At 68.1% G+C, this 56,738-nt stretch carries 57 protein-coding genes and 2 tRNA genes (2 of these 59 running past the window's edge); 27 read left to right on the top strand and 32 right to left on the bottom strand.

Features of this window, described 5'->3' with window-relative positions; translation table 11 throughout:
- Positions 1-757, bottom strand: partial view of a GNAT family N-acetyltransferase gene (locus N1027_RS09495; RefSeq protein WP_259507207.1) — the 5' portion only. 530 nt of this gene lie to the left of the window's left edge; 757 of the gene's 1,287 nt are visible here — the first part of the coding sequence; its start codon is at positions 755-757; the stop codon falls past the left edge of the window.
- A gap of 43 nt (positions 758-800) precedes the next feature.
- Between N1027_RS09495 and N1027_RS09490 the strand changes: the two genes are divergently transcribed.
- Complete coding sequence (locus N1027_RS09490; RefSeq protein ID WP_259507206.1) at positions 801-1,229, top strand: nitroreductase/quinone reductase family protein; 429 nt, start codon at positions 801-803, stop codon at positions 1,227-1,229.
- 96 nt (positions 1,230-1,325) lie between these two features.
- Here the strand turns inward: N1027_RS09490 and N1027_RS09485 are convergent, their stop codons facing one another.
- Together N1027_RS09485 and N1027_RS09480 are read right to left on the bottom strand one after the other, a co-directional pair.
- Positions 1,326-1,610 carry a GNAT family N-acetyltransferase gene (locus tag N1027_RS09485; protein ID WP_259507205.1) on the bottom strand — a complete coding sequence of 95 codons (285 nt, stop codon included), beginning with the start codon at positions 1,608-1,610 and terminating at the stop codon, positions 1,326-1,328.
- Between the two features lie 34 nt (positions 1,611-1,644).
- Entirely contained in the window at positions 1,645-3,981 is a 2,337-nt protein-coding gene (locus N1027_RS09480) for a thiamine pyrophosphate-binding protein (protein ID WP_259507204.1), read from the bottom strand.
- A 97-nt stretch (positions 3,982-4,078) separates the two neighbouring features.
- Here N1027_RS09480 and N1027_RS09475 point away from each other — a divergent pair, with 97 nt between their 5' ends.
- Positions 4,079-4,573: an Lrp/AsnC family transcriptional regulator gene (locus tag N1027_RS09475; protein ID WP_259507203.1), complete on the top strand. Its 495-nt coding sequence runs from the start codon at positions 4,079-4,081 to the stop codon at positions 4,571-4,573.
- Here N1027_RS09475 and N1027_RS09470 read toward each other — a convergent pair.
- The 5 genes from N1027_RS09470 to N1027_RS09450 form a co-directional block, all read right to left on the bottom strand.
- On the bottom strand, positions 4,548-5,666 hold the full coding sequence (locus N1027_RS09470; protein WP_259507202.1) for an acyltransferase family protein: 1,119 nt from the start codon (positions 5,664-5,666) through the stop codon (positions 4,548-4,550). The genes N1027_RS09475 and N1027_RS09470 overlap by 26 nt on opposite strands.
- 25 nt (positions 5,667-5,691) lie before the next feature.
- Positions 5,692-5,766: transfer RNA gene (locus N1027_RS09465), tRNA-Arg, on the bottom strand.
- 33 nt (positions 5,767-5,799) lie between these two features.
- Positions 5,800-6,297 (bottom strand): HNH endonuclease, encoded by a 498-nt coding sequence (locus tag N1027_RS09460; protein ID WP_259507200.1) that lies wholly within the window; start codon positions 6,295-6,297, stop codon positions 5,800-5,802.
- Positions 6,298-6,626: 329 nt separating this feature from the next.
- Positions 6,627-7,544, bottom strand: coding sequence for a C40 family peptidase (locus N1027_RS09455; protein WP_259507199.1), 918 nt, complete (start codon positions 7,542-7,544; stop codon positions 6,627-6,629).
- Positions 7,545-7,918: 374 nt separating this feature from the next.
- Positions 7,919-8,611 (bottom strand): iron-dependent transcriptional repressor DtxR, encoded by a 693-nt coding sequence (locus N1027_RS09450; RefSeq protein WP_259507198.1) that lies wholly within the window; start codon positions 8,609-8,611, stop codon positions 7,919-7,921.
- Between the two features lie 91 nt (positions 8,612-8,702).
- Here N1027_RS09450 and serC point away from each other — a divergent pair, with 91 nt between their 5' ends.
- Positions 8,703-9,821 carry a phosphoserine transaminase gene (gene serC, locus N1027_RS09445; RefSeq protein WP_259507197.1) on the top strand — a complete coding sequence of 373 codons (1,119 nt, stop codon included), beginning with the start codon at positions 8,703-8,705 and terminating at the stop codon, positions 9,819-9,821.
- A gap of 85 nt (positions 9,822-9,906) precedes the next feature.
- On the opposite strand, the gene N1027_RS09440 is transcribed toward serC, so the two are convergent.
- Entirely contained in the window at positions 9,907-10,719 is an 813-nt protein-coding gene (locus N1027_RS09440; protein ID WP_259507196.1) for a DUF3027 domain-containing protein, read from the bottom strand.
- Positions 10,719-11,099, bottom strand: a complete 381-nt coding sequence (locus N1027_RS09435) for a cold-shock protein (protein ID WP_259507195.1) — start codon at positions 11,097-11,099, stop codon at positions 10,719-10,721. The genes N1027_RS09440 and N1027_RS09435 overlap by 1 nt, the downstream gene beginning before the upstream one ends.
- A gap of 79 nt (positions 11,100-11,178) precedes the next feature.
- Here N1027_RS09435 and N1027_RS09430 point away from each other — a divergent pair, with 79 nt between their 5' ends.
- The 5 genes from N1027_RS09430 to N1027_RS09410 all read left to right on the top strand — a co-directional run bounded on the left by N1027_RS09430 (position 11,179) and on the right by N1027_RS09410 (position 17,707).
- Positions 11,179-11,442: a hypothetical protein gene (locus N1027_RS09430; protein WP_259507193.1), complete on the top strand. Its 264-nt coding sequence runs from the start codon at positions 11,179-11,181 to the stop codon at positions 11,440-11,442.
- The gene (locus tag N1027_RS09425) at positions 11,439-13,499 is read left to right on the top strand and encodes a helicase-associated domain-containing protein (RefSeq protein WP_259507191.1); all 2,061 of its coding nucleotides are present in this window, start codon (positions 11,439-11,441) and stop codon (positions 13,497-13,499) included. Before N1027_RS09430 ends, N1027_RS09425 begins: the two co-directional genes overlap by 4 nt.
- A gap of 35 nt (positions 13,500-13,534) precedes the next feature.
- Complete coding sequence (locus N1027_RS09420) at positions 13,535-15,175, top strand: DNA repair helicase XPB (RefSeq protein WP_259507189.1); 1,641 nt, start codon at positions 13,535-13,537, stop codon at positions 15,173-15,175.
- A gap of 93 nt (positions 15,176-15,268) precedes the next feature.
- Entirely contained in the window at positions 15,269-15,958 is a 690-nt protein-coding gene (locus N1027_RS09415; RefSeq protein ID WP_022897448.1) for a response regulator transcription factor, read from the top strand.
- Positions 15,959-15,970: 12 nt separating this feature from the next.
- Entirely contained in the window at positions 15,971-17,707 is a 1,737-nt protein-coding gene (locus N1027_RS09410) for a sensor histidine kinase (protein WP_259507187.1), read from the top strand.
- 407 nt (positions 17,708-18,114) lie between these two features.
- On the opposite strand, the gene groL is transcribed toward N1027_RS09410, so the two are convergent.
- The 6 genes from groL to N1027_RS09380 all read right to left on the bottom strand — a co-directional run bounded on the left by groL (position 18,115) and on the right by N1027_RS09380 (position 22,884).
- Positions 18,115-19,734 (bottom strand): chaperonin GroEL, encoded by a 1,620-nt coding sequence (groL, locus tag N1027_RS09405; RefSeq protein ID WP_259507185.1) that lies wholly within the window; start codon positions 19,732-19,734, stop codon positions 18,115-18,117.
- A 111-nt stretch (positions 19,735-19,845) separates the two neighbouring features.
- A complete protein-coding gene (locus N1027_RS09400; protein ID WP_259507184.1) occupies positions 19,846-20,910 on the bottom strand; it encodes a DUF3048 domain-containing protein in 1,065 nt (354 codons plus the stop codon).
- Between the two features lie 72 nt (positions 20,911-20,982).
- Complete coding sequence (locus tag N1027_RS09395) at positions 20,983-21,186, bottom strand: cold-shock protein (RefSeq protein ID WP_171703748.1); 204 nt, start codon at positions 21,184-21,186, stop codon at positions 20,983-20,985.
- 172 nt (positions 21,187-21,358) lie between these two features.
- Positions 21,359-21,985: a LytR C-terminal domain-containing protein gene (locus tag N1027_RS09390; protein ID WP_259507182.1), complete on the bottom strand. Its 627-nt coding sequence runs from the start codon at positions 21,983-21,985 to the stop codon at positions 21,359-21,361.
- Between the two features lie 16 nt (positions 21,986-22,001).
- Positions 22,002-22,292, bottom strand: coding sequence for a DUF3263 domain-containing protein (locus N1027_RS09385; RefSeq protein WP_259507181.1), 291 nt, complete (start codon positions 22,290-22,292; stop codon positions 22,002-22,004).
- Between the two features lie 118 nt (positions 22,293-22,410).
- Positions 22,411-22,884, bottom strand: coding sequence for a GNAT family N-acetyltransferase (locus tag N1027_RS09380; protein WP_259507179.1), 474 nt, complete (start codon positions 22,882-22,884; stop codon positions 22,411-22,413).
- A 63-nt stretch (positions 22,885-22,947) separates the two neighbouring features.
- Here N1027_RS09380 and msrB point away from each other — a divergent pair, with 63 nt between their 5' ends.
- Both msrB and N1027_RS09370 read left to right on the top strand, forming a co-directional pair.
- The gene (gene msrB, locus N1027_RS09375) at positions 22,948-23,349 is read left to right on the top strand and encodes a peptide-methionine (R)-S-oxide reductase MsrB (RefSeq protein ID WP_259507177.1); all 402 of its coding nucleotides are present in this window, start codon (positions 22,948-22,950) and stop codon (positions 23,347-23,349) included.
- A 23-nt stretch (positions 23,350-23,372) separates the two neighbouring features.
- A complete protein-coding gene (locus N1027_RS09370) occupies positions 23,373-23,903 on the top strand; it encodes a nitroreductase family protein (protein ID WP_259507175.1) in 531 nt (176 codons plus the stop codon).
- A 93-nt stretch (positions 23,904-23,996) separates the two neighbouring features.
- Here the strand turns inward: N1027_RS09370 and N1027_RS09365 are convergent, their stop codons facing one another.
- Together N1027_RS09365 and N1027_RS09360 are read right to left on the bottom strand one after the other, a co-directional pair.
- Positions 23,997-24,746, bottom strand: a complete 750-nt coding sequence (locus tag N1027_RS09365; RefSeq protein ID WP_259507173.1) for an SDR family oxidoreductase — start codon at positions 24,744-24,746, stop codon at positions 23,997-23,999.
- Positions 24,743-25,216 (bottom strand): hypothetical protein, encoded by a 474-nt coding sequence (locus N1027_RS09360; protein WP_259507171.1) that lies wholly within the window; start codon positions 25,214-25,216, stop codon positions 24,743-24,745. Before N1027_RS09360 ends, N1027_RS09365 begins: the two co-directional genes overlap by 4 nt.
- Positions 25,217-25,343: 127 nt before the next feature.
- On the opposite strand from N1027_RS09360, the gene sigJ reads away from it, so the two are divergent.
- From sigJ to N1027_RS09345, 3 genes are all read left to right on the top strand, one after another.
- Complete coding sequence (sigJ, locus tag N1027_RS09355) at positions 25,344-26,264, top strand: RNA polymerase sigma factor SigJ (protein WP_259507169.1); 921 nt, start codon at positions 25,344-25,346, stop codon at positions 26,262-26,264.
- Positions 26,265-26,409: 145 nt separating this feature from the next.
- On the top strand, positions 26,410-27,612 hold the full coding sequence (locus N1027_RS09350) for an MFS transporter (protein ID WP_259507955.1): 1,203 nt from the start codon (positions 26,410-26,412) through the stop codon (positions 27,610-27,612).
- A 9-nt stretch (positions 27,613-27,621) separates the two neighbouring features.
- Positions 27,622-28,101, top strand: a complete 480-nt coding sequence (locus N1027_RS09345; RefSeq protein WP_259507167.1) for a GNAT family N-acetyltransferase — start codon at positions 27,622-27,624, stop codon at positions 28,099-28,101.
- 65 nt (positions 28,102-28,166) lie between these two features.
- On the opposite strand, the gene N1027_RS09340 is transcribed toward N1027_RS09345, so the two are convergent.
- Positions 28,167-28,242, bottom strand: a tRNA-Thr gene (locus tag N1027_RS09340).
- 44 nt (positions 28,243-28,286) lie between these two features.
- Positions 28,287-29,198, bottom strand: a complete 912-nt coding sequence (locus tag N1027_RS09335; protein WP_259507165.1) for a DsbA family protein — start codon at positions 29,196-29,198, stop codon at positions 28,287-28,289.
- 278 nt (positions 29,199-29,476) lie between these two features.
- Between N1027_RS09335 and N1027_RS09330 the strand changes: the two genes are divergently transcribed.
- Positions 29,477-30,577, top strand: a complete 1,101-nt coding sequence (locus tag N1027_RS09330; RefSeq protein ID WP_259507163.1) for an ABC transporter ATP-binding protein — start codon at positions 29,477-29,479, stop codon at positions 30,575-30,577.
- 105 nt (positions 30,578-30,682) lie between these two features.
- The gene (locus N1027_RS09325; protein WP_259507161.1) at positions 30,683-31,963 is read left to right on the top strand and encodes a DUF4032 domain-containing protein; all 1,281 of its coding nucleotides are present in this window, start codon (positions 30,683-30,685) and stop codon (positions 31,961-31,963) included.
- 16 nt (positions 31,964-31,979) lie between these two features.
- Here the strand turns inward: N1027_RS09325 and rlmB are convergent, their stop codons facing one another.
- The 4 genes from rlmB to N1027_RS09305 form a co-directional block, all read right to left on the bottom strand.
- The gene (gene rlmB, locus N1027_RS09320) at positions 31,980-33,023 is read right to left on the bottom strand and encodes a 23S rRNA (guanosine(2251)-2'-O)-methyltransferase RlmB (protein WP_259507159.1); all 1,044 of its coding nucleotides are present in this window, start codon (positions 33,021-33,023) and stop codon (positions 31,980-31,982) included.
- Positions 33,016-34,449, bottom strand: coding sequence for a cysteine--tRNA ligase (gene cysS / locus N1027_RS09315; RefSeq protein ID WP_259507157.1), 1,434 nt, complete (start codon positions 34,447-34,449; stop codon positions 33,016-33,018). The genes rlmB and cysS overlap by 8 nt, the downstream gene beginning before the upstream one ends.
- A 254-nt stretch (positions 34,450-34,703) precedes the next feature.
- The gene (gene ispD, locus N1027_RS09310; RefSeq protein ID WP_259507155.1) at positions 34,704-35,879 is read right to left on the bottom strand and encodes a 2-C-methyl-D-erythritol 4-phosphate cytidylyltransferase; all 1,176 of its coding nucleotides are present in this window, start codon (positions 35,877-35,879) and stop codon (positions 34,704-34,706) included.
- Between the two features lie 37 nt (positions 35,880-35,916).
- On the bottom strand, positions 35,917-36,399 hold the full coding sequence (locus N1027_RS09305; protein WP_066040922.1) for a CarD family transcriptional regulator: 483 nt from the start codon (positions 36,397-36,399) through the stop codon (positions 35,917-35,919).
- 126 nt (positions 36,400-36,525) lie between these two features.
- Here N1027_RS09305 and N1027_RS09300 point away from each other — a divergent pair, with 126 nt between their 5' ends.
- Complete coding sequence (locus N1027_RS09300) at positions 36,526-37,098, top strand: hypothetical protein (RefSeq protein ID WP_259507154.1); 573 nt, start codon at positions 36,526-36,528, stop codon at positions 37,096-37,098.
- Between the two features lie 215 nt (positions 37,099-37,313).
- Here the strand turns inward: N1027_RS09300 and N1027_RS09295 are convergent, their stop codons facing one another.
- Both N1027_RS09295 and N1027_RS09290 read right to left on the bottom strand, forming a co-directional pair.
- On the bottom strand, positions 37,314-37,994 hold the full coding sequence (locus N1027_RS09295; RefSeq protein ID WP_259507152.1) for a winged helix-turn-helix domain-containing protein: 681 nt from the start codon (positions 37,992-37,994) through the stop codon (positions 37,314-37,316).
- Complete coding sequence (locus N1027_RS09290; RefSeq protein ID WP_308199790.1) at positions 37,991-39,067, bottom strand: sensor histidine kinase; 1,077 nt, start codon at positions 39,065-39,067, stop codon at positions 37,991-37,993. Before N1027_RS09290 ends, N1027_RS09295 begins: the two co-directional genes overlap by 4 nt.
- Before the next feature lie 223 nt (positions 39,068-39,290).
- Between N1027_RS09290 and phoU the strand changes: the two genes are divergently transcribed.
- Entirely contained in the window at positions 39,291-39,947 is a 657-nt protein-coding gene (phoU, locus tag N1027_RS09285; RefSeq protein ID WP_259507149.1) for a phosphate signaling complex protein PhoU, read from the top strand.
- An 84-nt stretch (positions 39,948-40,031) separates the two neighbouring features.
- On the opposite strand, the gene N1027_RS09280 is transcribed toward phoU, so the two are convergent.
- Positions 40,032-40,784 (bottom strand): phosphoglyceromutase, encoded by a 753-nt coding sequence (locus tag N1027_RS09280; RefSeq protein ID WP_259507147.1) that lies wholly within the window; start codon positions 40,782-40,784, stop codon positions 40,032-40,034.
- Between the two features lie 47 nt (positions 40,785-40,831).
- Here N1027_RS09280 and N1027_RS09275 point away from each other — a divergent pair, with 47 nt between their 5' ends.
- Positions 40,832-41,656, top strand: a complete 825-nt coding sequence (locus tag N1027_RS09275) for a class I SAM-dependent methyltransferase (protein WP_259507145.1) — start codon at positions 40,832-40,834, stop codon at positions 41,654-41,656.
- Between the two features lie 22 nt (positions 41,657-41,678).
- Here N1027_RS09275 and N1027_RS09270 read toward each other — a convergent pair whose 3' ends face one another.
- The 5 genes from N1027_RS09270 to N1027_RS09250 all read right to left on the bottom strand — a co-directional run bounded on the left by N1027_RS09270 (position 41,679) and on the right by N1027_RS09250 (position 45,465).
- Positions 41,679-42,104 (bottom strand): hypothetical protein, encoded by a 426-nt coding sequence (locus N1027_RS09270; RefSeq protein WP_259507144.1) that lies wholly within the window; start codon positions 42,102-42,104, stop codon positions 41,679-41,681.
- 42 nt (positions 42,105-42,146) lie between these two features.
- The gene (locus N1027_RS09265) at positions 42,147-43,262 is read right to left on the bottom strand and encodes an FUSC family protein (protein ID WP_259507142.1); all 1,116 of its coding nucleotides are present in this window, start codon (positions 43,260-43,262) and stop codon (positions 42,147-42,149) included.
- Positions 43,263-43,285: 23 nt separating this feature from the next.
- A complete protein-coding gene (gene ygfZ / locus N1027_RS09260; protein WP_259507140.1) occupies positions 43,286-44,458 on the bottom strand; it encodes a CAF17-like 4Fe-4S cluster assembly/insertion protein YgfZ in 1,173 nt (390 codons plus the stop codon).
- A 5-nt stretch (positions 44,459-44,463) separates the two neighbouring features.
- Entirely contained in the window at positions 44,464-45,066 is a 603-nt protein-coding gene (locus N1027_RS09255; protein WP_259507138.1) for a nitrobindin family protein, read from the bottom strand.
- Positions 45,067-45,198: 132 nt separating this feature from the next.
- Complete coding sequence (locus tag N1027_RS09250) at positions 45,199-45,465, bottom strand: hypothetical protein (protein WP_259507136.1); 267 nt, start codon at positions 45,463-45,465, stop codon at positions 45,199-45,201.
- A gap of 66 nt (positions 45,466-45,531) precedes the next feature.
- Between N1027_RS09250 and N1027_RS09245 the strand changes: the two genes are divergently transcribed.
- From N1027_RS09245 to pstB, 9 genes are all read left to right on the top strand, one after another.
- The gene (locus N1027_RS09245; RefSeq protein ID WP_092547699.1) at positions 45,532-46,224 is read left to right on the top strand and encodes a response regulator transcription factor; all 693 of its coding nucleotides are present in this window, start codon (positions 45,532-45,534) and stop codon (positions 46,222-46,224) included.
- On the top strand, positions 46,193-47,107 hold the full coding sequence (mshD, locus tag N1027_RS09240; RefSeq protein WP_259507125.1) for a mycothiol synthase: 915 nt from the start codon (positions 46,193-46,195) through the stop codon (positions 47,105-47,107). The genes N1027_RS09245 and mshD overlap by 32 nt, the downstream gene beginning before the upstream one ends.
- A 78-nt stretch (positions 47,108-47,185) precedes the next feature.
- Positions 47,186-49,327: a glycosyl hydrolase family 8 gene (locus tag N1027_RS09235; protein WP_259507124.1), complete on the top strand. Its 2,142-nt coding sequence runs from the start codon at positions 47,186-47,188 to the stop codon at positions 49,325-49,327.
- Positions 49,328-49,475: 148 nt separating this feature from the next.
- Positions 49,476-51,656, top strand: coding sequence for an RNA degradosome polyphosphate kinase (locus tag N1027_RS09230; RefSeq protein WP_259507121.1), 2,181 nt, complete (start codon positions 49,476-49,478; stop codon positions 51,654-51,656).
- The gene (locus N1027_RS09225; protein WP_259507120.1) at positions 51,653-52,582 is read left to right on the top strand and encodes an NUDIX hydrolase; all 930 of its coding nucleotides are present in this window, start codon (positions 51,653-51,655) and stop codon (positions 52,580-52,582) included. Before N1027_RS09230 ends, N1027_RS09225 begins: the two co-directional genes overlap by 4 nt.
- Before the next feature lie 185 nt (positions 52,583-52,767).
- Positions 52,768-53,898: a phosphate ABC transporter substrate-binding protein PstS gene (pstS, locus tag N1027_RS09220; RefSeq protein ID WP_259507119.1), complete on the top strand. Its 1,131-nt coding sequence runs from the start codon at positions 52,768-52,770 to the stop codon at positions 53,896-53,898.
- Between the two features lie 140 nt (positions 53,899-54,038).
- Positions 54,039-55,181, top strand: a complete 1,143-nt coding sequence (pstC, locus tag N1027_RS09215) for a phosphate ABC transporter permease subunit PstC (RefSeq protein WP_259507118.1) — start codon at positions 54,039-54,041, stop codon at positions 55,179-55,181.
- Positions 55,178-56,281 carry a phosphate ABC transporter permease PstA gene (gene pstA, locus N1027_RS09210; RefSeq protein ID WP_259507117.1) on the top strand — a complete coding sequence of 368 codons (1,104 nt, stop codon included), beginning with the start codon at positions 55,178-55,180 and terminating at the stop codon, positions 56,279-56,281. The genes pstC and pstA overlap by 4 nt, the downstream gene beginning before the upstream one ends.
- A gap of 30 nt (positions 56,282-56,311) precedes the next feature.
- Positions 56,312-56,738: the 5' portion of a phosphate ABC transporter ATP-binding protein PstB gene (gene pstB, locus N1027_RS09205; protein ID WP_259507116.1), read on the top strand. The gene runs 353 nt beyond the window's last position; only the first 427 of its 780 coding nucleotides appear in the window; the start codon lies at positions 56,312-56,314; the stop codon falls past the right edge of the window.

Genomic DNA, 56,738 nt, shown 5'->3' with positions numbered 1-56,738 from the left:
ACTCCCAGCCCGAGAACTTGTAGGTGACGTAGCCGTCGATCACACCGGCGTCGTCGTAGTGCAGCGCCCCGCGCACAGATGGATCTTCTTCACTCTTCTCGCCGTCGAGTCCCGACACCCGACCCCAGTACTTCGTATGGCGGTCGACCGAGCCGACTCGACTCGCGTGGAAGCCCGCGAAGATCGCGGGGCCCAGAGTGGCGATCTCGCGCGCATCGATCAGTTCGCATCGCCCGCGGGGCGACGTGAGCAGGCGGAACCGCTGGTCGGTGGCCACCGAGATCGAATGCACCGTGGTGGCCACCCCGAAGCCGAACCGCCGGTAGATCGTGGCCTCCGAAACCGTGAGGGCGGCGATCGCGTAGCGGTCGGCGACCGCTCGGTCGAGGTCGGTCGTCATCATCTCGCGGAGTATGCCGTTGCGGCGATGAGTGGGCCGCACGGTGACCGCCGAGATGAGGTGCGCCGGGAGTGGGGCCACTCCCCCGACATTGATGGAGCGCTCGAACGTGGCGAAGGTCGCCACCGGAACCTCCGCTCCGAGCGACGCCTCGGGGCGGGTGCGCGCATATGCCCCGGTGAGCATCTGGCCGTCGCTCACCATCGCGGCGGCAGCCCGCACGAGCGATTTCTCACCGAGACGCGGCTCGTGGAAGCCCTGGGTCTCGGCCTGCAACCAGGCCCTTGTGGCGTCGCCTCCTTCCCCCTCTAAGGCGGCGGAGAACGTGCGGAAGTCGTAGTCGGTGATGGAACCCATGCCGCAACGCTACGCGATACCGGCGACACGCTAGCGTGAGCCTGTGAGCGACTTCAACGAACGCATCGTCGACGAGTTCCGCGCCAACGCAGGCCGTGTCGAGACGGGCGGCTTCGGAACCAGCCTCGTGCTGCTGCACCACACGGGCGCGAAGAGCGGCATCGCGAGAGTCAGCCCCGTGCTCGGCCTGCGGCAGAACGACGGCAGCCTGTTCATCGCCGCGTCGAAGGGCGGGGCCCCGGACCACCCGGCTTGGCTCGCGAACCTGCGCGCGCATCCGGAGACCTCGATCGAGGTCCCCACGACGACCGGCGACGGTGTGCAAATGATCGACGTCCGCGCCGACATCCTGACGGGCGCTGATCGCGACGCCGGCTGGAGCCAGTTCCTGAACCGCTCGCCCGGCTTCGCGCACTACGAGGCGAAGGCCGGCGGTCGCGTCATCGCGGTCGTGCGCCTCAGCCCCCGCTGAGCGGCGCGAAACACCCGTTAACGATTGGTGGAGAGGGCCGAAGCCCTCCCCACGCATGAGTGTAGCAAGTCCATCAGGTGAACGGCGAGCACATTCTCACCGGGTGAGCAGGCCGGAACGCTCCGGATGCCGGTCGAACCATTGACCGACATACCAGCACATCGGCACCACACGATAGTTCGTCGTGGCCTCGACATCGTCGATGGCGAAGGTCACGATCTCGCCGGCCAGACCCTGCCCGCGCCTCTTCGGATCAGTGAAAGTGTGGGTGAACGAAATGGTGTCCTCGTTCGCGACGTAGTCGACGGCGCTCACCAGTGCGCCGTCGACGCGGAGGCTGTAACGGTGCTGTTCGGCGTCATGACTGAATTCGCGTGCCATGCCTCCACCCTACGTCTGCTTCGAGGGGTGCCGGTCAGCGCACGACGTCGAGCGCCGCACTCACGATCGACTCGATATCGATGCCGTGTTGCCGGTACACCTCGTCGAGCCCGCCCACCTGACCGAATCCGCTCACCCCGAGATGGCGGGCCGGCACCCGGTTGATGCCCGCCAGGAAGGCCAGGGTGTGGGGATGCCCGTCGAGCACGGTGACCATCGGGCGGGCCCGGGCCGCGGGGAAGAGCTGGCCGAGAATCCAGTCGGGCGCATCCGCCAATCCGTCACGCGCCTGGACGGCGTCGAAGAGGAGCCCCGGGCTCGTGACGCAGACCACGTCGACCGGCACGCCGAGCGCTTCGAGCCGCTCGGCGGCCACGAGCGCGTCGGGCACCATCGCCCCCATGGCGACGAGCGTGACCGCGGCCTGAGCCGAGCCACCTGTCCCCGCCTCGCGCAGCACGTATCCGCCCGCCACCACCTGTCTGCGGCGCCGCTCGCGCGCGGCCGGGTCGGCCGGCACCGCACTCAACCGCTGGTCCACGGGTTTCGTGGAGAGGCGCAGGTAGGCCGACGTGCCGTCCGGTCGTCCAAGCCGGCCGAGGGAAGCCAGCAGGGTCCACTCCACGTCGATCGCGAAAGCGGGCTCGTAGCTCACGCACCCTGGTTGCTCGAGACCGATCGAGGGGGTGGTGATCGACTGGTGCGCCCCGCCTTCGTGCGAGAGGGTGACCCCCGACGGCGTGCCGACGAGGATCGACTGCCCGCCCGCATACATCCCGTACGACCACGGTTCGAGTGCCCGCCCGACGAACGGATCGTAGAGCACCCCGATCGGGAACAGCGGTTCGCCCCAGCGACTCCAGGTGGCGCCGAGTTCGCCGATCAGACTCACCAGGTTGACCTCGGCGATGCCGAGTTCGATGTGCTGGCCGGTCGGCCGCTCACGCCAGTGCACGGTGGTCTCGGCGTCGTCGCTGAACCAGTCGGGTCGGTCTTCGATCGAGAACACCCCCACCTTGTTCAGCCAGCCGGCGAGGTTCGTGCTCGAACTCACGTCGGGGCTCACGCTCACCACTCGCCGTGCGGCTTCGGGAGCCGCCCGAACGAGGTCGAGCAGCGCGCGACCGAGTGCGGCCTGCGTCGTCGCGGTGCCGGCCGGCGTGCGCCCGAAATCGGCGGGCACGGCCGGAGGCTCGGCGAGCGCGACCGGCTCTCGATGCAGTCGCCTCGACGTCACGTCGCAAAGTCTGCCCGCTTCGCTCTCGGCGTCGAAGCGCGACCAGGGCGCATCCGCTCGTTCCTGCAGTTTCGCCGCGAGCTCGACGTATTGCGCGTCGGTGAGCAAGGAGGAGTGGTTCTGCGGATGCCCTTCGAGCGGCAGACCGTAGCCCTTGATCGTGTAGGCGAGGATGGCGGTCGGCCGGTCGTCGTCGATCTGCGCGTAGGCCTCGCGGAGCGCCTCGAGGTCGTGCCCGCCGAGGTTGCGGATGGCGGCCAGGAGCAACTCGTCATCGATGCCGTCGAGCAACTCCGCGATCGATGCCGACCGCTCTCCCAAGCCGGGCAGCCGCTCCCGCAGCTCTGCCGCGGTGCAGCGCAGCAGCCGCTGATACTCCGGATTCGGCATCTCCAGGATGCGCCGGCGCAGCGCCTGCCCGTCGGGCCGGGCGAGCACCTCCTCGAGAAGACGCCCGAAGCGCACCGTGATCACCTGCCACCCGGCCGCTTGGAACAGCCGTTCGAGTTTGCCCGCGGCGATGTTGGGCACCACGCGGTCGAGCGACTGACGGTTGAGGTCGACGATCCAGACGATCTCGCCGAGGCCCGCGACGCCCTGATCGAGCACCGCCTCCCAGACCGCCCCCTCGTCGAGCTCGGCGTCACCGACGAGCGAATACTGGCGGCCCCGCCCGGCGGCGTCACTGAGGCTCCCCACGTAGCGGCGCGACACCGCGCCCCAGATCGGGGCAGTAGCGCCGATGCCGACGGAGCCGGTGGAGTAGTCGACCGGATCGGGGTCTTTCGTGCGGCTCGGGTAGCTCTGCAGCCCGCCGAATTCGCGCAACGTCGTGAGGTAGCGCTCGTCGAGCTCGCCGAGGAGGTAGTTGATGGCGTGCAGCACGGGCGAGGCGTGCGGCTTCACCGACACCCGGTCTTCGGGCCGCAGCTGACCGAACCAGAGCGAGGTCATGATCGACACCATCGACGCGCTGGATGCCTGATGCCCGCCGACTTTCATGCCGGAGGGGTTCGGCCGCACCCGGTTGGCGTGGTGGATCATCGACGTGGCCAGCCACAGCACCCGGCGCTCGATGGTCTCGAGGGCGACGAGAGTGGGGGCGGAGTTCTCCTGCGCGACCGATGTGCTCATAGTGCCCCCTATGGCACCATCACGACGCAGAAGGCACAATAGTGATCGAGCAATTGACGCAGATTGCGCAATCTGAACACTGGCGGAAGGCATCCGGATGGCCACCCTGAATACGAACGGTCGACCCGCCGCCCGCATCGCCGACGCGATCGACGCGGCCATCCTCCGCCGCCTCAGCGACGATCCGGATGCGACCACCCTCGCTCTCGCAGAAAGCACCGGTCTCGCGCGCAACACCGTGCGCGCCCGGCTCGCCCGCTATCGGGCCGAGGGAGCGCTGAAGTCGTTCGAACGGCGGATCGATCCCGCATTCCTCGGCTACCCCCTGCACGCCCACGTCGTCACCAAGGTCACCCAGCGCAAGCTCGCGGCCGTGGCCGAGGCGCTGGCCGGAATCCCGGAAGTGCTGGAGGTCAGCGGCCTGTCGGGGGTGGCCGATCTGCTCGTGCACGTCGTGTCGCGCGACGCGGAGGACCTCTACCGGGTGACCGGGCGCATCCTCGCCATCGACGGGGTCAAGCGCACCAACACGGGCCTCGTCATGCAGGAGCTGGTGGGCTACCGCGTCACCCAGCTGCTCCACGAGCGCTGACCGGTTGACGGGCGCGCACGATCCGGTCACTGACGGTGCGGGGCAGCCGGAAGAGGTAGCGCAGCCGGGTGCGGTCCATCAGCCAGAACACCAGCAGCGAAACGGCTACCACGATCACCGTGCCGAACACGGGCCCGAGGTAGCGCACCACGGGGATCTCGTAGAGCGGCGGCACGATCGGGAGCAGATAGAGCGCCCAGATCACCGGCAGCTGGAGGATGTAGATCGGAAGCGTACGCTGCCCCACTCTGGCGAGCGGCCGCACGACGCCGGGAGCGCGGCTCGCCAGCGCACACACCCCGATCGCGAGGGTGACAGCAGCCGAGTCCCGCAACAGGCGCGCCGAGGTCTCGACGACGTCGCCCGCCTCGGTGAGCTGCCAGAGCAGCTGGAGCAGCACGAACGCGCCGAGGGTGAGCAGCAGCTTCACGGCGATTCGGCCCTGCGAGAACCACACCAGCGCCGCCGGCAGATAGACGCCGGCGGCGAAGAACACCGCGAAGTAGATGATGTGCAACCACTGTTCTTCGGCGAGCGACGCCGGAGCGAGACCGGAGAGCACGGCCACCACGGCGAAGATGCCGATGATCACGGGCCGCGGAACGCGCTGGAGCGACGTGAACACGACCACGTAGAGGGCGAGGGCGAACACGAACCACAGGGTGGTGTCCGGCAGCAGAAGCTGACGCACGAAATCGTGCGGGGAGGAGATCTTGAAGGGCACCCCGGAGACGGTGACCACTGCAGACATCACGCCGAAGACGCCGAGCCACACCAGGTAGATCCAGTACGACGACGCGACCCTCACCAGGTTGCGGCGGTCGCGCCATCCGTTCCTCACCCGCTTCGACACCAGCAGCCCGGAGATGGCGAACAACAGCGGCAGGCGGAAAGGCCCGAAGAACTCGGTGAATTGGCGCCAGAACTCGGTGCCGGCGGTCGGCAGGGTGAGCGGGTCGTACACGAAGATGCGCACGTGCAGCATCACGACGGCGATCACGCACGCACCGCGCGCCACATCCAGCCACATCGCACGTCGTCCGGGCGAGAGTTCGCCTCGTGCGCCGTCGGTGTTGTCTCGTGCCTCGCCCATCGTGCCCCGATTATGACAGTACAGATGGTGCCCCTGGAGGGACTCGAACCCCCAACCTGCTCCTTAGGACGGAGTCGCTCTTCCATTGAGCTACAGAGGCTGACCCGTCGAGTTTAGCCGGTGCGCACCGCGCTCACGCCGCTGCCGCCAGGAACGTCTCCCATTGCGGCTCGGCCCTCTCGGCGCCCTTGATCGACCACCCGGCCTGGTGCGGCATCCGCGGGGAGAACCGCAGCGACCAACCCATCTCGGCCGGTGTGCGATCGCCCTTCACGTTGTTGCAGCGGAGGCAGCAGGCCACCAGGTTCTCCCAGGTATCCTTGCCCCCGCGCGAACGCGGCTGCACGTGGTCGATCGTGGTGGCGGCGGAGCCGCAGTAGCCGCAGCGCTGCCCGTCGCGGCGCAGCACGCCCCGGCGCGACACCGGCATCATCCGATTCATGGGCACCCGCACATAGCGGGTGAGCAGGATGACCGCCGGCCGATCGTAGGCGCCCGAGGTGCCGAAGACCGGATGCTCGTCGTCGCGCGCCAGCACACGCGCCTTCTCGTTCAAGACCAGAACGAGCGCCCGTTTGAACGAGACGACTCCCAGCGGTTCATATCCTGCGTTGAGTACCAGTGTTCGCATGCTCTCCCTTTCGGACAGACCTGGACGGCTTCCAGGCGTTCGACTTCCCGTTCGCCGACGAGTGCGGGAGACGTGCGGGCAACAAAAAAGGCGCCGTCACAATGACAGCGCCTTACTCGCAGAGCAGAATATCTGACTCTGGCTCAGCCCACTCGTGTGCCGACGCACGCGCAGCAGGAGGCGATCCGTGGTGCGGATGCTCCTACTCGGTGTCATCAGGCTCTCCATCATCTCGACGACGATCAGAGCAACAGGTTACGACACAATCGGCGTGCCACATATTCGTGGCACGCCGATTCATGACTCGGTAACGAAGTGTTTACACTCCGCTATCCGAGGATGCGTACGAAGTAGTAGCTGCCCCACACCGGCCGGTGCTCGACGTAGCGGCCCCAGTCGGGCGAGTCGATCATCGTGCCGTCTCCGGCATAGATGCCGATGTGCCCGATCGGGTACACCATGAGGTCGCCGGCCTGAGCGTCTTCCGGAGCGATCGGGATGCCCATTGCCGCCTGGTTGCTCACGGTGCGCGGCAGGTAGATGCCGAAGGCGCCGAAGACGTACTGGGTGAGGCCGTCGCAGCCGAAGCTGGTGTCGGGGCTGGCACCGCTGCCGTAAGGCACCACACCCACGAACTGCTCGGCGAAGGCGACGATCGCCGCTCCGCTGTAGGAGCCGGAGGGCGGGTTCACCGTGAAGGCGCTGGTGGAGGCCGTGGCGCCCTTGGCTGCTGCGACGTCGGCCGCGCGGTTCGCGGCCTCGGTCGCGGCCACGGCGGCCGCCGCTGCTTCGCGAGCAGAGGCGAGCTCTTCGGTGGTGGGTGCCTTGTAGTTGTCGCGGCTGACCGCGAGGGCGGCGGATGCGTCGGGCACTTCGAGCGTCTGAGCACCGCTGATCGAGGCTTCCGTGGCCACGCCGGTGTCGAAGTTGCCGCCGCCGCCGAAGGCGTAGGCCGGGAGGGCCATGGTGGCGACCAGGGCGGCAGCGAAGGTCATCACGACCACGCTGACGGCGCCCTTCTTCGTGGGCTTCTTGAAGCGGGGCATCCGGATGCTCGGACCGCGCAGAGCGGGAGCCGGGGACGCTTTGGCCACCGCTGCAGCAGCAGCGGGAGTGGTGGGCAGCGCGAGCTCGAGCGCCTTCGCGGCCTGCGGGGCGCGAGCGATGTCGTCGGAGGCAGACGCCGAGGGCGACACGACCTTCGCGAGCACCAGGTCGGTGCCGGGCGACGCCGGCTCCGGGCTCACGGACGCGGCAGTCTCACGAGCACGAGCCTCAGCTTCACGCCACTCACGCCGCGAGAGCGGCTGAGGAGGAGAAGAAGCGGAAGGTGTCTCGGGTCTATTCGGGTTTTCGGGGTTTCGCTCAGAATCGAGCGACTCACCATATGGGGCCAAAATATAATCCTCCGGCACCTCTCGCAGCTAGGGCACTGCTCCCGTCCACACCGAATTGCGTGCGTAGTCAATGACCAAGAGACGGGAATCGAGGTGTCTTGGCCCGCGTCCCTGACCGTCAGGTGGTCGGGGGACTCGTTAGAGAATACGGGAGGGTCGGGGCTTTGTCACTTCGCAACCCGCCCTTTTTAACAATTCTGTAACGCTGCATCCGCTCAGCGGATTTAGATACCAACGAATATATGGCTCGCGACCTCATTGGGCAGTTCAAGGCCTTCGCCGAAACCTTCAACCTCGACTAGAACGTAGGAACCCACCGAACTGAAGGCCGCGGTGGCCCCCGGCACGATGCCGGACTGCTTCAACTGCAGCAGGAGTTCCGGATCGACCTGGGCGGGCTCGCCGAGCCGGCGAATCGTCTTCGTCTGCGGACCGACAGCTCCGTGCACCAGGGTCACGATGTTCACGACGCCCTTGGTGAAAGGGATGGCCGCGGCCTCGCCGAAGGCGTCGAGGCCCGGGATCGGGTTGCCGTAGGGCGACTCGGTCGGGTGGTCGAGCATGTCGAGGATGCGTCGCTCGACCTGCTCGCTCATCACATGCTCCCAGCGGCATGCCTCTTCGTGCACGAGCTCCCACTCGAGGCCGATCACGTCGCTCAAGAGACGCTCTGCGAGTCGGTGCTTGCGCATCACCGAGATGGCCTTACGACGACCCACCTCGGTGAGTTCGAGATGGCGGTCGAGCGAGACCACGACCAGACCGTCGCGCTCCATCCGGCCCACGGTCTGCGACACGGTGGGCCCGGAGTGCCCGAGACGCTCCGAGATGCGAGCACGAAGAGGGTTGATGTTCTCCTCCTCGAGCTCGAGGATCGTGCGGAGATACATCTCGGTGGTGTCGATGAGATCTGCCAATGAATGCTCCTAGGCCTTGTGAGGCGTACCTAACCCAGCCTAGTGTTTCGCCGTGCGACCCGGGCCCTCGCGCGTCGATACTATTGACCCCATGGCCGAGATCCAGATTCCCACCGATCGACTCCCCGCCGATGGCCGTTTCGGTTGCGGGCCATCGAAGGTCAGGGCGGCTCAGCTCGAAGACCTCGTGACGCGCGGCGCCTCCTTGCTCGGCACGAGCCATCGCCAGTCACCTGTCAAGAACCTGGTGAAATCTGTGCGCTCCGGGCTCTCGACTCTCTTCTCCCTCCCCGAGGGCTACGAAGTGGTGCTCGGCAACGGCGGTTCGACCGCGTTCTGGGACGCCGCGGCTTTCGGCCTGATTCAGAATCGGGCCGAGAACCTCTCCTTCGGTGAGTTCGGCTCGAAGTTCGCCGCAGCGGCCGCCGCTCCCTGGCTCGAAGCCCCACACGTCGTGAAGTCGGAGGCCGGTAGCCGCGGATCGATCGAGGTCGTCGAGGGCGTCGACGTCTACGCGTGGCCGCACAACGAGACGAGCACGGGTGTCATGGCGCCCGTCACCCGCGTGCACGGCGACGCAGGCGCTCTCACGGTGATCGACGCCACGAGCGCGGCCGGGGGTGTCTCCTTCGACGCTTCCGAGACGGATGTCTACTACTTCGCTCCGCAGAAGAACTTCGCCAGCGACGGCGGTCTGTGGTTCGCTCTCTTCTCGCCCGCCGCACTCGAGCGCGTGGAGCGGGTCGCGGCATCCGGTCGTTACATCCCGGAGTTCCTCAGCCTCAAGAACGCGGTCGACAACTCACGCCTCAACCAGACGCTGAACACCCCGGCCATCGCGACGCTCGTGTTGCTGGAGAACCAGATCGACTGGATCAACGGCAACGGCGGCCTCGACTGGGCCTCGGCGCGCACCGCGGAGTCGTCGTCGGCGCTCTACGACTGGGCATCCGGCGTCTCCTACGCGACGCCTTTCGTGGCCGACCCGGCGCATCGCTCGCAGGTGGTCGTGACGATCGACTTCGACGACACGGTCGACGCGGCGGCCGTCGCTGCCACGCTCCGCCAGAACGGCATCGTCGACACCGAGCCCTACCGCAAGCTCGGCCGCAACCAGCTGCGCGTCGCGACCTTCGTGTCGATCGAGCCCGATGACGTGCGCGCTCTCATCTCGTCGATCGAGTTCGTCGTGGAGCAGCTGGCTTCCTGACGCTCCTCGCGTCGGATAACGCAAACGTCGCTCGAACCTCGCCCGTAGAGGCGGCGGTTCGAGCGACGTTTGCGATTCTCGACGGTCAGCGGTCGGACCAGGGGCCCTCCGCGTGCGGGTCGTCGGCGTCGTAGTCGCCCGACTCGTCGTCGTCATCCTCGGTGTCGTCGTCATCGGACCCGTCATCGTCCGACTCGTCGTCATCGTCCGACTCGTCGTCATCCGACTCGTCATCATCGTCGGACTCGTCATCATCCGCCTCGCCGGCCTCGGCCGCAGCCTCGAGCTCGTCGTCGTCGGTGACGTGGTCGTCGATGTCGATGCCGTCGTCGAGGTCGAGCCCGTCGTCGAGGTCGAGGTCGTGATCGTCGTCGTCATCCTCGTCGGAGTCGTCGCCGTCTTCGTCGTCGGCCGCCGCCGTGGCTTCGGCCAGCTCCTGCGCGAGCGTGTATTCGGCAAGACGCTCCGACCACGGCACCCAATCGGGCGCGATCAGAGCGTTCTCGCCCGGCAGCATCTCGATCTCGAGCACGCTCGGTTCCGACGACTCGTCGATGCGCGACAGCGTCACCGTCCAGTGCCAGCCCGGGTAGCCCGGGAGCTTCGACTCGAAGTGAAGGCTCAGAACGTGGTCTTCTTCGGCGATCGAGCCGACGACCTGACCGATCGTGGCAGCCGGGGTGATCTCGAGCAGGGCGCCGCGTGCCAGGTCGACGGACGCGAGCAGCACCTCGTCGACGACCGGCGCCGGCTTCTCCTCCACGACCTCGGTGGGCGCATCGGCATCGGTGACATCGGCCCGCTGGTCGTCAGCAGGCCGTTCCTCAGCCGCTTCGACGTGCTGGGGCTGCTCGATCTGCTCGGGCTGCTCGTCGTCGACGGGGTGATCGGGCGCCACTAGGCGTCCAACTCGTCTGCGACCTTGCGGAGCAGAGCGGCGATCTTGCGGCTGTGGGCGTTGTCGGGATAGCGGCCTCGCTTGAGGTTTCCGCCGATCGAGTCGAGCACCTTCACGAGGTCTTCGACGATCACCGCCATGTCGTCGGCGGGCTTGCGCGCCATCTTCTGCAGGCTCGGCGGAGCTTCGAGCACCCGCACCGAGAGCGCCTGCGCGCCGCGCTTGCCATCGGCGATGCCGAACTCGAGTTTCGTGCCGGCCTTGACCGTGGCTCCCGCAGGCAGGGCGGACGCGTGCAGGAACACTTCTTGACCGTCATCGGAACTGATGAAGCCGAAGCCCTTCTCGTCGTCGTAGAACTTGACCTTGCCGGTGGGCATCGCGAATCTCCTCGTGTTATCGGCCCGAATACCTCTCGTGGCCACTGCCCAGCCTACCGGTGCACGTATCCTTAGTGACGTGAGTGATGAAGAGAAGACGCCGACGAGCCGTGCCGAACGGTCCTTGGCGTTCATGGTCGCGGCCACCATCGGCCTGTCCGTGCTCGCATTCCTGGCCGTCATCGTCGGCACCCTGCTCGGCGTGCGCGACTTCGGTTCCGGCGTCTGGCCCACCATCATCTTCCTGCCGCTCATCGGGCTGCCGATCGGGCTGGTGTTCATGATCATCCTGCTCGTCCTCAGCACTCGTCGGCGGCTCCGCGACGCTCGCGGGAGTCGATGAGCGATTCGCTCCCCCTCGCCCGGCGGCTCAGCGCCCTCGATGACGACGCGCTAACCGCTCTCCTGGTGATCCGGCACGTTCCGTCGCGCGACGTGCGCGACTTCTTCGACCTCGCCGACGCCCTGCTCGAGCCCGCATCGGTGCGCCTGGCCCTGCGTCCGCTCGACCGGGCGACGATCGCCGCGCTGGCGGGCGACGAAGCCGCTGGAGAGTCGGATGCGCCGGGCCGGCCCGCCGAGACCTTGATCACCCTCGGTCTGGCCGAGGCCGCTGCGGATTCGCCGCGCGGCTTCCGTGCCTACTCCGCGGCCGCCGAGGTGGCCACCGCGGTGCTCACCGAAGCAGCACCCCGGGAGGCCGCCGCCGCGACACCTCGAGCCGCCGCCCCCTCCGCGATTCCGGAGGCCGCTGCGGCATCCGGAGAGGTTGTCGGCCTCCCGGAGGCATCGCCCGAGGTGCCCGCCGGTCTCTCGCCCGCGGTCGCCGCCCCTTCGACCGACGCCCTGGCGAGCGAACGCGCGTTCATCGCCCTCTCGGCCATCTCAGAGCTCGGCCAGCAACTACGCACCGCTCCCATGCGGTTGCTCGCCCGAGGCGGGCTCTCGGCCGGTGAGGAGAAGCGGCTCGGCGCACTGCTCGCGGTCGAACCCGCGACGATCGGTGCTCTGGTCGAGGTGGCGACGGCCGCGCGCCTCGTGGTCGTCGATGTCGACACCCTGCTCTCCACGACTCGCGCCGACGAGTGGAGTCGACTGCCCAGTGCCGAGCGCTGGCTCGCTCTCGCCACGGCCTGGATCGGCAGCCTCGACGAGCCGGTGCGCCGCGCCCTGCACGCCGCTGCCGCGACCGCGACCGGGAACTCCAGCGGCGCCGGCGCCGAGTGGTCCAGTGGCGCCCCGCTTCGCGCGGCGTACTCCGCCCTCTTCCCCGCGGCCGACGACGCGATGCGCGCCGGGCTGGCCCAGGTCGACGCCGTCGCCGAGCTCCTCGGCCTCACGGTCGACGGCCGCAGCACCCTCTTCGGTCGCGCCGCCCTGGCGGCGAGCGCCGTCGACGCGGCGAGCATCGCAACCACCGCGAGCACCGCGACCCCCACGAGCGGCACCACCGCGCCGTCCGCCGCTGCCACCCGCGACCTCGACGCCCTCACCGCCGCGCTGCCGCCCGAGGTCGCCCAGGTCTACCTGCAGCACGACCTCTCGGTCATCGCGCCGGGCCCGCTGGTGCCGCCCGTCGACGCGCGCATCCGTCTGCTCGCCGATCTGGAGAACCGCGGCGTCGCATCCACGTATCGCATCTCGCAGCCGACGATCGACCGCGCACTCGCCTCGGGCGAGACGGAGACCTCGCTGCGCGAGTTCCTGGCCGCCACCTCGCTCACGGGTCTCCCGCAAGCGCTCGACTACCTGCTCGCCGAGGGTGGGCGCCGGCACGGCCTGGTGCGGGTGCGACGCCTCGGAGAGGCGCCCGTCACCGACGGCAGCACTCCCACCTCGTCGCCCTACGGCGCCCGCACCCTCATCCGCACCACCGACCGTGGCCTCCTGGGCACGATCGCCGTCGATCAGTCGCTCGCCCCGCTCGGTCTCCGCCGCGACGACGACGGTTCCCTCTCCAGCCGGGTCGACGCCACCGCCACCTACTGGCTCCTGGTCGACGCCCGCTACCCGGTGCTCGCCGAAGACGCCGAGGGTCGCGAGCTCGTCATGCGCCGCGCCCGCGTCGCCGTCGCCCCGACCGAGCAGGTCGCGAGTGCCACCGGGCCCCGCGCCGACAACCCCGCCGCAGTCGCCGAGTTCGTGCGGCGTCTCCGCGAGTCGTCGGCCCGCTCGGCTCCAGGCGACGAGAGCGCCTGGGTCGCCCGTCAGCTCGACAAGGCCGTGCGCTCGCGCACCCCGGTGACGATCGCGGTGCGGATGCCCGACGGCAGCACCGTGCGTCTCGACGTCACGCCGCTCAGTCTCTCGAACGGCCGCCTGCGCTGCGTCGACGTGCGGGCCGGCATCGAGCGAACGGTGCCCGTGGCGAACATCCAGCTCATAGCAGCCGCGGAATGACCGACCGACAGCGAGCCGCCGTAGACTTGTCTGTCATGCCCGACGGCCCTCTCATCGTCCAAAGCGACCGAACCGTGCTGCTCGAGGTCGCGCATCCGGATGCCGAATCCGCGCGACACGAGCTCGCGGTCTTCGCCGAACTCGAACGCGCCCCCGAGCATGTTCACACCTACCGCATCACTCGGCTCGGGCTCTGGAACGCCCGCGCGGCCGGTCACTCGGCCGAAGAGATCCTCGCCACGCTCGAGCGCTTTTCGAAGTTCGCGGTGCCGCAGTCGGTCACCGTCGAGATCATCGAGACGATCGGCCGCTACGGCAAGCTCGTGATCGAGCGTCAGCCGGAGGGGCTGCTCACGCTGCGCTCCACCGACCCCGCCGTGCTCGCCGAGATCACGCGGGGAAAGAAAGTGGCGCCGCTCCTCACGCAGAAGCTCGACGACGGCACCTGGAGCATCGAGCCCTGGGCCCGTGGGCAACTGAAGCAGGAGCTGATCAAGCTCGGCTGGCCCGCCGACGACCTGGCCGGCTTCACGCCCGGCACACCGCACGCGATCGACCTCGATCAGGCCGAATGGCACCTGCGCGACTACCAGCAGAAGGCCATCGACAACTTCTCCGCCCACGGCTCGGGCGTCGTGGTGCTGCCCTGCGGTGCCGGCAAGACCCTCGTCGGCGCGGGCGCGATGGCGACCGTGAAGACCAACACGCTCATCCTCGTCACCAACACCGTCTCGGCCCGCCAGTGGCGCGCCGAGCTGCTGAAGCGCACCTCGCTCACCGAAGACGAGATCGGTGAGTACTCGGGGCTCGTGAAGGAGGTCAAGCCGGTCACCATCGCGACGTACCAGATCCTCACCTCCAAGCGCAGCGGCAAGTACGCCCACCTCGAACTGCTCGACGCGCTCGATTGGGGTCTCGTGATCTACGACGAGGTGCACCTGCTCCCCGCCCCGGTGTTCAAGTTGACCGCCGACCTGCAGGCCCGACGCCGCCTCGGCCTCACCGCGACCCTCGTGCGCGAAGACGGCCGCGAGTCGGATGTCTTCAGCCTGATCGGTCCGAAGCGGTTCGACGCCCCGTGGAAAGAGATCGAGGCGCAGGGCTACATCGCGCCCGCGAACTGCTACGAGGTGCGCGTCGACCTGCCGTTCAGCGAACGGATGACCTACGCGGCCGCCGGCGACGACGAGCGGTATCGGCTCGCCGCGACGGCACCCGCCAAGCTGGATGCGACGCGGCAGCTCATCGAGCACCACCGTGGCGAGCGCATCCTGGTGATCGGGCAATACCTCGACCAGCTCGACGAGCTCTCGCGCGAACTCGGCGCCCCCGAGATCACCGGAGCGACGCCGGTTCCCGAGCGCGAGCGGCTCTTCCAGGCCTTCCGCGACGGCGACGAGAAGATCCTCGTGGTGTCGAAGGTGGCGAATTTCTCGATCGATCTGCCCGAGGCGAGTGTGGCCATCCAGGTCTCCGGATCGTTCGGATCGCGCCAGGAGGAAGCCCAGCGCCTCGGCCGGCTGCTGCGACCGAAGGAGTCGGGTCTGCCCGCGAGCTTCTACACGCTCGTCGCGCGCGACACGGTCGACCAGGAGTTCGCGCAGAACCGCCAGCGCTTCCTCGCGGAGCAGGGTTACGCCTACAGCATCATCGACTCGGATTCGCTGGCGGCCTAAGCCCGCCGCGTCGGCTCCGTTGCATCGGAGCCTGCCCGATTGCATCCGAGATGCTCTCAGCTTGTGCTCAGCGAACCCGCAGAGAATAAGTGCATGACCGGCCCCCGCATTTTGATCGTCGACGACGAACCGAACATCCGCGACCTCCTCACCACGAGCCTGCGATTCGCCGGGTTCGCGGTGCGCGCTGTCAGCAACGGCGCCCAGACCATCTCCGCCGTTCTCGAGGAGGAGCCCGACCTCATCATCCTCGACGTGATGCTGCCCGACATGAACGGCTTCGGCGTCACCAAGCGGCTGCGAGCGGCGGGCTACACCGCCCCCATCCTCTTCCTCACGGCGAAAGACGACACCGAAGACAAGATCACGGGTCTCACGGTCGGCGGCGACGACTACGTCACCAAGCCGTTCAGCCTCGACGAGATCGTGGCGCGCATCAAGGCGATCCTCCGTCGCACCATGCAGGCCGACGAGGATGCGATCATCCGTGCGGGCGAGCTGACGATGGACCAGGACACGCACGAGGTCTTCGTGGGTGACGCCGCCATCGAGCTCTCCCCCACCGAGTTCAAGTTGTTGCGTTACCTGATGCTCAACCCCAACCGCGTGCTGTCGAAGGCCCAGATCCTCGACCACGTCTGGGAATACGACTTCAACGGCGACGCCGGCATCGTGGAGAGCTACATCTCCTACCTGCGCCGCAAGCTCGACGCCCACACCGAGGAGTCGCTCATCCAGACCAAGCGCGGCTTCGGGTACATGCTGAAGGTGAGCAAGGCGTAGCCTTTCCGGAGCATGCTCAACGCCATCCTCAAGCAGTGGAACTCGATTTCGCTGCGCTCCAAGATCACCGGTGTGACGGTGTTGATGCTCACCTTCGGGCTCGTCGTGTCGGGCGTCGGCACCATGATCGTGCTGCGCACCTACCTCCTGCAGCAGGTGGACAGCCAGCTCGACGCGGCCAGTAAAGACCCGTCGCCCTTTCTCGGGCCGGATGCCACGACCGAGCAGTTCCGCATCGAAGACATCACCTCGGCTCCCACCGACTACTTCGTGGGGCTGCTCGACGCCTCCGGCAACCTGATCGTCTCGAACTGGGGCGAACGCGACGAGAACACGATGCCGAACGCGCAGGTGTCGCTCGACACCTCCAACCTGCTGGGCGGCAAGGTGTTCAGCGTCGACTCGATCGACCAGCGCACCGAGTGGCACGCGATCGCCACCACGGTCTATCTCTTCGGCGGCGACGGCTCGCTCGGCAATGTGGTGATCGCGAAGTCTCTGGCTGAGACCGAGAAGACCACGGCCACCTATCTGTCGATCTTCCTCGCCTTCGGCGTGGGTGTGGTCATCCTGGGCGCCATGCTGACGCGTCTGCTCGTGACGTCGACGTTCGGCCCGCTGCGCGAGGTGGAACGCACGGCCGCGGCCATCGCCGACGGCGGCGACTTCAGCCGCCGTATGTCGGATGCCATGCCCAACACCGAGGTCGGGCGGCTCAACCGGTCGCTCAACACGATGCTCTCGCGCATCGACTCGGCCTTCGCCGATCGAGCGAAGACCATCGATCAGATGCGCCGCTTCGTCGGCGACGCCTCGCACGAACTCCGCACCCCGTTGGTCTCGGTGCGCGGCTACGCCGAGCTCTATCGCATGGGCGCCCTCCAGACCCCCGAAGACGTGGCCCAGGCGATGGATCGCATCGAGAAGGAGGCGATCCGGATGGGCACGCTCGTCGAAGACCTCCTCGAGCTCGCCCGTCTCGACGAGACCCGCCCGCTGCAGCTCTCCCCGGTCGACCTCGTGCCGCTCACCCTCGATGCGGCGATGGATGCCCGCGCTGCGAGCCCGGGCCGCATCGTGTCGGCCCTCACGCCGGCGGGGCCGTCGCCGGTGTCGTTCGCGCCCGCGATCGAGGGACTTCCGCCGGCAGATCCGGATGCACCGGATGCGTCGCGCACGCCGTCCACCGCCACGCGTCCGATCAACTTCGCCAACGCGACACTCGCACGCCTGCGCCGCCGGCCGAAGCCCGTGACCGCACCGAACGGCCAGTCCGGCGGGGCCGCGGACTCCGCACCCGTGGCGCCCGCCGAGACCGCGCCCGTCGCGATCCCCGAGGTGCGGCCCATCGTGCTCGCCGAGGAGAACAAGATCCGTCAGGTGCTCACGAATCTGATCGGCAACGCCCTGCGCTTCACCGAGGCCGACAGTCCGATCGAACTGTCCCTGCAGGTCGACGAATCCCGGCGTGTGGCGACGATCGACGTGATCGATCATGGTGACGGCATCCCGCCGCAGATCCGCGAGAAGATCTTCCAGCGCTTCTACCGCGCCGACTCGTCGCGCACTCGGGAGACCGGCGGATCGGGCCTCGGGCTCGCCATCGTCTCGTCGATCGTCGCCGCCCACCACGGCACCGTCGAGGCGCTGGAGACCCCCGGTGGCGGTGCGACCTTCCGGGTCACCCTCCCCCTCATGCCGGTCGGTGCGGCACCCACGCCCCCGCCCACGAGGCCTCTCCCGGCCTGAGCCGGCGCTCATCCGCGGGTTTGTGCGTTTCCCGAGGTCGCGGTAACACCAAGACCCGCGGCTGGTGAACGCCGAGCGCACCATGCCCCACATCATCGAGCTCCTGCAAGCCGCGCACGCCGCCGCCCGTGCCCGCACCGAGAAGCGCCACCCTGACCCCGACCCGGCCATCACCGAGTCGCCAAGACACGCCGCAACGCCCTCGGGGGTTACGGCGTGTCTTGGCGACTCGGTGACAGAACGAGCGCGTTGCCCCGTACTTCTGTGAGGCGCCTCCACCCGGCACAATGTGGGCGCGAGGCCGCGGAGCGACCTCACGCCCACATCTCTCTTCGCGCCGCAGAAGCGGCGGCGCGAACAGCAAAACGCCCCCCGCCGAAGGCGGAGGGCGCTTTGCTGCAGCTAACTCAGAAGTCCATGCCACCCGTGGGGTCGCCCGCCGGAGCGGCGTTCTTCTCGGGCTTGTCGGCCACGACGACCTCGGTGGTCAGGAACAGACCGGCGATCGACGCTGCGTTCTGCAGAGCCGAGCGGGTGACCTTGGCCGGGTCGATGATGCCGGCGGCCAGAAGGTCGACGTACTCACCGGTCGCGGCGTTCAGGCCCCAGCCGTAGTCGAGGTCGCGCACCTTGGCGGCGACGACTCCCGGCTCCATGCCCGCGTTGAAGGCGATCTGCTTCAGCGGAGCCTCGATGGCCACCTTGACGATGTTCGCACCGGTCGCCTCGTCACCGACGAGCTCGAGGTTCGCGAACGCGGTCTTGCCGGCCTGGATGAGGGCGACGCCACCACCGGCGACGATGCCCTCTTCGACGGCAGCCTTGGCGTTGCGCACGGCGTCTTCGATGCGGTGCTTGCGCTCCTTCAGCTCGACCTCGGTCGCTGCACCGGCCTTGATGACCGCCACACCACCGGCGAGCTTCGCGAGGCGCTCCTGGAGCTTCTCGCGGTCGTAGTCGCTGTCGGTGTTCTCGATCTCGGCACGGATCTGAGCAACACGTCCGGCGATGGCCTCGCCGTCGCCGGCGCCCTCGACGATCGTGGTCTCATCCTTCGTGATGACGACCTTGCGGGCCTGACCGAGCAGGTCGAGAGTGACGTTCTCGAGCTTGAGACCGACCTCCTCGGAGATGACCTGGCCGCCGGTGAGGATCGCGATGTCCTGCAGCTGAGCCTTGCGACGGTCACCGAAGCCGGGGGCCTTGACGGCGACCGACTTGAAGATGCCGCGGATCTTGTTGACGACCAGAGTGGCCAGCGCTTCGCCATCGACGTCTTCCGCGATGATGAGCAGCTGCTTGCCGGTCTGGATGACCTTGTCGACGATCGGCAGCAGGTCCTTGATGTTCGAGACCTTGCTGTTCACGATCAGGATGTAGGGGTCTTCGAAGACCGCTTCCTGACGCTCCGGGTCGGTGACGAAGTAGGCCGACAGGTAACCCTTGTCGAAGCGCATGCCCTCGGTCAGCTCGAGCTCGGTGCCGAAGGTGTTCGACTCCTCGACGGTGACGACGCCTTCCTTGCCCACCTTGTCGATGGCCTCGGCGATGATGGCGCCGATCTCAGGGTCGGCGGCCGAGATGGAAGCGGTCGCAGCGATCTCTTCCTTGGTCTCGATCTCCTTGGCGTTCTTGATCAGCTCGGCCGAGACAGCCGCGACGGCCTTCTCGATGCCCTTCTTGAGGCTGATCGGGTCGGCGCCGGCGGCCACGTTGCGGAGGCCTTCCTTGACCAGGGCCTGAGCGAGCACGGTGGCGGTGGTGGTTCCGTCGCCCGCGACGTCGTCGGTCTTCTTGGCGACCTCCTTGACGAGCTCCGCGCCGATCTTCTCGTACGGGTCGTCGAGCTCGATCTCCTTGGCGATGGACACGCCGTCGTTGGTGATCGTGGGAGCGCCCCACTTCTTCTCGAGCACGACGTTGCGGCCGCGCGGGCCGAGCGTCACCTTGACGGCGTCGGCGAGGATGTTGAGGCCACGCTCGAGGCCACGACGGGCCTCTTCATCGAAAGCAATGATCTTTGCCATATGTGTTTCTCGTCCTCCCTGGACGTATTCAAAGATTCAGGTGTGTTAGCACTCAGTGTTCACGAGTGCTAAAGCAATACTGGCACTCGGAGGGTGGGAGTGCAAGTGAGCTCACGCCGCGGGAGGAACGACGGTGACGCTGCCTTGGTCGAGGGGAACGAGTTCCACCCAGGTGTTGCCCGGCGCGAGCCGAACCGTGGCGCCGAGGTCGTCGACGAGGCGGATCGGCGAGGTCGGAGCATCCTTCGACCAGGTCGCGTGCACCGTCTTTCCGCCGGTCGAAACCCACGCCTCGCCTGAAGCGACCATCACGGCGCGCGGCACCTCGGCGTCGTAATCGTAGACCTCGTCGACCCGCAGGGTGACCACGTTCGTCGCCGAAAGCTGTTGGCCCGACTCGCTGAGATCAGGCGACCCCTCCTGCAGGCGGAGGAATTTCGCGGAGGGCGCATCCCAGATCCAGCTGGGGAACCGCGCATCCGAGAACACCAGGTCGAGGGAGCCGGTCGGCGCACCGTCGATCGCCGCCGTCGACGACGGCACGTCGAAGGAGTACGCGAACTGCTGCCCCGGCACGGCCAGGTCGGGATGCTCGCCCACCAGTTCGGTCGCCTTGACCACCACGTCGTGCGGGCTGTCACGCCCGTCCATCCGGTAGAAGGTCGACTCGGTGTCGCTCTCGCCGTGGATCGCGCTGTAGACCGGGGCCGCGCGCATCATGTCGACGAACTGCTCCTGCCCGCCCGAGAAGGCGACGATGCCGCCGAACGACGACAGGATGTCGGGATCCATCGGCCGGATCGACCGCACCGGCCCGATCAGCTCGGGCACGTCGGTCTGCCAGATGGCGACGTAGCGGGTGATGCCGCCTTCGACCAGCTCCTCGAACACGATGTCGGTTCGATCGAGGCCGATCTGCGGCCGGGCGTCTTCGTGGTTGTCGATCTTCGCCGCCAGCGATGGACTCCTCAGCGAATCCGCCGCCACCAGAGTGCCGCGGAGGGGTGCCGGCACGGTGGGCGCGGGGGTGCGGTAGTCGGAGGAGTACGCGGCCGTCGGCGTCACCGTCGACGCCGGCGGGTTCGGCTGCGCCGAGCAGGCGGCGAGCCCCACCGTCGCGAGCAGCAGCGCGGCACCGGATGCCACGCGCGCGGCAGCTCTCCGGCGGTTCTTCACGCCCACAGACTAGTGCCGCCGGCGCTCACCACGAACGCACTCCGACGTGCGCCGCGGAACCTCGAAAAAGAATCAGGCAAGCCGAACGGACTCGGCCTGTGGCCCTTTGGATCCGGTGCCGACTTCGAAGACGACCTGCTGGCCCTCTTCGAGGACCTTGTAGCCCGCCATGTCGATCGCGGAGTAGTGGACGAAGACGTCCTGTCCGCCACCATCGACAGTGATGAAGCCGTAGCCCTTTTCAGCGTTGAACCACTTGACGGTTCCATTCGCCATTGTTACTCCCAAGTGCTGTGTTTCTGCAGAAGTGACACAATTGCCACCACCGATTCCACATCCTATTCGGGCAGATTCTTCGCACAATGGCTCGAGCGGCGAATTCCACAGATCGTGATCGCAACTCAACACGACTGAAACACGCGCGAAATATTGCGAGCCGAAAGCGGCCCTATTCGCCGGTGTCGGACTCCGTGCCCGTGTCGTCGGCCGGCGGGTCAGCAGGCACGTCGCCGGTTCCGGCATCCAGACCCGGGCCCGCGTAATCGGTGCCGACCACGACGGTGAGCGCCGCTCCCTGGAAGGTGGACGACTGCTCGGTGGCCGCGTTGCCGAGCAACTGGGCAAGACCGAGGGCAGCCGCTTCGTTGGCGGGGTCTTCGTAGTAGACGGTGGTGGTGGCGAAGTCGGTCGAGCTCGCGTTCGCCATGGTGCCGACGTTCCAGCCGGCGTCGATCGCGGCCTGACCGACGCGCCCGGCCAGACCGACGTTGTCGGTGCCGTTCAGCACGGTCACCGCCAGCGTGCCGTCGGTGATCGGCGTGATCGTGGGAGTAGGGGTGGGGGCATCGGATGGCGCGGCCGTGCTGGCGCCACCGCTCGAACCACCCGTGAACTGGATGTTGTTGTTGATGACCGCGAGATAGGTGACGCCGCCACCCACCAGCAGAGCGGTGGCGAGGGCCGCCCAGGCGACGATGATCCAGCCCCGGCCGCGCGGGCGGGGTCCGCGGTGGGCGCCCACGCGTTCGCGGTGGGCGGGCAGGCGGTCGAAGCTGTCCTCGGAGAAACGGGCCATGGTGGGGAGTGAGGTCCTAGTCGTCGCGCGACAGCAGTCGAGCGGAACGCGCGGCCATTCGCGCATCCCGCACCCGCTGAAGCCTCTTGATGAGCATCGGATCGTGCGCGAGAGCGGCCGGAGAGTCGATCAGCGCACCGAGAAGTTGATAGTACCGGGCCGAGGAGAGTCCGAACTCCTTGCGGATGGCCTGCTCTTTCGCACCGGCATGCTTCCACCACGCACGTTCGAAGCCGAGGATGCGGGCGTCGCGGTCGTTCAGCGGAGCGGGGACACCCGGCTGCGGCTGTTCGTCGGCGGCGGCCATCCTGCTCCCTTCTTTCCGTGCGCGGTGGATATTTTTCACATCATATTGGCGGCCACCTCAACGCCCGCCGATAGCGGCGGCGGGCCGCGCGATCGCCGGCCCGCGGTGCGAGGCCTGCTCAGTCGGCGTCGTCGTCGTTCCCGGGCCGGAACATCGAGATGTGCCGGATGCCCGCCTCCACGAACTCGTCGCCGTACGCGACGAAACCGAACCGGGCGTAAAGGGGCGCGATGTAGCTCTGCGAGTGCAGCAGCAGTGACTCCTCGCCGAATTCGTCGAGCACCTGCGTGATCAGCACCTGCGCCAAGCCCTGACCGCGGAATTCGGGATGCACGACCACCCGCCCGATGAGCCGACGCGCGTCTTCGTGCTGAGGCTCGGCATCCCTCAGCACCCGCAGGTAGGCGACCGTCTGCCCGCCCTCGACGATCCAGTAGTGGATGGTCTCGGGTTCGGCGTCACGCCAGTCGAGTTCTGACTCGTCGACCTTCTGCTCGACGAAGAAGACGTCGGTGCGGAGCTTGAGGAAGGCATAGAGCTCCGTGGTCGTCAGCTCGGTCCAGCGCTTCTGAACGGGGGAATGGGCAGCCACCTGCCAGAGTTTACTGGGATGATTGACGACTGATCGCCCGAATCCACTCACTGCAGGAGCACCATGACCTACGAGGTACAGAAGTCCGACGACGCCTGGCGCGACGAGCTGTCGAGCGAGGAATTCGCCGTGCTGCGCGAGGCGGCCACCGAGCGTCCCTGGACGGGCGAGCTGCTCGACGAGAACCGCGAGGGCGTCTACAAGTGCAAGGCCTGCGGCCAGGAGCTCTTCCGCAGCACCACCAAGTTCGACTCGCACTGCGGCTGGCCGAGCTTCTACGACCCCACCGGCTCCGAGGCCGTCGAACTCATCGAAGACCGCTCGCTCGGTATGGTGCGCACCGAGGTGCGCTGCTCGAACTGCGGATCGCATCTCGGGCACCTCTTCGATGACGCACCGCAGACGCCCACCGGCGACCGTTACTGCATGAACTCCATCTCGCTCAGCTTCGAAGCGGCCGAATAGGAGTGCCCGGCGTCAAGGAGGCCATGCTCGCCCGGCGTTCGTCGTCGAAGGTGACGGATGTCGCGCCCGGCCACGCCGACGTCGCCTCGTTCGTCGAGGCGGCCGGCCAGCTCGCCGACCACAGCGGTCTGAGGCCGTGGCGGGTCATCGAGATCCGCGGGGATGCCCGCGACATCCTGGGTGCCGCCCTCGCCAAGGCCGACGGCGCGCACGGGAAAGACGCCGAGAAGTTCCGCGCGAAAGCGCATCGCGCACCGCTGGTGCTGGCGGTGGTCGCCTCGTTCAAACCGAGCCACAAAGTGCCCCACTGGGAGCAGGAAGCCGTTGCCTCCGGGGTCGCCCACGGACTCTCGCTGCTCCTCGACGACGAGGGATGGGGCGTGTTCTGGCGTTCGGGCGAACTCACCCGCACGGCGCCCGTGCGAGCCGCCCATGGTCTCGGCAAGCACGAGGAGCTGCTCGGCTGGCTCTATGTCGGCGGCCTGCCGGATCGAGGCAAGAAAGAGCGCCCGAAGGGGCGCATCCGCGTCTCGGAGCACCTCTCCAGCCTCTGAGCCCCGCACGACCTCCGTTTCGGGAGGAGCTGCGGAGAACGACCCCCTCAGCGGCGGCTCGTTCGATGCTCCTCCTCCCGAAAACGCGTCGACTCAGAGGGCGGCGAGCCAGTCGGCGAAGGTCTGGGACGCACGCCGGGCCGTCGCGCCGGGCAGGAGGGTGCCGTCGCGCAAGGCGTGGCCCCACGGGCCCGGCAGGGGCACCTCCAGAACCGGGCGCTTCTGCCCCGTCGCCGCGAGGTAGCGCCTCACCATGTCGGCCATGTTCTCCTCCTGCGGCCCGCCGAGGTCGCGGTCGAGACCGCGCGGCTCGCCGAGCGCGATCTCGACCAGCACCTCCGCCACGTCGGCCGCCGCGACCGGCTGCGAGCGCATGGTGGGCACGACCTGCACCGGGCCCATCCGCCCCTGCTCCACCATCTGGGCGGCGAACTCGTGGAACTGGGTGGCACGCAGGATGCTCCAGCCTCCGCTCGATGCCATCACCAGGTCCTCCTGCAGCTTCTTGCCCGCGTAGTAGGCGGCGGGGGCCTCGACCGCGCCCACGATCGACAGGATGATGTGATGCGGAACCCCGGCCGCGCGCTCAGCGGCGAGCAGATTGCCGGTCACTGCGCCGAAGAACCTGGTCGACGTCGCCGACGACGTTGTGGCGACCGAAGTGACGTCGATCGTGGCGGCGCACCCGGCGAGCGCCGACACGAGGGCGGGCTGCGCATCCGTCGCCGTGAGGTCGTGGCCCGAGGAACGCGTGAGGGCGAAGGCGTCGTGTCCGGATGCGACGAGCGCCGCCACGACGCGCCTCCCGACGGCGCCGGTGCCACCGGCCACCGCGATCCTCATCGGGTGGCTTCTGAAACCGACGCGGCCGGAGCGGCGAGGGCGGCCGGAGCGGCTGACACCGGCGTCACGACCACGGGTCGCGCCGGAAGAGCGAGCAGCACGCCGAGCGCGAGGCTGATGCCGAGGCTCACGACGTTGCCCACGATGTCGATCGCCGACCCCTCGAGATGCAGCAGGTGATAGCCGTAATGGATCGCACCGAACACCGCCCAGCCGAGCCCCACCACGCGCCCCGGTGCCGCGGTGCGGGCGAGGATCGCGGCGATGCTCGCTGCGGTGAGGCCGAGGTAGAGTCCCCCGACATCGCGGATCAGGTGCTCGTTGAACGGTCCGTCAACCGAGACCCAGGCGAGGCCGAAACCGGGAAAGGCGTCGTAGAACGACCCGGGGAAGAAGGCTGCCCAGATGCCGACGTAGGCGCCGAGGATCGCCGTGGCGGCGAGCAGGATGCGTCGAGGTGTGCTGTTCATACCCCTCAAGACGAGGTGCACGCCATGAATGTGAGCCCCCAGGTCACATCCGAATGCCCGACCTCGTCTGGACAGGTGACTCCGTGCGACGGACGGGGCATGATGGGCGGTAGCAAGGGAGTGACGGATGAGCGGACCGGACGACCGCCCCACGGTCGACGCCGAGGTCATCGGTGAGCGCCGGCACCTGATGAGCCTGGCCTACCGGATGCTCGGCACGGTGACCGAGGCCGAAGACGCCGTTCAAGAGACCTACACGCGCTGGTACCGGATGTCGCAGCCGGAGCGTGACGCCATCGAGGCCCCGCGAGGCTGGCTCACCCGGGTGTGCGGCCGCATCTGCCTCGACGTGCTCGCCTCGGCGCGGGTGCGCCGCGAGCGCTACGTCGGCCCGTGGCTGCCAGAACCCGTGCCCTCGGACGCGTTCGCCGGCGCGCTCGGCAGCGGTGCGGCATCCGGATCGGAGGATCCCCTCGACCGGGTGACGCTCGACGACTCGGTCAGTACCGCCCTCCTCATCGTGCTCGAGGCGATGACGCCGGCCGAGCGGGTGAGCTTCGTGCTGCACGATGTGTTCGCGGTGCCGTTCGACGAGATCGCGGAGACCGTGGGGCGTTCGCCGGCGGCCGTTCGCAAGCTCGCAGCATCCGCTCGCCACCGGGTGGCGGCCAGCCGCGCTCGCCAGGTGACCCGGGCGCAGCACGACGAGGTGGTGCGGGCCTTCTCGGCGGCGAGCCGCACCGGCGACTTCTCGGCTCTCATCTCGGTGCTCGACCCCGACGTGGTGCTGCGCTCCGACGGAGGGGGCGTGGTCTCGGCCGCTCGCAAGCCCGTGCAGGGTGCCGACAACGTGGCCCGGTTCCTGTTCGGCCTGCTCACGAAACGGCCGGAACTCGAGGTCGTGGAGCAGGAGACGCCCGACGGCCTCGGCTTCGCCATCTGGGAGGAAGGCCGCATCGTGGGCGTCGTGACGCTGAACGTCGTCGAGGGTGTGGTGGCCGACGTGTGGATCGTCGTCAACCCCGACAAGCTCTCGCTCTGGAACTGACGCACCGGTCAGGGGGCGGGCGGTGGTGCCCTACGATTGACCGGTGACTGAACTGGATTCTGCTCCAGTCGACGAAGACTCCCCCTCAGCGCCCGCACGATCCGCCCCCCAGGATTCGGATGCCGGCCCCGCGCCCCTTCGCGATGTGGGCGTTCTGCGCCGTTGGCTGGCGATCGTGGCCCTCGCCCTAGGTGGCTTCGGCATCGGCGTGACCGAGTTCGTGACGATGGGGCTGCTTCCGAACATCGCCCAAGACCTGCTCCCCGGCACCTACGCGGTCGACCCGGCGTCGGCGAACGCCTCAGCCGGTTACCTGGTGTCGGCCTATGCCCTCGGGGTCGTTGTGGGCGCCCCCACCATCGCCGCCGCGGCAGCGCGCTGGCCTCGCAAGAGGCTGCTCGTGCTGCTCGTCTCCGTGTTCGTGGCCGGCAACCTGCTCTCGGCGATCCTGCCTTCCTTCGGGCTCGTGCTGGCAGCCCGCTTCTTGAGCGGCCTCCCTCACGGCGCCTACTTCGGCATCGCGTCGCTCGTCGCGGCCTCGCTGATGGGCCCGGGAAAACGGGCCCGCGGTGTCGCCTTCGTGCTCGGAGGTCTCGCCATCGCGAACGTGGTGGGTGTTCCGGCCGGCACCTTCCTCGGCCAGGAATTCGGTTGGCGCAGTGCCTATTTCCTGGTGACCGTCATCTTCGCGCTGACGCTGGTGGCCATCGTCGCTGCGGTGCCGTTCCAGCCGGGAGACCCGAGCGCCACCCTGCGTAACGAACTCAGCGCCTTCACCCGTCTGCAGGTCTGGCTCACCCTCATCCTCGCCTCCATCGGCTTCGGCGGCATCTTCGCGGTCTACACCTACATCGCGCCCGTGGTCACCGACGTGGCGGGCCTCTCGAGCGGCGTGGTGCCCTGGGTGCTCGTGGTCTTCGGCGTCGGCATGACGGCCGGCAACTTCACGAGCGGCTGGCTCGCCGACCGCTCCGTCTCGCGCACCCTCCTGATCAGCCTGAGCGCGCTCGGCGTCTCGGTGCTCGGGTTCGCCGTGTTCGCCAACACCACTCCGGGCCTCCTGATCTTCGTCTTCTTGATCGGCGCCTGTGCCGGCGCGTGCTCCCCCGCCATCCAGACCCGGCTGATGGATGTCTCGCACAACGCGCAGTCGATCGCCGCGGCGCTCAACCACTCCTCGCTCAACATCGGCAACAGCGTCGGCGCGTTCCTCGGCGGGCTCGCCATCGCGGCCGGGTTCGGCTACCTCTCGCCGGCCGTCGTCGGCGTCGGCCTGGCCGCCGTGGGCTTCTGCGTGCTGCTGCTCTCGCTCGGAATCGACCGGCGGAGGGCTCGCCCGGCTCGCTAGGGTGTGGGCATGCCCGTGCGCCCTGCCACCCTCGACGACCTCGACGCCATCGCCCCGCTCTTCGACGCCTACCGGGGTTTCTACGGCCTGCCGAGGGGCGCATCCGCCTCCGCCGCCGCCCGCTCGTATCTCGGCGAACGGATGAGCCGAGGCGAGTCGATCGTGCTGGTCGCCACCGTGGACGGCGCCGACGACGAGGGCGACGAGGGCGCCCCGCTCGCGGGCTTCACGCAGCTCTACCCCTCGTTCTGCTCACTCGAACTCGCGCCGATCCTGGTGCTCTACGACCTCTTCGTGCAGCCGGATGCGCGGGGCCGCGGAGTCGCTACCGCGCTGCTCGAGGCGGCCCGGCAGCTCGGCGCCGAGGCCGGTGCGGCCCGGCTCGAGCTCTCCACGGCGCACACGAACCTCACGGCGCAGCACCTCTACGAGTCGCGCGGCTGGCAGCCCGACGAGGAGTACCGCCACTACGAGCTGCCCCTGCGCTGACGCGCCTCGTCACACGGGCCGTGAACTGCGATTCTGCCGTTCTCCGGCAGGGCGGGACACAGGGGTGGGGCCGGCCACGGGACTCGAACCCGTAACCCCCGCTTTACAAGAGCGGTGCGCTACCAATTGCGCCAGGCCGGCTGGTGGAACACCTCATTCTAGCCACGGCCCGAGGGCCGACCGGATCAGCCGGCCGCGGTCGGCGTGGGCGTCGGTGTGGGCGTGGACGACTCGTCGCCCGAGACCTGCAGCACGAAGCTCGAGAAGGCATCCGCATCCGTCAGCGAACCGCTGTACTTCTGACCGTTGACCAGCACGGTCGGCGTACCGGTGACAGCCTTCTCGTCGGAGTTCGGCAGGGGGCCCTGCAGAGCTCGGGAGGTCGCATCCGCCACCCATCCCCTGAACTGAGTGTCGTCGATGCAGGTGTCGATGTCGCCCTGCGCCGTCACACCGGCCTGGCTCACGAGGTCTTTCAGGGTGTCGTCGTCGAGGCCCTCGGTCTGCTCGGCGGGCTGGTTCGAGAAGAGCAGCCCGTTGAACGCCCAGAACTGGTCGGGCGAGTAGTTCGCCACGCACGCGGCCGCGTTGGCGGACCGGGTGGAGTACTTCGAGCCGAGCGAGGAGCGGTCGAGGATGGAGAGCGGATGGATCTCGACGGTCGCGATCCCCGATTTGACCCAATCGCCGATCTGCGCGTTGTTGGTGCTCTCGAACTGGCCGCAGAACGGGCACATGTAGTCGACGTACATCCGGATGTCGACGACGCCCGACGATGTGTCGGGCGTGGTTGGCACGGGGTCTTCGCCCGCCGCCAGGGCGGGAGTGGTGACGGCCGTGAAGTCGGTGCCGATCGTGATGCCGTCGCTGGCCATGTTGAGCGGGCCGGGGCCGGCGGGCTTCAACGTCGACGTGATCACGAGCGTGATGCCCACGACGATGGCGATCACGACGACGCTCAGCGAGGAGATGAGGATGACCCGATTGCGGATGTCTTTCTTGCGCTGTTCCTCGCGGAGCTGCTTCGCCTTCTCGCGCGCAGCCTCGCGGCGCTGATTCTTCGAAAGACGCGAGTCGTCGGGTCCGCCATTGGTCATGCGTGAATGCTCCGTGTGTTCTGAGTTGCTCGTGTGCGCTGAGTTGAACGGTGGTCGCCTCGATCGGGCGGCATTCCCGATGGGACACAACTTCTCAATGATAGTAGGAAGGGAGTCTGGGAGATCGCCACAGGCTCGCTGAATGCACCGATGAATGCGCCGCCGCGTGGCGCTCCGGCCCATGCCATAATGTCCCCTGGGTCTTCAATGGGGCAGGCCCGTTAATCCATCACAACGGATCGTCCGGCACGTACCTGCCGGTGAAGGAGTAATGAACCATGGCATCAGTCACGTTCGACAAGGCATCCCGTGTCTACCCGGGGTCCACGCGAGCATCGGTCGACAAGCTCGACCTCGAGGTCGCCGACGGCGAATTCCTCGTGCTCGTCGGCCCGTCCGGTTGCGGAAAGTCGACCTCGCTCCGCATGCTGGCCGGCCTTGAAGAGGTCAACGAGGGCCGCATCCTGATCGGCGACCGCGACGTCACCGACATCCCGCCGAAAGACCGCGACATCGCGATGGTGTTCCAGAACTACGCGCTCTACCCGCACATGACCGTGGCCGAGAACATGGGCTTCGCGCTCAAGATCGCCGGCGTCAACAAAGACGAGCGCGCCGCCCGCGTTCTCGAGGCCGCGAAGCTGCTCGACCTCGAGCCCTACCTGGCCCGGAAGCCCAAGGCCCTCTCCGGTGGTCAGCGTCAGCGCGTGGCCATGGGCCGTGCGATCGTGCGCCAGCCGCAGGTGTTCCTCATGGATGAGCCGCTGTCGAACCTCGACGCCAAGCTCCGCGTGCAGACGCGCACCCAGATCGCGAGCCTGCAGCGTCGCCTCGGCGTCACGACGGTCTACGTCACCCACGACCAGACCGAGGCGCTCACCATGGGCGACCGCATCGCCGTGCTGAAGGACGGCCTGCTCCAGCAGGTCGGTTCGCCGCGCGATCTGTACGAGAAGCCGAACAACGTGTTCGTGGCCGGCTTCATCGGCTCCCCCGCGATGAACCTGTTCCACGCCGACCTGGCCGACAACGGTGTCAAGTTCGGCACCTCGATCGTGCCCGTCGACCGCGAAACCCTCGCCTCGACCTCCGGCACCAGCGCCACGATCGGCGTTCGCCCCGAAGACATCGTGCTCTCCTCCACCCCCGGTGAGGGCCTCGAGGTCACGGTCGACCTGATCGAAGAGCTCGGCGCCGACGGCTACCTCTACGGCCACTCCGACATCGACGGCAAGCGCACCGACATCGTCACCCGCGTCGACGGCCGCTCGCATCCCTTCGTCGGTGACAAGGTCTACCTCACCGCCGCCCCGAACCACGTGCACCTCTTCGACCTCGAGTCGGGCGAGCGCCTGGGCAACAAGGCAGTCGTCAGCTAGTCGCTACGCCTCCTCAACCGTTCTAGACTCTGCCGTGGCCCCTCGAAGGCCACGGCAGAGTCGTTTCCACACCACGATCGCCGCGATCAGCATCTGGACGTACCGATGAGCGCCTCCCTCAACATCACCTCAGCCACCGCCGACCCCGGTCTTCTTGACCTGCCCTGGAACGTGCCGCTCGACGAATGGCCCGACCGCTACATCGCGGCCCTCCCCAAAGGCATCTCGCGCCACCTCGTGCGCTTCGCCCACCTCTCCGGACACGTCATCGCCATCAAGGAGACGACGGACGAGATGGCCAAGCGCGAATACGACATGCTGCGCACCCTGCAGCGACTCGACGTGCCCTGCGTCGATCCGCTCGCCGTCATCACCAACCGAACGGATGACGCGGGTGAACCGCTCAACTCGGTGCTGGTGACCCGGCATCTGAAGTTCTCTCTGCCCTATCGGGCCCTGTTCTCGCAGCAGTTGCGGCCCGACACCGCAACGCGACTCGTCGACGCCCTCGCGGTGCTGCTCGTGCGGCTGCACGTCATCGGGTTCTTCTGGGGCGACGTGTCACTCTCGAACACCCTCTTCCGCCGCGACGCGGGTGCGTTCGCGGCCTACCTGGTCGATGCCGAGACCGGCCAGATCTACGACGGACTCTCGAACGGTCAGCGCGAGAACGATCTCGAGATCGCACGGGTGAACATCGCCGGCGAGCTCATGGATCTCGAGGCCGGCGGCCGCATCGACGAGGAGCTCGACCCGATCACCGTCTCGAACGGCATCGTTGCCGCTTATCGGTCGCTCTGGAAGGAACTCACGGGCTCCGAGTCGTTCAGCTCCTCGGAGCGCTGGCGCATCAACGAGCGGGTCGACCGCCTGAACGACCTCGGCTTCGACATCGAAGAGCTCGCCATCAAGACCACCGAAGGCGGCACGACCGTGCGCATCCAGCCGAAGGTGGTGGATGCGGGGCACCACCAGCGGCGCCTCCTGCGTCTCACCGGGCTCGACGCCCAGGAGAACCAGGCTCGACGACTGCTCAACGACCTGGACTCGTACACCGCGAAGTATGCCCGCAAGGGCTACGACGAGGAGATGGTGGCGCACGAGTGGCTGGCCAAGGTGTTCGAACCGGTGATCCGCGCCATCCCTCGCGATCTCCGCGGCAAGCTGGAGCCGGCTGAGGTCTTCCACCAACTGCTCGAGCACCGCTGGTTCATCAGCCAGGACCAGAACCGCGACGTGCCGCTGGCCGAGGCGCTCTCCTCCTACATCGACACGGTGCTGCGCCACCGCCGCGACGAGGCGACGGTCATCGATCCCCCCACGGGCACGTTCACCGTCCCCATCCCCACGCAGGACGGCGAGGCCGACTGGCGCCTCACCGTCTAACGCCCACAGGCGCTGACTACTGGGAGCGCTGGCGGGCGATCTCGTAGAGGGTGACCGACGCGGCGATGCCGGCGTTGAGCGACTCGGTGCCCGAAGAGATCGGGATCGAGACGACCGCGTCGCAGGTCTCCGTGACGAGACGGCTCAAGCCCTTACCCTCGTTGCCCACCACGACCACGATCGGGCCGTCGGCGAAGTCGAGGCCCGGGAGGCTCACGTCGCCGTCGCCGTCGAGACCGATCACGAAGACGCCGCGCGCCTTGAAGGCCTTAAGGGTCTGGGTGAGGTTCGACGCCATGGCGACGGGGGTGCGCGCGGCGGCGCCCGCTGAGGTCTTCCAAGCCGAGGCCGTCACACCCACCGAGCGTCGCTGGGGCACGATCACGCCATGTCCGCCGAACGCGGCGGTGGAGCGGATGATCGCCCCGAGGTTGCGCGGGTCGGTGATGCCGTCGAGCGCCACGAACAGCGGCGTCTTGTGCTTCGCCAGAACCTCGTCGAGCAGGGTCTCCGGATGCGCGTACTCATACGGCGGCACCTTCAGCGCCAGCCCCTGGTGCACCGAGTCGTGCCCGGAGAGCCGGTCGAGCTCAGGCCGCATGACCTCCATCACCGGGATGCCACGCTTGTTGGCCAGCGACAGCGCCTCCTTGACGCGCTCGTCCACCTCCACCCGGAACGCGACGTAGAGTGCGGTCGCCGGGATGTGCGCCCTCAGCGCCTCGACCACCGAGTTGCGGCCGGTGACGATCTCACTGTCGTCGGCCTTCTTCACACGGCGGGCCGGAGCGTTGCGCGGCGCATCCTGACCCTGTCCCCGGTCGTTCGACGAACGCCCGCCCGTACGGGCGCCCTTGCCGCCGCCGGCCGCTGCGAGACGCTCGCGCGCCGCCTTGGCCTTGCCGGCGGGGTGGTACGGGCGGTCCTCCGCCTTCGGGGTCGGCTTCTTGCCTTCGAGCGCCTGGCGGCCCTGGCCGCCCGATCCGACGGCCTTGCTGCCCTTGGTGCCCCTGCGTACGGCGCCGGCCCTCGAGGGGCGGCCCGTTCCTGATTTAGCCATCGAGACTCCAGTGCGCGCCGTTCGGCGTGTCTTCAATTGATATTCCGGCTTGTCCGAGTTCGTCTCGGATGCGGTCCGCGGTTGCGAAATCGCGGTTCGTGCGCGCCGTCTCTCGATCGGCGATGAGGCTTTCGACCAGCGTACCCAGTGCCCGCTCGGCGACGGCATCCCCGCCCGTCGCCCATTCGGGCGAGAGCGGGTTGATCCCGAGCACCTCCGTCATCGCGAGCACCTGGCCGAGCAGCGCTGCCGTCTCGGCGAAGTCCTCGTCGTCGAGTGCGGCATTGCCGCGGCGCACCGTCTCGTGGATGACGGCGATCGCCTGCGGAACGCTCAGGTCGTCATCCATCGCCTCCCGGAATTCGGCGGGGATGACGAGCTCGGAGGTTCCCGCGAAGCGTGTGCCGGCCAGTCGCCGCTCGGCGCGCTCGAGGAAGCCCTCGATGCGCGACACCGCGGCCTCGGCCTCGGCAATCGCTCCGTCGTGGAACTCGAGCGTGGAACGGTAGTGCGCCGCCCCGAGGTAGTAGCGCAGCACGACCGGGCGAGCCGATTCGATGAGCTCGGAGGCGAAGATCGAGTTGCCGAGCGACTTCGACATCTTCTGGCCCGTGATGGCGACGAGACCGTTGTGAATCCAGAGGTTCGCGAACGGGTCGCCGGCCGCGTGCGACTGCGCCTCCTCGTTCTCGTGGTGCGGGAAACGCAGGTCGAGGCCGCCTCCGTGGATGTCGAACTGGGCGCCGAGGTACTTGGTCGACATCGCCGAGCACTCCAGATGCCAGCCCGGCCGGCCACGGCCCCACGGGCTCACCCAGGCGGCCGTCTCGGGCTCGCCTACCTTGTGACCCTTCCAGAGTGCGAAATCGCGCACATCCTTCTTGCCACGCGAGTCGGAGTCGGCGGCCGGCGCCATGTCGTCGAGCTTCTGATGCGTCAACTCACCGTAGCCGGGCCAGCTGCCGGTGTCGAAGTAGACGTCACCGGTGCCGTCGTCGGGAGCGTAGGCGTGCCCCGCATCGATGAGACGCTGAATGATCGCCTGCATCTCGGGGATGCTCGCCGTCGCGCGCGGCTCGTAGGTCGGGGGCAGCACCCCGATCGCGTTGTAGGCCGCGGTGAACTCGAGCTCGATGCGGTAGGCCAGGGCCCACCACTCCTCCGGGCTGCCGGCCGCCGCGCTCTCAGCCGCGTTGATGAGGATCTTGTCGTCGATGTCGGTGACGTTGCGCACGAAGGTGACGGCGTAGCCGCTGTAGGAGAGCCAGCGGCGCAGCTGGTCGTAGACCAGGGCCGAACGGAGGTGACCGATGTGCGGCGACGACTGAACGGTGGGGCCGCAGACGTAGATCCCGACCTGGCCCGGAACGAGCGGGGTGAAGTCGGTGAGCGCGCGGGCCTTCGAGTCGTAGAGGTGCAGAGTCACTGGGTTAGTTTACCGGGCGGCCGGGGCTTCGCTCGGGCTGCCCGGGTCGCGCCGGTCCTTGCCCGGCGCTCCGCGACATGTTCGCGTGCGGTCGGAGGGCCCGGCCTGCGGTCGGGCCCTCCGGCCACGCGCTCACCCTGGGTTGCCTGGGAGCGGCCTGTTGCGTTCGCTCTCGCGGGCCACGTGTTGGGAAACGCAAGCGTGACGGTGACCGCGCGCTACGCGGGCTCGGTGGGGGCCAGGGTTGCGGGTCTCTAGCCCACTACCAGGCAGGTTGCGATTGCCGTCAAGCCCTCAGCGCGGCCGGCGAAACCCAGGCCGTCGGTGGTGGTGGCCGAGACGCTGACGGGAGCGCCGAGGATCGACGTGAGCAGCGCATCCGCCTCCGCCTTGCGGGGGGAGAAGCGGGGGCGGTTGCCGATGAGCTGCACCGAGACGTTGCCGATCGTGAAGCCCGCTTGCTCGAGGAGGTCGCGGGTACGACGCAGGAAGACCTCGCCGTGGGCACCGGCCAAGGCGGGGTCGGAGGTGCCGAAACGGCTGCCGAGATCGCCGAGACCGGATGCGCCGAGCAGTGCATCGCAGATCGCGTGCGCCACGACGTCGCCGTCGCTGTGCCCCGCAAGACCTCGCTCACCGGGCCAGTGCAGACCGGCGACCCAGAGCTCGGCCGGCGCATCGTCGGAGGCGTATGCGTGTGCATCCACTCCGATGCCCGTACGCCAGTGAGGAGCCGAAGCGCGGGCACCCGGCGCGGCGAGCTCCTCGGCTCGCTCCAGATCGTGCGGGTTGGTGATCTTGAACGAGCGCTCGTCGCCGGGCACCACGTGCACCGGGTGCCCGAGTTGCTGCACGAGCTCCGCGTCGTCGGTCACGTCTTCGCCCGCCCGGGCATAGGCCTCGGCCAGAAGCGCTCGGGGAAAGCCCTGCGGTGTCTGCACGGCGGTGAGACGGGAGCGGTCGATCGTCTGCTGCACCACGCCGTCGGCATCGCGCCCCTTGATGGTGTCGGTGACGGGTAGCCCGGGGATGACACCGATCGCACCCGCTCCCGACCGAACGGCCGCGATCACACGTTCGAACACGTCGACCGGAGTGAAGGCGCGCGCCGCATCGTGCACGAGAACGAGATCGACGGCATCCGAGAGCACCTCGAGACCGGCAGCCACCGACTGCTGCCGGGTGGCGCCGCCCGCGACGACCACGTGAGGGGTATCTGACAAATGGGTTGAGGTGGCCCCCACCAAGTCGGCGGGCACGACCACCACCAGTTCAACCGGTTCGGATATGCGCCGAATGGAATCTATCGACCGCGACAGGATGCTGCGACCGCCGACCTCGACGAACGCCTTCGGCACGTTGCGGCCGAGACGGGTGCCTGAACCGGCCGCGACGACGATGATGCCGACCGAAGGGCGCTCAGTCGGCACAGCCGAGGCTCGGTGCTCCACGGCGGGATCGGGAAGGCTAGGAGGCCAGAACCTCGTCGAGCACCAGCGAGGCCTTTTCCTCGTCGGTCTTCTCGGCGAGAGCGAGCTCGGAGATCAGGATCTGACGGGCCTTCGCGAGCATCCGCTTCTCACCCGCGGAGAGACCGCGGTCTTGGTCGCGGCGCCACAGGTCGCGCACGACCTCGCTCACCTTGATGACGTCGCCCGACGCCAGCTTCTCGAGGTTCGCCTTGTAGCGGCGGGACCAGTTGGTGGGCTCCTCGGTGAAGGGAGCGCGCAGCACTTCGAAAACCTTGTCGAGGCCCTCGCGGCCGATGACATCGCGCACGCCGACCAGGTCGACGTTGTCGGCAGGCACCTCGATGGTCAGATCACCCTGCGTCACACGGAGTTTGAGGTAGATTTTCTCTTCGCCTTTGATGACCCGAGTCTTCACCTCGGAAATCGTCGCGGCTCCGTGGTGGGGGTAAACGACTGTTTCGCCAACCTCAAAAAGCATGAATGGATGTCCTTCCGTGGCTACCAGGATACCACAGGGGGTATGTAGTTAGGGTGTCCTAACCATCCCGTCGCGGCCCGCTCGTTGTAAGCTCGAGTCAAAGCGTTTACGACTCTGGAGGGTCTTGTGAGAGCTCGGTTCGCGGCATCCGTTCTGGTGGGCGCACTGGTCGCATTCGGTACTGCAGGATGTGCCTTCATCACACCGCAGGCGACGAAGAACATCGTCGAGACCTCCGACGGCGTCAACGCGACGATCGGTCAGGTGGCCGTGCGCAACGCGACCTTGATCAGCGAGGACGGCTCGCTCGCCAGCATGCTCGTGTCGTTCGTCAACACGGCCGACGCCAGCCAGAAGGTCACCGTGCAGTACGAAGACGGCGCCACCGGTGAGCGGGTCAGCGAGCAGATCACCGTGGCCGGCGAAGGCGCCATCACGAGCTTCGGCGGCGAAGACGGCGAGCAGATCCTGCTGAACAACGTCACGAAGCCCGGCAGTCTGTTCCCGGTCTTCTTCCAGTACGGCGACGTCGAGGGCAAGCAGGTGCTCGTCCCGGTGCTGAACACCAGCCTCCCCGAGTACTCCGGCCTGGCCCCCACCCCGACACCCACGCCGACCCCGACTCCCACGCAGACCCCGCCGCCGCTGGTCGACACCCCGGTGGAGACCCCGGCTCCCACGGACACCCCGGAGGGCTAACCAGCCCCCAACTCGCGCCCATCTCCTCTCCCCATCCCCAAGGGATCCGGAACGAGACACAACGCAACAGGCCTTTATCGACGCCCCAGGGTGACGGCGAGGCCGCGAAGCGACCTCACCGGAACATGTCGCGGAGCGCCGGGCAAGGACCGGCGCGACCCTCGGAGGCCGCGCGAAGCACGGCCCCCGAGGCAACTAGCACAGCGTAGAAGGCGTCAGCCTTCGAAGCGGTAACCGAGCCCCCGCACCGTCACCAGCAGCGTCGGCTCCGAAGGGAGCTTCTCGATCTTCGAGCGGATGCGCTTGATGTGCACGTCGAGCGTCTTGGTGTCGCCGAAGTAGTCCGATCCCCAGACCCGGTCGATCAGTTGACCACGGGTGAGCACGCGGCCGGCGTTGCGCAGCAGCAGCTCGAGCAGCTCGAATTCCTTCAGAGGCATGGCCACCTCTTTGCCGTTCACCGCAACGGTGTGGCGCTCGACATCCATCGACACCGGCCCCGCCTTGAGCAGCGGCTCGGCGGCATCCAACACCTCGAGCTGACGCCGCAGAACGGCCCGGATGCGCGCGAGCAGTTCCCGCGTGGAGTACGGCTTCGTGACGTAGTCGTCGGCGCCGAGCTCGAGGCCCACCACGATGTCGATCTCGCTGTCCTTGGCCGTGAGCATGATGATCGGCACCGACGAACGCGTGCGGATCTCACGGCATACCTCGGTGCCGGGGATGCCCGGGATCATGAGGTCGAGCAGGATGATGTCCACTCCACCACGATCGAACTCGCTGATGGCGCTCGGGCCGTCAGGCGCCACGGTCACGCCGTAGCCTTCCCGGCGCAGCAGGTAGCTGAGCGGTTCGCTCAGCGCGGCTTCGTCCTCGACCAGAAGGATATGGGTCATCGTTTCTCTCCTTGTGAAACTGCCGAAGCAGGTGGTGCCTCCGGTAGCCGGATGGTGAACGTCGAGCCCTGGCCGATGTGCGACCAGGCCCGGATGTCTCCACCGTGGTTCTGCACGACGTGCTTCACGATGCTGAGCCCGAGGCCCGTTCCGCCCGTGTTACGCGATCGCGCCTGATCGACGCGGAAGAACCGCTCGAACACGCGTGGCAGGTCTTCGTCGGGGATGCCGATCCCCTGGTCGGTCACCACGAGCTCCACGACGCCTTCGTCGTGGTGCACACCGATGCCGACGCGCGATCCGTCGGGCGAATACTGCACCGCGTTCGCGATCAGGTTGTTGATGGCCAGGGCGAGCAGCGCTTCGTCGCCCATGACGTGCACATGCTTCGCTCCGCCCACCGCGAGGGTCATGCCCCGCGCATCCGCGACCACGTGGTTCTGGTCGACGGCGGACGCGACCACCTCGTCGAGGTCGATGCGTACGGCCGAGGCGAGCACGTCGGTGGACTGCAGTCGGGAGAGCTCGATGATCTCGCGCGTGATCTGCGAGAGCCGGGTGGCCTCGGTGCCCATCCGCTTCGCGAAGCGTCGCACCTGTTCCGGGTCGTCGGATGCCGGATCGAGCGCCTCGGCCAGCAGCGCGATGGCGCCGATCGGGGTCTTCAACTCGTGGCTGATGTTCGCGATGAAGTCGCGACGCACTTCCTCGAGCCGGTAGGCGTCGGTGCGGTCTTCGGCCAGCACGAGAACGTAGCGGCTGCCGAGCCGGGCTGCCTGCACGTCGAGATGGATGCTGGCCTCACCGAACGGCCCACGGGCGAGCGTGACCTCTTCGCTCACCGAGTCGCCGTCGCGGCGCACCCGTCCGACGATCTCAAGGATCTCCTCGTGCACCAGCAGCTGATTCACCACGAGGCCGTAGGTGTAGGCCTTCGCCGAGGCCTTCACCACATTGTTCGACGGATCGAGCACGAGGCCGGCGGAGTCGAGGGCGTCGATCACCTGATCCACCCCATCCGGCACCGCGGACGAGACGACGGTGACCGCGTTGTTTCCCCGCCGTTCAGCCATGTGGAGCAAGAGGACGAATCCCGCTCCCACAGCGAGGCCGAGTGCCACAGACAACAGCACCAACCAGCCTGTTTCCATAGCTACTACACTAGTGAGTCCCCCTGAGCCCTCGGCCCGGTATCACGCGGCAGAGCCGTTGCTTCCTGGACTGTTCAACTTCCCGGCACCTGGTGTTAACCCGTGCCGGGAAGGATTGCATCACCGAAGAAAGGACCCTGCACGCATGCGTGAGGTATTCCAGCAAGAGCTGCGAGAGGTTCAGGAGCGTCTCGTCGAGATCTCCGAGCTCGTCACCGTGGCCATCACGAACGCCACCGAGGCGTTCAACGAGTCCAACGTCACCCTCGCCGAGAAGGTGATCGCCGAGGACTCGAAGATCGACGCCCTCGCGTCGAGCCTCGACGAGCTGGCGATCAGCATCCTCGCCCTGCAGCAGCCGGTCGCCCGCGACCTTCGGATCGTGGTGACGGCCCTCCGGGTGAGTTCGTCGCTCGAGCGGATGGGCGACATCGCCGAGCACATCGCTCAGCTCGCGCGCTACCGCTACCCCGACAAGGTGGTGAAGAAGAGCCTGCGCCAGACCTTCGCCGAGATGGGCCGGCTCGACATCGAGATCGCAAAGAAGCTCACGGTGCTGCTGCAGACCGAGGACATCGCCCTCGCCGACGAGATGCGCAACGACGACGACAAGATCGACGAGCTGCACGTGAGCGTCTTCGACGCCGTGCTCGGTTCGCACTGGAAGGGCGAGGCCGTCGACACCGTCGACGTCACGCTGGCCAGCCGCTACCACGAGCGCTTCGCCGACCACGCGGTCTCCATCGCCAAGAAGGTGCAGTACCTCGCCACCGGCGAATGGCAGGGCGCAAGCGCCTCCTGACGGAGACACCTTCCGTTCACCGAAGAAGCCCCGGACCTCCTACGAGGTGCCGGGGCTTCTTCGTGTTTCGGGGCCTTTTCGGCCCTACTTCTTGCCTTGCGCAGCGACTGCTGCGGCTCCCGCGGCGGCGGCTTCGGGGTCGAGGTACTCCCCCGGGCCGAGAGGCGCGAACGAGGCATCCAGCTTGTAGACCAGCGGGATGCCGGTGGGGATGTTGAGCTCGGCGATCTCGTCGTCGGAGATGCCGTCGAGGTGCTTGACGAGTGCGCGCAGCGAGTTGCCGTGGGCGGTGACCAGCACGGTCTTTCCGAGGGCGAGGTCCCCCGTGATGTCGGACTCCCAGTAGGGCAGCATCCGGTCGATGACGTCTTTCAGGCATTCGGTGCGCGGAACGTCGTCGCCGAGGTCGGCGTAGCGCGGGTCGCCGACCTGCGAGTAGGGGTCGTCGTCGGCGATGGGGGGCGGCGGTACGTCGAAGGACCGGCGCCAGGTCTGGAACTGCTCAGGGCCGTACTCGGCGAGGGTCTGCGCCTTGTCTTTGCCCTGCAGAGCGCCGTAGTGGCGCTCGTTGAGGCGCCAGGAGCGCTTGACGTCGATCCACAGGCGGTCGGCGACCTCCAGGGCGAGGTCGGCGGTCTGGATGGCACGGGTCAGTCGCGAAGTGTAGAGCACGTCGGGCAGGAGACCCGACTCCGCGAGCAGCTCCCCGGCGCGCTTGGCCTCACCGACGCCGAGCTCGGAGAGCGGCACGTCGACCCAGCCGGTGAACAGGTTCTTCTGGTTCCACTCGCTGTTGCCGTGGCGCAGCAGAATGAGGGTGTAGGGCTCAGTTGGCATGCCCCAATCCTACGGGAGCGGCCCTCGCCACGTGATTGGATGGAGCCATGCCGATCGGGGCCGTGACACGGGGAACCACCAACACCAACCGCCTCCGCCGCGTCGACCGTTGGATCAGCACGCTCGGCATCCTGCGCCGCACCGACGATCCCCTCGTGGTCGACCTCGGCTACGGCGCGAGCGGCGTGACGGCCTTCGAACTGCAAGCGCGGCTCGCGACCGTTCGGCCCGACGTGCACGTCACCGGCCTCGAGATCGCGCCCGAGCGGGTGGCCACGGCGGTGGCGCAGCTGAAAGACGTGCGCGACGGCCGCGCGCCGTTCGCCCGCGACGCTCGGGTCGACTTCGCGGTGGGCGGCTTCGAGGTGCCGTTGCCGGCCGGTCGGCGGGCCGCCGTCATCCGCGCCTTCAACGTGCTCCGGCAATACGACGAGACGGCGGTGGCGGATGCCTGGCGCCGGATGGTCTCGAGGCTCCAACCGGGCGGCGTGCTGGTCGAGGGCACCTGCAACGAACTCGGACGGGTGAGCAGCTGGGTGGCCGCGGGGCACGACGGTCCGGAGTCGTTCAGTGTGTCGCTGCGCCTGACCGAGCTCGAGCATCCGTCGATCGTGGCCGAACGGTTGCCGAAGGTGCTCATCCACCGCAACGTACCGGGCGAGCCGGTGCACCGCTTGCTCGCCGATCTCGACCGGTTCTGGCAGCACAACGCCGCGCTCGGCACCTACGGTCCGGGCCAGCGCTGGATCGCGACCGCCGAGGCGATGGCCGCGGCCGGCTGGGGAGTGCGAACGCCGCGCAAGCGTCTGCGCCTCGGCGAACTCACCGTGCCCTGGAGCGACGTGGCTCCGCGCGGCTACTCCTGGCCGTAGCGCTCCGCGCGACGTGACCGGCTTACTTGACGGGGAGAACGATCTCGCGGCCGTCGACCTGGATCGTGAGGGGCTCGGCGGGGGTGACTTTCGACGGGGTCCAGAACACCGAGGTGTGCGGCACGAAGTCCATGGTGCAGGGCTGGTCGGGCAACGGAACGGTGTCGATGGCGACCGTGTTGCCTTCGCCCTTGGGCTCCACGACACGGATGCGCGATCCGACCACGGGGCACGTCGAGCTGCCCGAGATGGCGATGGCGATGCTGTCGCCCTCTTCGAGCCAGAAAGCCTGCAGACCGTCGTCTCCGCCTTCGGACTCCTGGGTGATGTGCTCTTCGTCGGGCAGCCCCGAGAAGCTCTCGGTGGGCCCCGTGACCGTGCAACCGGCCAGGAGGAGCGAGCCGGCGAGAACGGGCAGGGCGAGCAGGGCGGAGGTGCGCATCTTCATGGTGCTAACGGTATCGAACACTGAGGGCCGCGCGCGCCCTTTTCAGTGGCTGATGTCGGGGAACGCCCGCAACGCCTCCTCTGCCGGCATCCCGCTGGCCGCGAGCAGATCGTAGACGAGCGGCCGGATCGAGACCACCAGCGCCGACTCGGAGACCGGCTCCTCGGGAACCAGGATGCGCGGGTCGAGGGTGATCGCGATGAGCACGAGACTCTGCCGCACGATGGGCCGGAGCTCCGGCCGATCGATGCTCTGCGCGAGCATCGACCCGGCGCTCTGCACGCCCGCGATGACCTGCGCGATCTCGGGCCGCGCCCGGCCGCCGGGCAGCACGCTCAGGCGACGGATCACCACGCGCAGGTTGCGCGCGGCGTTGTCCATGTTCGTCTGCATCACCTGCAGTTCGGCGAGCTCCGCGCGGTGCTTGCGCAGAAAGGGCGAGATGCGGGCGATGGCGGCCGCGGAGTCGATAGAGTCCTTCCACTGATCGACCAGGTGCTGCGTCTCGCGCGCCCGACCGAGCACGACCTCTGCGGTGCGTTGGTCGCCGAGCCGCAACACCGTGGCCAGTGACGAGGCCAGCGCGTTGAAGGCGCTGAAGAACTTCAGGGCCTCCCGTCGCGCCGCCCGCCGCGGATCGCGCGGCAGCAGCGCCGTGCAGGCGAGCGCGATCAAGCCCCCTACCACGGCATCGGCCGTGCGCGTGAACGGTCCGCCGGGCGGGATCGGGGTGAGTGCCACGAGCGCCGCCTGCACCGCGGCCACGATCGGGATGCCGGGCAGGGGCGACAGCGCGCGGGTGACCGCGAGCACGGCGAACATCGTGAGGGCGAACTGCCACAACCCCTGGCCGAAGGAGAGCAGGATCAGCTCGCTCAGCGTGATGCCGATCGTCATCGCGATGGCCGTCTCGAGCACGCGGCGCGGTCGGGCGTCGAGCACCAGCCCGAGGCTCGACAGGCTCACCGTCACCGCGGCGATGGGGAACTCGTGACCGAGTGCGTAGTGCGCGACCGCATAGGAGATGGTGACGGCCACCACCAGCTGCAGGATCGCCGTCAGGCTCCCCGTCGTGCGGTCGACACTGCCCCGCACCGCGGCATCCCACCGGCGCCGGCGAGGAGTGGGCCCGTCATCGGCCGGTGTCACCTCGGTCATGGCGCGGCGTCGGTCATGGCGTCTCAGCGCGTGCGGGCGCCCAGCCGGGGCAGGCGGGGCACACGGCCCACCGTCGCACCGGCGTCGGGCGAGACGATCTCTTCTGCGGTGGCCGCCACGTCGCCATCGGCCGTTCGCACCACCACCGGGGCGTCGACCGGCAGCTGGCGTTTCACCACGGCGAGCGCGATCGGACCCCACTCGTGGTGGATGGCGACCGAGGTCACGTGCCCCGCGGCATCCTCCGTGCCCGCAGCGAACACCTCGTCGCCCGCGGCGGGGAGCACGGCGTCCGACCCGTCGAGGTTCAGCAGCACGAGCCGACGCGGCGGGTGACCGAGATTGTGCACCTTCGCGACGGTCTCCTGCCCGCGGTAGCAGCCCTTGCTCAGGTGCACGGCCGACCGCATCCAGTCGAGCTCGTGGGGGATCGACCGCTCGTCGACCTCGGTGGAGAGCCGCGGCCGCCAGGCGGCGATGCGGAGGGCTTCAGCGGCGAGCAGCCCGGCGACACCGAGCTCTCCGGCTCGCACGGCGTCGACCAGCTGCGGAAGGGCGGCTCGGCGCACGAGCGTCTCACGCCAGAACCAGGTGGCGCCCGGATGCTCGTCGACCAGCGCGTATTGCACACCCCCGGCCACGACCTCGGGCCAGGGGTCGGCCCAGGTGAGCGGGTGCCCGTTGCCGACTTCGGCGACGGTCGCGAGAGCTGTTGGCGCGTCATCTTCAGGGCCGGCGGCAAGCCAGCCGACGGTGGCGAACTCGGCGCTGCGGTCGGCGATCTCGACCCGCAGCATGAAACGCATCCGCTGCAACCACTCTTCGAGCGGCGCGGTCTCGGCGGCGTCGACCAGGAGCCACGCGGTCTCGCCGTCATCCACAACCCGGATGGCGTGCTCGATGCGCCCGTTGGCGCTCAGCAGCAGCGTCTCTGCCGAGGCGCCGGGGGCGAGTTCCCGGATGCTCTGACTCGTCACGGAGTCGAGCCAGCTCAACCGGTCGGGGCCGGAGACCGAGATGACGCCGCGGTTCGAGAGGTCGACGACGACGGATGCGCCGGAGCCGGCGGGTGCGCCCGGGCCGCCCGCGAGCATCCGCTGCTCGATGATCGGGTTGCCGTAGTGGGCGGCGACACCCTCGTCGGCGCCCGAAGCGGCGACCGCGCCCGGGAGGTCGAGGAACGGCGAGGCCGTCACGACGCTCAATCCGCCTTCGCGAGCCGCGCCGAGGCGTGGGTTCGGAGGTCTTGACCGAGGGCCGCGATGTCCCACGCCCAGAGCAGGTGGTTGTCGACCAGACCGTAGATGCGGGTGGCCGCGGCGTACTCCTTGGCCGACTGCGTGCGCACCACGGCATCGGTCGCGAGATCGATGCGCGGACCCTTGACCTGCCCGAGGTAGAGCTCGCTGACGCCGGTGGGGTGCACGATCGACACCTCGATGTCGAAGCCCTCGGCCGAGTTGCGGAGAGTCTCGACCGACTGCGCCGTGTTGAACGGTCGCGGGCCGACACCCGGGAGCATGGCCGGGCCGACGTCACCCTCGATGTGCAGGCGGGCCAGCCGCCAGTATCCGGTCTCCGACGTGAGCGGTTGGCCTTCGACCTCGCCGCCGAGCAACCAGGTGTAGGAGCTGTAGTTCAGGAACGGCAGGCCGTCATGGCTGAAACTGATGCGCTGGCCGAACTCCTGCGAGACGTTCTCGTCTCCCACGGCGTAGTCGATGACGCCGGTGCCCTCCCAGACCCCGATCAACCACGACAGGGGAACCAGCTCGGCCGGCAGGTCGGTGGGGATCTCGATCAACGCGGCAACCCGACGTTCAGCGCTGACCGCGGAAGAGCTTGTAGACGACGACCCCGGCCGTCCAGGCGATGGCGAGGCTCGCGAGCCCGAGAAGCCCGATGAACAGCAGTTCTAGCGCGACGTAGGACATGCCTAAAGCTTAGCGCCCGCCGCGAAGGCGAGGGGACCCAGCACCACGGTGGCGAGGGCGAGGATGACGACCGCTCCGCCGACGCTGGCCGAGACCCGGTTCACGAAGCCCTTGCGTTCGCGCACCACGATCTGGATGCCGAAGGTCACGAGGAGCGCGAGGCCCAACACCACCGGCATGAACACGAGAAACTCGGCCGGCGTGACGAACACCCCGACGGCGATCACGGCGAGGATTGTCAGGATCCACACCGGGACTACGCTTCTCATGAGCAGACTCATACCCGTCATTCTGCCCGATAGTATGTACCGCAGGCGTTCTCTGGAGGATCTTACGTGGCGCAGTTGTTGATCCTGACCTCTGCGGTCGACCGAGAGGTGTTGCCCGCGCTCTCGCTCTTGAGCCATCGAACCCGCCAGATCCCGGCCGAGGCGTCTCAGTTGGTCAACACGCCGAACAGCGACCTCATCTTCGTCGACGCCCGCCACGACCTCGCGAGCGCCCGCTCCCTCTGCAAGATCCTGTCGAGCACCGGCATCGGGGTTCCCGTCGTGCTCATCCTCACCGAGGGCGGGCTCACGGCGGTCAGCGCCGAATGGGGCGCGGCGGATGTCGTGCTCGAGACGGCGGGCCCGGCGGAGGTCGACACGCGCATCCGTCTCGCCATCGGCCGGCAGGTGCAAGACCAGTCGACGTCGAAGATCCAGGCCTCCGGCGTCGTGATCGACGAGGCGAGCTACTCGGCCCGGGTGCACGGCCGCCCGCTCGACCTCACCTTCAAGGAGTTCGAGCTGCTGCGCTTCTTCGCGATGCACCCCTCGCGCGTCTTCACGCGGGAGCAGCTGCTCAGCGAGGTCTGGGGCTACGACTACTTCGGCGGCACCCGCACCGTCGACGTGCACGTGCGGCGCCTGCGCGCGAAACTGGGCGACCTCGAATCGTTGATCGGCACCGTGCGCAACGTGGGGTACCGCTTCAACTTCTTCGAGGACGACAATGAGCGACTCGCTCACACTCTCAATCAGTAGCCCCGACGACGCGCGCGAACCCTTTCTGCGACTCGTCGCGCGCGCCGCTCTGGTCGACGGCCAGCAGCCCTTCAACGACCAGGCGCTCGTCGACGCCGGCAAGGGCACGCGCTCGCTTCTCCTGGCCGAGCGCACCGGCACCGTCGTGGGCGCGGCCATCGTCGGTCAGGGCGAACTGGAGTTCGTGATCGATCCGGAGTGGCGCGAGGAGGGGCTCGGGCGGCAGCTGCTCGACATCCTGCTCGCCAACCAGGGGCCGCTCGGGCCCGACGACGAGCCGCTCCGCGCGTGGGCGCACGGCGATCATCCGGCCAGCCGCCGCCTGGCCGCGAGTCACCGTTTCGACGCCGTGCGCACCCTGCTGCAGCTGCGGCGAGAACTGCCGAGCACGGCCGACACAGCTTCGCCGCCACCCGACGGGTTCACGCTCTCGACTTTCCGTGGCGGGCGGGATGTCGACGACTGGGTCGACCTGAACGCGCGGGTCTTCGCGTCGCATGCCGAACAGGGCAGCCTGACGGCAGAAGACCTGAGCTTCCGGATGTCGGAGACATGGTTCGAACCCGACGACTTCTTGTTGTTGCGCGATGCGGCCGGTCGGCTCGCCGGCTACAACTGGCTGAAGGTGGAGCCGGGCGACGAGCGTGTGGGCGAGATCTACGTGATCGGGGTCGACGAGGACTACGCGGGCCAGGGGCTCGGTCGCTTCTTGATGAATCGCGGGCTGGCCCGGCTGGTGGAGCGCGGATGCTCGCAAGCCGCCCTCTTCGTCGACGCTGACAACACCCGGGCCGTCGCGCTCTACCGCTCGCTCGGCTTCACCGACCACACCATCGACGTGCAGTACCAGCAGCGCCACCCCCTGCGCCCGCTCCGCCGCTGAGGTATCCTCGAACCCACTCCCGTCTGGGGGCGATGGGGGTTCAGGATGCGCACTCGACATGATCGGGCCAGGACGGCCGTGGCGACGATCGCGCTGCTGGCCGCCTCGCTGTCCGTCGCGAGTGCGACACCGGTGCAGGCTGCCGAAGAGGCGACGCGGCCGTTCGGATCGCACCTCGTCGAACTCGCGCCGGGTGCCGCGCTGCCGCCGCGAGGCGAGGCGGCCGCTGACGCGGACACCGCGAGCGCCTACTCCGCGTGGAAGTCGAGGTACGTGAAGGCGGGCTGCGGCACCGACCGCTATTACGTCGACGCCTCCACCTCGACGGCCTCGATGGTGGTGTCGGAGGGTCAGGGGTACGGGATGGTGATCACCGCGCTGATGGCCGGCGAAGACCCCGCTGCCCGAACGGTGTTCGACGGCCTGTACCGCTATGTCGACGACCACCCGAGCGAGGTCGACCCGGCCCTCATGGCCTGGCACCAGGGCGCCGACTGTGCAAGCATCCCGGGCGACGCCGGCTCGGCGACCGACGGCGACCTGGATGTCGCGTTCGGGCTGCTCCTCGCCGACACGCAGTGGGGCTCCACCGGCGCCGTGGACTACCTCGCCGAGGCCACGACCATGATCGAGGCGATCGAGCGAAGCGACTTCAACCCGCAGACGCACCTGCCGCTGCTGGGCGACTGGCCCGCCCCGGGCGACGCATTCTGGTTCGCCACGCGCACCTCCGATCTCATGATCGACCACTTCCGCGCCTTCGCCGACGCGACCGGCGATTCGTTCTGGACCGATGCGATCGCCGCCTCGGGCGCGCTCGTGACGACCCTCCAGGGGTCGTATTCTCCGGCCACCGGCCTCCTCCCCGACTTCGTGGTCGACACCGACACCACCCCGCGGCCCGCTCCCCCACAGTTCCTCGAGTCCGCGTTCGACGGCGACTTCTCCTGGAACGCCTGCCGCACCCCCTGGCGCCTCGCCGCGGGCGCCTTGGTCGCGGGCGATCCGGCATCGCTCGCTGCCGCCGACCGGATGCGCGACTGGGTCGTGCAGGCGACCGCAGCCGACCCCGCGGCCGTTCGCGCCGGATACCGACTCGACGGCACGCCCCTCGTCTCCTACGGCGATCTCGCCTTCCTGGCCCCGATGGCCGCGGTCGCGGCGCCGCACCTCGATGCCCAGGAGTGGGTCGACCGCGCTTGGAGCAGTCTCCGCACGGCCCCGAGCGGCGGCTACTACGCCGACTCGATCCGGCTGCAGGTGATGCTCCTCGTCTCGAACAACTCCTGGCTGCCCGCCGCCCATGCGGCGACGGGGGTCGAGCGGATCGGCGGCGCCGACCGGTTCGCGGTGTCGGCGGCCGTCTCGGCCGCGAACTTCGCCCCGGCCACGGCCACCGTCTACGTCGCCTCGGGCGAGGTCTTTCCCGACGCGCTCTCGGCCTCGGCGGCGGCGGGCGCAGCGGGCGGTCCCGTCGTGCTCGTGCGCAAGAACGAGATCCCGCCCCCCGTGGCCGCAGAGCTCGGCCGACTGCAGCCACACCGTATCGTCGTGCTCGGCGGCGAGAACACGGTGAGCGCCGCGGTCGCCACCCGGCTGCGCGACTACGCCGTCACGGTCGACCGGATCGGCGGCGCCGACCGGTTCGCCGTCTCGGCCGCGATCTCGGCCGACGCTTTCGACCCCGGCCTGAAGCTCGTGTACGTCGCCTCGGGCGAGGTCTTCCCCGATGCCCTCGCCGGTTCAGCGGCAGCCGGCCACGAGGATGCTCCGGTGCTGCTGGTGCGGAAAGACGGCATCCCCACGCCGGTCGCGAACGAACTCGCGCGCCTCGACCCCGACGGGATCGTGCTGCTCGGCGGGGTGAACTCCGTCTCGACCACCACGCGTGACGCCCTCGCCGGGATGGCCCCGGTGACGCGCATCGCGGGAACCGACCGTTTCGCGGTGGCTGCCGCGATCTCGGCCGGTGCATTCGAGGGCCCGGCCTTCGGAACCATCTTCGTCGCCTCCGGGCAGAACTACCCCGACGCCCTCTCCGGCGCCGCCGCCGCGATCGGGCGCGCCGCCCCGGTGCTCCTCGTCACCCGCGACACCGTGCCGGCCGCCGTCGCCGCCGAACTCGACCGCCTCGCACCGCACCGCATCGTGCTGCTCGGCGGCCCGAACTCGGTCTCCGATGCGGTCGCCGCCACTCTCGCCGCCCATCTCTCCCCCTGACCCGCCCCTCCCGCCTTTCGACTCGTCCCTGACGGGGCCAAGATCGCGCGAACTGCCCGTTGAGGGACGAGTGGATTCTGTCGCAACGGTCATCCAGCGTTTACGGAGGGCGATGCCCGCGGTCACGCCTGAGTGACATGATGTTCTGATGGACGACGACATGATCTCGCTCGACGCCGGAGTCGTCACCGACTTCGACGACGACTACGACGAACTGGCCGTGACCACCGCCGGCCCCCCGTTGCCCGAGGGCCGCTACCTCGACCGCGAGCTGAGCTGGCTCGCGTTCAACAACCGCGTGCTCGAGCTCGCCGAAGACCCGTCGCTGCCGGTGCTCGAACGCGCGAACTTCCTCGCCATCTTCGCCTCGAACCTCGACGAGTTCTTCATGGTGCGCGTCGCCGGCCTCAAACGGCGCATCCTCACCGACCTCGCCGTTCCCACGAACGTCGGGCGCCGGCCGACGGATGTGCTCGAAGACATCTCCATCAAGGCCCACGAACTGCAGGGCCGCCACGCAGCCGCCTGGCAGAACCTGGTGAGCCCCGCACTCGCCGACGCCGGCATCCGCATCGTCGCCTACAGCGAACTCGACGAGGCCGACCGCGAGAACCTGCGCGAGATCTTCTCGCAACAGATCTTCCCGGTGCTGATGCCGCTCGCCGTCGACCCCGCGCATCCGTTCCCCTACATCTCGGGCCTCTCGCTCAACCTCTCGGTGCGCGTGCGCAACTCGAAGACCGGCAAGGAGGAGTTCGCGCGGCTCAAGGTGCCGCAGGTGCTCAACCGATTCATCCGGGTCGATCAGCGCGAGTCGGTCAACGAACTGCGGTTCATCCCGCTCGAAGACCTGATCGCCAATCATCTCGGCGACCTCTTCCCCGGTATGGAGATCGTGGAGCACCACGTGTTCCGCGTCACCCGCAACGAAGACGTCGAGGTGGAGGAAGACGAGACCGAGAACCTGCTGCAGGCGCTCGAGAAGGAGCTGCTGCGCCGCCGCTTCGGGCCGCCGATCCGCCTCGAGATCACCGATGACATGGATTCGGTGACACTCGAGCTGCTCGTGCGCGAGCTCGACATCACCGAGCAGGAGGTCTACCGCCTGCCGTGGCCGCTCGACCTGGGCGGCCTGTTCGACCTCACGCGCATCCCGCGGCCCGACCTGAAATACCCCAAGCACGTGCCCACCACCTCGGTGGCTCTGTTGCCGCCCGAGCCCAACGCGAAGCCCGACATCTTCAAGGCCATCTCGCGCGGCGACATCCTGCTGCACCACCCCTACGAGTCGTTCGCCACCAGCGTGCAGGCCTTCCTCGAGCAGGCCGCGGCCGACCCGCACGTTCTGGCCATCAAGCAGACGCTGTACCGCACGAGCGGTGACAGCCCGATCGTCGAGGCCCTGATCGACGCTGCCGAAGCGGGCAAGCAGGTGCTCGCTCTGGTGGAGATCAAGGCCCGTTTCGACGAGCAGGCCAACATCTCCTGGGCGCGCAAGCTGGAGAAGGCCGGAGTGCACGTCGTCTACGGGCTCGTGGGCCTGAAGACCCACTGCAAGCTCGCCCTCGTCATCCGGCAGGAGAAGGGCCGCCTGAAGTCGTACAGCCACATCGGCACCGGCAACTACAACCCCAAGACCTCGCGCATCTACGAAGACCTGGGGCTGCTGACCGCCGACGACCAGGTGGGCAAAGACCTCACCCGGTTGTTCAACGAACTCTCCGGCTACGCCATCGAGAAGAAGTTCAAGCGCCTGCTGGTGGCACCGCTGCACCTCCGGAAGGGCCTGCTCAAGCGGATCGCCGACGAAGCCGACAACGCCCGCAAAGGTCTGCCCTCCGGCATCCGCATCAAGCTGAACTCCATCGTCGACGAAGCGATCATCGACGGCCTCTACCGGGCGAGCCAAGCCGGCGTGCCGATCGACATCTGGGTGCGCGGCATCTGCTCGCTGAAGCCCGGGCAGGAGGGTCTCAGCGAGACCATCCGCGTGCGCTCCATCCTCGGCCGCTACCTCGAGCACTCGCGCATCTTCTCGTTCCACAACAACGGCGACCCCCAGGTGTTCATCGGCTCGGCCGACATGATGCACCGCAACCTCGACCGCCGGGTCGAGGCGCTGGTACGACTCGTCGACCCCGATCACCTGCGCGAGATCGACGGGCTGTTCGAGCTCGCGATGTCGGACGAGGTGACCTCCTGGGCGCTCGATCAGGCCGGCGACTGGAACCGTAGCGTCGTCGACGTCGAGGGCAATCACCTGATCGACCTGCAGGACGAGCTGATGCAGCAGATCAGCCGCCGCAAGCGACCGGGCACCACGCGGTGACCGTCTTCGCGGCCGGCGCCGTCTGCTGGCGGTTCGTCGAAGGCAAGGTGAACGTGCTGGTCATCCACCGCACGTCGCACCGCGACATCTCCCTGCCGAAAGGCAAAGTCGACCCGGGCGAGACCCTGCCGGAGACGGCCGTGCGCGAGATCGCGGAGGAGACCGGCCTCGCCGTGACCCTCGGCGTGCCGCTCGGCGTCACGAATTACACCATGCCGAACGGGCGCGAGAAGGTGGTGCACTACTGGGCCGCGGAGGCGACCGACGAGGCCATCCTGGGCTCCACGTTTCTGCCGAACGACGAGGTGGCGGCGCTCGAGTGGCTGCCCGTCAAGAAGGCGCTCGCGGCCCTGAGCTACGAACGCGACGCCGAGATCGTCGAACGATTCCGGATGCTCGTCGACGACGGCGTGACCCGCACCTTCGCGATCATCGCGTTGCGGCACGCCAAAGCCACGCCGCCCTACCAGTTCCACGGGCCCGACGCCGAACGCCCGCTCACCGAACGCGGCCGCGGCGAGGCGCGCTCGATCGTGTCGAGCGTCGCCGCCTTCGGTCCGGAGAAGCTCTACAGCAGCACGGCCCGCCGCTGCCGCCAGACCGTCGAGCCCCTTTCGAAAGCGCTGAAGCTGCCCGTGAAGACGACGGATGCGATCAGCCAAGACGCCTACGAGAGCGGCGAGAGCGCGGTGCGAGAGCTCATGGGCAAACGCGTGCGCAAGCGCGTGACCGCGGTCGTCTGCAGCCACGGACCCGTGCTCCCCGACATCGTGCGGGAGGTGGCGTTGGCCACCGGAACCGCTCCCGCGGCCACCGTCTCGCGCGCCGGCGACCTGCCCGTCGCCGGTTTCTCGGTGCTTCACCTCTCGGTCGATCGGCCCGGCTCCGGGATCATCGCGATCGAGACCCACGTACCGAACCCGTGACCGTTCGGAGTTCGTCGATCGACGGGCCCCGTTAACCTTCCGTTCATCTTCATGCGGGTCACTCGTTAAACACCGCGCTTAGTGTCGCAGTCGGGTCAGCACCGACCCCAACCGTGCGCGCCTGTATCGATGACTCGAATTTCACTGCGGCCGTCGCGGAGAAAACCCAATTCGAAGGGAACACAGTGAAGCTCAAGAACGTGGCAGCGGTGGGCAGCCTTGCCCTCGTGACCGCCCTGGCGCTTTCGGCCTGCGCAAGCGGCAGCAGCAGCGACGGAACCCCGGCCGCCTCGACGACTCCGACCACCGCGGCAGTCGACTACAGCGCACTCGCCGGCACCATCACCGCCGGTGGCTCCAGCGCCCAGGCGAACGCTCAGGCTGCCTGGGTCTCGGCCTTCACCGCCCAGGCCAAGGGCGTCACCATCAACTACGACAAGTCGCAGGGTTCGGGCGGTGGCGTCACCAACTGGCTCGCCGGCAGCTACGACTTCGCGGGCTCCGACTCGCCCCTGAAGGAAGACCAGCAGGCCTCCTCGCAGACCATCTGCGGCCCCGGCGGCGGAATCAACCTGCCGATCTACCTCGACGGCGTCGCGGTCATCTACAACCTCCCGGGCGTCGATGACCTGAACCTCTCGTCGGCCACGATCGCGAAGATCTTCTCGCTCCAGATCACCACCTGGAACGACCCGGCCATCGCGGCGGAGAACCCCGACGCGACCCTGCCCGCCACCCAGATCACGACGGTCACCCGTTCCGACGGCTCCGGCACCACGCAGAACTTCACCAACTACCTCAGCGCGGTGCAGCCGTCCATCTGGACCAACGCTCCGAGCAACGCCTGGCCGATCGCCGGGTCGAGCGCCCAGCAGGGTGGTTCGGGTGTCGTCAACACCGTCAAGGCCGGCGAGGGCACCATCGGCTACGCCGACCACAGCGCCATCGGCGAACTGACCGCTGCGAACATCCAGGTGGGCGACAGCACCGACTTCGTCGCCTTCACCCCGGAAGGTGCTTCCAACGCTTTCACCGAGGCTTCGGAGACGCAGGACACCGGTATCGAGGGTGACCTCGCGCAGAAGATCGACTACACGAAGATCACCAACACCGACGCCTACCCGATCCCGCTGATCTCCTACGCGATCCTCTGCACCACGTTCAAGGACGCGGCTCAGGCCGAGGTCACCAAGGGCTACATCTCGTTCGTCGCGAGCGAGGTCGGCCAGGAAGTCGCCGCGAAGAACGCCGGCTCGGCCCCCATCCCGGCCGACATGCTGTCGCAGATCGCCACGAGCCTCGAGCTCGTCAAGTAACACCCCCTGAATAAACCGGTTGCCGTCTGGCTCGTCTACGCCAATACCCTTGAGAGAGTGCAGTGAGCGAAAACACAGCTGTTGAACCCGCTACGAGGAGACTCGGCGGAGACGACCAGACGGCGACCGGTAAGGAAAACATGAGCGCACCCGGCTCCCAGGGGCCCCGGCGGTCCACCAAGGGCGTGCGCGCCAAGGCGCGGCCGGCCGACCGCATCTTCCTCGGCCTCAGCACCGGCTCCGCCGCCTCGATCATGGTGATCCTGGCCGGCGTCGCGCTGTTCCTGATCATCCAGGCCGTTCCGGCCATCATGGCCGACTGGCAGACGAACCCCGATCTGACCAGCGGCCCCACCGGCGGCTACGCCAACTTCTGGACCTACGTCGGTCCCCTCATCTTCGGAACACTGTTCGCCTCCGCGATCGCGCTGATCATCGGCGCCCCGATCGCCATCGGCATCGCGTTGTTCATCTCGCACTATGCGCCACGTCGCCTCGCCGGCATCCTCGGCTACCTGGTCGACCTGCTGGCCGCGGTGCCCTCCATCGTCTTCGGCCTCTGGGGCATCATCGTCATCCGCCCCTTCCTGCTGCCGCTGTCCGACTGGCTCAACACCTACCTCGGCTGGATCCCGCTCTTCGGCGGCCAGGTGTCCACCACCGGATCGACCATCCTCGCCGGCGCCGTGGTGCTGGCCGTGATGATCCTGCCGATCATCACCTCGATCTCCCGCGAGGTCTTCCTGCAGACCCCGCTCCTGCACGAAGAGGCAGCGCTGGCGCTCGGCGCCACCAAGTGGGAGATGGTCAAGATGGCCGTCTTCCCCTACGGCCGTTCCGGCGTCATCAGCGCCACCCTGCTCGGCCTGGGCCGCGCGCTGGGCGAGACCATGGCGATCGCGCTCATCATCTCCCCGGCCATCCTGGTGTCGGTGCGGATGCTCACCGAAGGTGAGAACTCGCAGACCATCGCCGCGAACATCGCCCTGAACTTCCCGATCGCCACCACCCTGCAGCGCGAAGCCCTGATCGGCACGGGCCTGCTGCTGTTCGTGATCTCGCTCGCCGTCAACATGCTGGCGCGCATCATCGCGGGTCGCGCCGGAAAGAGCGCTCAGCGCAAGCGCAAGAAGATGCTGGCCCAGCTGCCGCCGTCCGACCCGAGCACCGTTCTCGCCGTCGACGACGTGCTGGCCCGCAAGTCGGCCGCCGTGCACTCCGAGGGCGCCGACGATCCCGAACCCGAGATCGACACGGAAAAGCGAGAGGGAACAGACGCGTGACCGCGACAATCAGCCCCAGCCGGCAGCCCACCGAGCGCATCGCCAACTCCCTGACCTCCGGACAGCTCCCCCGTTTCATCGAGTGGTACGTGCTGGCCGGGTCGCTCGCGCTCAGCGCGGCCATCCTGCTGCTCATGGGCTTCAACGTGGCCGGCTGGCTCGTGCTCGCCGCGGTCATCTACCTGATCGGGCTCGGCATCCTCTCCTCCGCGGTCGAGAACCGCCGGAAGGCCACCGACCGTGTCGTGCGCGGCCTCGTCACCGTCGCGTTCCTGCTCGCACTGGCGCCCCTCATCTCGACGCTGATCACCGTGGTCGCCAACGGCATCGGCGTGATCAACTGGGACTTCGTGACCCAGACCTCGCAGTCGGTCTTCAACCCCGACACCCTCGAGGTGACGACACAGGTCGGCGCGTGGCAGGCCATCGTGGGAACGCTCATCATCACCGGCATCGCGGCCCTCATCTCGATTCCGATCGGCATCCTCACCTCCATCTACCTGGTCGAGTACGCCGAGCCGAAGCACTGGATGGCGCGCACCGTCACCTTCCTGGTCGACGTCATGACGGGCATCCCCTCGATCGTCGCCGGCCTCTTCGCCTTCTCGCTGTTCACCCTCATCGTCGGCCCCAAGGCGTTCAGCGGGTTCTCCGCCTCGATCGCTCTCGCCGTGCTGATGATTCCGATCGTGGTGCGCTCCTGCGAGGAGATGCTCCGACTGGTGCCGCACGACCTGCGCGAGGCCTCCTACGCTCTCGGCGTCTCGAAGTTCTCCACGATCACGAAGATCGTGCTGCCCACCGCCATCGCCGGCATCGTGACGGGCGTCATGCTCGCCATCGCCCGCGTCATCGGTGAGACCGCGCCGATCTTCATGGCGGCGAGCTTCACCGACAACTTCAACGCGAACCCCTTCGACGGCCCGATGCAGACCCTCCCCGTGATGGCCTACACCGGGTACAAGTTCCCGGGACAGGACATCGCCGCCTCCAACGCCTCCGCCTGGGGTGCGGCACTGCTCCTGGTCATCCTCGTCGTCATCCTCAACCTCATCGCCCGCGTCGTCGCCAAGGTCTTCGCCCCCAAGGGCTCGCGGTAACCCGAACCACCGAACGAAGAAGGAACTTTCGTGTCCAAGCGCATCGAAGTCAACGACCTCAACGTCTACTACAGCGACTTCCTCGCCGTCGAAGGCGTCAACATCAACATCGAGCCCCGCACCGTGACCGCCTTCATCGGCCCTTCCGGATGCGGCAAGTCGACCTTCCTCCGCACCCTGAACCGCATGCACGAGGTCATCCCCGGTGCGCACGTGCAGGGTGAGGTGCTGATCGACGGCAACGACCTCTACGCCCCCGGCGTCGACCCGGTGCTCGTGCGCCGGCAGGTCGGCATGGTGTTCCAGCGAGCGAACCCGTTCCCCACGATGTCGATCCGCGACAACGTGCTGGCCGGCGTGCGCCTCAACAACAAGCGCCTGTCGAAGTCCGACGGCGACGACCTGGTGGAGAAGTCGCTGAAGGGCGCGAACCTCTGGGAAGAGGTCAAGGACCGCC

It is taken from the genome of Herbiconiux aconitum (genome assembly GCF_024979235.1).
GTDB classification, from domain to species: Bacteria; Actinomycetota; Actinomycetes; order Actinomycetales; family Microbacteriaceae; genus Herbiconiux; species Herbiconiux aconitum.
Note: the sequence above shows the minus strand (reverse complement) of the source record. Positions and strands in the feature narration are given on the sequence as shown.

Coding starts and splice junctions, on each gene's coding strand:
- N1027_RS09275 (WP_259507145.1), top strand. CDS start 40,832: ATGCCGATCGGGGCCGTGACACGGGGAACCACCAACACCAACCGCCTC.
- N1027_RS09425 (WP_259507191.1), top strand. CDS start 11,439: ATGAGCGATTCGCTCCCCCTCGCCCGGCGGCTCAGCGCCCTCGATGAC.
- N1027_RS09270 (WP_259507144.1), bottom strand. CDS start 42,104: ATGAAGATGCGCACCTCCGCCCTGCTCGCCCTGCCCGTTCTCGCCGGC.
- mshD (WP_259507125.1), top strand. CDS start 46,193: ATGAGCGACTCGCTCACACTCTCAATCAGTAGCCCCGACGACGCGCGC.
- N1027_RS09335 (WP_259507165.1), bottom strand. CDS start 29,198: ATGACCAATGGCGGACCCGACGACTCGCGTCTTTCGAAGAATCAGCGC.
- N1027_RS09265 (WP_259507142.1), bottom strand. CDS start 43,262: ATGACCGAGGTGACACCGGCCGATGACGGGCCCACTCCTCGCCGGCGC.
- N1027_RS09325 (WP_259507161.1), top strand. CDS start 30,683: ATGAGCGCCTCCCTCAACATCACCTCAGCCACCGCCGACCCCGGTCTT.
- groL (WP_259507185.1), bottom strand. CDS start 19,734: ATGGCAAAGATCATTGCTTTCGATGAAGAGGCCCGTCGTGGCCTCGAG.
- N1027_RS09470 (WP_259507202.1), bottom strand. CDS start 5,666: ATGGGCGAGGCACGAGACAACACCGACGGCGCACGAGGCGAACTCTCG.
- N1027_RS09360 (WP_259507171.1), bottom strand. CDS start 25,216: ATGAACAGCACACCTCGACGCATCCTGCTCGCCGCCACGGCGATCCTC.
- rlmB (WP_259507159.1), bottom strand. CDS start 33,023: ATGGCTAAATCAGGAACGGGCCGCCCCTCGAGGGCCGGCGCCGTACGC.
- N1027_RS09230 (WP_259507121.1), top strand. CDS start 49,476: ATGGACGACGACATGATCTCGCTCGACGCCGGAGTCGTCACCGACTTC.
- N1027_RS09290 (WP_308199790.1), bottom strand. CDS start 39,067: ATGGCTGAACGGCGGGGAAACAACGCGGTCACCGTCGTCTCGTCCGCG.
- N1027_RS09370 (WP_259507175.1), top strand. CDS start 23,373: ATGCTCGCCCGGCGTTCGTCGTCGAAGGTGACGGATGTCGCGCCCGGC.
- N1027_RS09480 (WP_259507204.1), bottom strand. CDS start 3,981: ATGAGCACATCGGTCGCGCAGGAGAACTCCGCCCCCACTCTCGTCGCC.
- N1027_RS09385 (WP_259507181.1), bottom strand. CDS start 22,292: ATGGCCGCCGCCGACGAACAGCCGCAGCCGGGTGTCCCCGCTCCGCTG.
- N1027_RS09410 (WP_259507187.1), top strand. CDS start 15,971: ATGCTCAACGCCATCCTCAAGCAGTGGAACTCGATTTCGCTGCGCTCC.
- N1027_RS09295 (WP_259507152.1), bottom strand. CDS start 37,994: ATGACCCATATCCTTCTGGTCGAGGACGAAGCCGCGCTGAGCGAACCG.
- phoU (WP_259507149.1), top strand. CDS start 39,291: ATGCGTGAGGTATTCCAGCAAGAGCTGCGAGAGGTTCAGGAGCGTCTC.
- N1027_RS09475 (WP_259507203.1), top strand. CDS start 4,079: ATGGCCACCCTGAATACGAACGGTCGACCCGCCGCCCGCATCGCCGAC.
- N1027_RS09330 (WP_259507163.1), top strand. CDS start 29,477: ATGGCATCAGTCACGTTCGACAAGGCATCCCGTGTCTACCCGGGGTCC.
- N1027_RS09250 (WP_259507136.1), bottom strand. CDS start 45,465: ATGAGAAGCGTAGTCCCGGTGTGGATCCTGACAATCCTCGCCGTGATC.
- pstC (WP_259507118.1), top strand. CDS start 54,039: ATGAGCGCACCCGGCTCCCAGGGGCCCCGGCGGTCCACCAAGGGCGTG.
- N1027_RS09485 (WP_259507205.1), bottom strand. CDS start 1,610: ATGGCACGCGAATTCAGTCATGACGCCGAACAGCACCGTTACAGCCTC.
- N1027_RS09435 (WP_259507195.1), bottom strand. CDS start 11,099: ATGCCCACCGGCAAGGTCAAGTTCTACGACGACGAGAAGGGCTTCGGC.
- N1027_RS09365 (WP_259507173.1), bottom strand. CDS start 24,746: ATGAGGATCGCGGTGGCCGGTGGCACCGGCGCCGTCGGGAGGCGCGTC.
- N1027_RS09390 (WP_259507182.1), bottom strand. CDS start 21,985: ATGGCCCGTTTCTCCGAGGACAGCTTCGACCGCCTGCCCGCCCACCGC.
- N1027_RS09420 (WP_259507189.1), top strand. CDS start 13,535: ATGCCCGACGGCCCTCTCATCGTCCAAAGCGACCGAACCGTGCTGCTC.
- serC (WP_259507197.1), top strand. CDS start 8,703: ATGGCCGAGATCCAGATTCCCACCGATCGACTCCCCGCCGATGGCCGT.
- N1027_RS09415 (WP_022897448.1), top strand. CDS start 15,269: ATGACCGGCCCCCGCATTTTGATCGTCGACGACGAACCGAACATCCGC.
- sigJ (WP_259507169.1), top strand. CDS start 25,344: ATGAGCGGACCGGACGACCGCCCCACGGTCGACGCCGAGGTCATCGGT.
- N1027_RS09460 (WP_259507200.1), bottom strand. CDS start 6,297: ATGCGAACACTGGTACTCAACGCAGGATATGAACCGCTGGGAGTCGTC.
- N1027_RS09345 (WP_259507167.1), top strand. CDS start 27,622: ATGCCCGTGCGCCCTGCCACCCTCGACGACCTCGACGCCATCGCCCCG.
- N1027_RS09395 (WP_171703748.1), bottom strand. CDS start 21,186: ATGGCGAATGGAACCGTCAAGTGGTTCAACGCTGAAAAGGGCTACGGC.
- msrB (WP_259507177.1), top strand. CDS start 22,948: ATGACCTACGAGGTACAGAAGTCCGACGACGCCTGGCGCGACGAGCTG.
- N1027_RS09305 (WP_066040922.1), bottom strand. CDS start 36,399: ATGCTTTTTGAGGTTGGCGAAACAGTCGTTTACCCCCACCACGGAGCC.
- N1027_RS09280 (WP_259507147.1), bottom strand. CDS start 40,784: ATGCCAACTGAGCCCTACACCCTCATTCTGCTGCGCCACGGCAACAGC.